Annotated in this window: 47 protein-coding genes and 4 pseudogenes (2 of these 51 cut by a window edge); 15 read left to right on the top strand and 36 right to left on the bottom strand. The window is 59.6% G+C overall.

The genetic code is table 11. The features are described 5' to 3' along the window. Both M0746_RS05490 and M0746_RS05485 read left to right on the top strand, forming a co-directional pair. Positions 1-873 carry the 3' portion of a lysylphosphatidylglycerol synthase transmembrane domain-containing protein gene (locus M0746_RS05490; protein WP_258448435.1) on the top strand. The gene continues 93 nt to the left of window position 1, outside the view, so only the last 873 of its 966 coding nucleotides appear in the window; its start codon lies off the left edge, out of view; it ends in the stop codon at positions 871-873. A 38-nt stretch (positions 874-911) separates the two neighbouring features. Beyond that, positions 912-2870 (top strand): hypothetical protein, encoded by a 1959-nt coding sequence (locus M0746_RS05485; protein WP_258448434.1) that lies wholly within the window; start codon positions 912-914, stop codon positions 2868-2870. Positions 2871-3321: 451 nt separating this feature from the next. Here the strand turns inward: M0746_RS05485 and M0746_RS05480 are convergent, their stop codons facing one another. From M0746_RS05480 to mtnA, 15 genes are all read right to left on the bottom strand, one after another. After that, positions 3322-4296, bottom strand: coding sequence for a glycosyltransferase (locus M0746_RS05480; RefSeq protein ID WP_258448433.1), 975 nt, complete (start codon positions 4294-4296; stop codon positions 3322-3324). Positions 4297-4325: 29 nt separating this feature from the next. After that, positions 4326-5216 carry a glucose-1-phosphate thymidylyltransferase RfbA gene (gene rfbA, locus M0746_RS05475; RefSeq protein WP_258448432.1) on the bottom strand — a complete coding sequence of 297 codons (891 nt, stop codon included), beginning with the start codon at positions 5214-5216 and terminating at the stop codon, positions 4326-4328. Further along, a complete protein-coding gene (gene rfbD, locus M0746_RS05470; protein ID WP_258448431.1) occupies positions 5213-6106 on the bottom strand; it encodes a dTDP-4-dehydrorhamnose reductase in 894 nt (297 codons plus the stop codon). Before rfbD ends, rfbA begins: the two co-directional genes overlap by 4 nt. Next, positions 6103-7179 carry a dTDP-glucose 4,6-dehydratase gene (rfbB, locus tag M0746_RS05465; RefSeq protein ID WP_258448430.1) on the bottom strand — a complete coding sequence of 359 codons (1077 nt, stop codon included), beginning with the start codon at positions 7177-7179 and terminating at the stop codon, positions 6103-6105. The genes rfbD and rfbB overlap by 4 nt, the downstream gene beginning before the upstream one ends. Positions 7180-7402: 223 nt before the next feature. Continuing rightward, complete coding sequence (locus tag M0746_RS05460; RefSeq protein ID WP_073472358.1) at positions 7403-7642, bottom strand: lipopolysaccharide assembly protein LapA domain-containing protein; 240 nt, start codon at positions 7640-7642, stop codon at positions 7403-7405. A 30-nt stretch (positions 7643-7672) separates the two neighbouring features. Continuing rightward, the gene (gene ihfB, locus M0746_RS05455; protein ID WP_007950920.1) at positions 7673-7969 is read right to left on the bottom strand and encodes an integration host factor subunit beta; all 297 of its coding nucleotides are present in this window, start codon (positions 7967-7969) and stop codon (positions 7673-7675) included. Positions 7970-8122: 153 nt separating this feature from the next. Beyond that, entirely contained in the window at positions 8123-8401 is a 279-nt protein-coding gene (locus tag M0746_RS05450; protein WP_258448429.1) for a hypothetical protein, read from the bottom strand. Between the two features lie 193 nt (positions 8402-8594). Next, a complete protein-coding gene (gene rpsA, locus M0746_RS05445) occupies positions 8595-10280 on the bottom strand; it encodes a 30S ribosomal protein S1 (RefSeq protein ID WP_258448428.1) in 1686 nt (561 codons plus the stop codon). A 119-nt stretch (positions 10281-10399) separates the two neighbouring features. Further along, complete coding sequence (gene cmk, locus M0746_RS05440) at positions 10400-11089, bottom strand: (d)CMP kinase (protein ID WP_203418935.1); 690 nt, start codon at positions 11087-11089, stop codon at positions 10400-10402. Then, positions 11086-13293, bottom strand: a complete 2208-nt coding sequence (locus M0746_RS05435) for a bifunctional prephenate dehydrogenase/3-phosphoshikimate 1-carboxyvinyltransferase (protein WP_258451441.1) — start codon at positions 13291-13293, stop codon at positions 11086-11088. The genes cmk and M0746_RS05435 overlap by 4 nt, the downstream gene beginning before the upstream one ends. Before the next feature lie 28 nt (positions 13294-13321). Further along, entirely contained in the window at positions 13322-14434 is a 1113-nt protein-coding gene (hisC, locus tag M0746_RS05430) for a histidinol-phosphate transaminase (protein ID WP_258448427.1), read from the bottom strand. A 12-nt stretch (positions 14435-14446) separates the two neighbouring features. Further along, positions 14447-15541 carry a prephenate dehydratase gene (pheA, locus tag M0746_RS05425; RefSeq protein ID WP_016770924.1) on the bottom strand — a complete coding sequence of 365 codons (1095 nt, stop codon included), beginning with the start codon at positions 15539-15541 and terminating at the stop codon, positions 14447-14449. Next, entirely contained in the window at positions 15541-16626 is a 1086-nt protein-coding gene (gene serC / locus M0746_RS05420) for a 3-phosphoserine/phosphohydroxythreonine transaminase (RefSeq protein WP_208940258.1), read from the bottom strand. Before serC ends, pheA begins: the two co-directional genes overlap by 1 nt. Positions 16627-16796: 170 nt before the next feature. Then, on the bottom strand, positions 16797-19571 hold the full coding sequence (gene gyrA, locus M0746_RS05415; protein ID WP_090285063.1) for a DNA gyrase subunit A: 2775 nt from the start codon (positions 19569-19571) through the stop codon (positions 16797-16799). Positions 19572-19994: 423 nt separating this feature from the next. Beyond that, positions 19995-21071, bottom strand: coding sequence for an S-methyl-5-thioribose-1-phosphate isomerase (mtnA, locus tag M0746_RS05410; RefSeq protein ID WP_258448426.1), 1077 nt, complete (start codon positions 21069-21071; stop codon positions 19995-19997). A gap of 108 nt (positions 21072-21179) precedes the next feature. Between mtnA and M0746_RS05405 the strand changes: the two genes are divergently transcribed. The 5 genes and pseudogenes from M0746_RS05405 to M0746_RS05385 all read left to right on the top strand — a co-directional run bounded on the left by M0746_RS05405 (position 21180) and on the right by M0746_RS05385 (position 26028). Then, complete coding sequence (locus M0746_RS05405) at positions 21180-22514, top strand: TRZ/ATZ family hydrolase (protein ID WP_258448425.1); 1335 nt, start codon at positions 21180-21182, stop codon at positions 22512-22514. Positions 22515-22572: 58 nt separating this feature from the next. Continuing rightward, positions 22573-23270: pseudogene (gene ubiG, locus M0746_RS05400) on the top strand (bifunctional 2-polyprenyl-6-hydroxyphenol methylase/3-demethylubiquinol 3-O-methyltransferase UbiG). 4 nt (positions 23271-23274) lie between these two features. After that, positions 23275-23946 (top strand): N-acetylmuramic acid 6-phosphate phosphatase MupP, encoded by a 672-nt coding sequence (gene mupP, locus M0746_RS05395; protein WP_208940255.1) that lies wholly within the window; start codon positions 23275-23277, stop codon positions 23944-23946. A 52-nt stretch (positions 23947-23998) separates the two neighbouring features. Continuing rightward, the gene (locus M0746_RS05390; RefSeq protein WP_208940254.1) at positions 23999-24739 is read left to right on the top strand and encodes a YciK family oxidoreductase; all 741 of its coding nucleotides are present in this window, start codon (positions 23999-24001) and stop codon (positions 24737-24739) included. A gap of 362 nt (positions 24740-25101) precedes the next feature. Further along, on the top strand, positions 25102-26028 hold the full coding sequence (locus M0746_RS05385) for a GGDEF domain-containing protein (protein WP_258448424.1): 927 nt from the start codon (positions 25102-25104) through the stop codon (positions 26026-26028). A 137-nt stretch (positions 26029-26165) separates the two neighbouring features. Here M0746_RS05385 and M0746_RS05380 read toward each other — a convergent pair whose 3' ends face one another. The 7 genes and pseudogenes from M0746_RS05380 to M0746_RS05350 all read right to left on the bottom strand — a co-directional run bounded on the left by M0746_RS05380 (position 26166) and on the right by M0746_RS05350 (position 34062). Beyond that, a complete protein-coding gene (locus tag M0746_RS05380) occupies positions 26166-26927 on the bottom strand; it encodes a TenA family transcriptional regulator (RefSeq protein ID WP_274705957.1) in 762 nt (253 codons plus the stop codon). A gap of 79 nt (positions 26928-27006) precedes the next feature. Continuing rightward, a complete protein-coding gene (locus tag M0746_RS05375) occupies positions 27007-29466 on the bottom strand; it encodes an EAL domain-containing protein (protein ID WP_258448422.1) in 2460 nt (819 codons plus the stop codon). Positions 29467-29667: 201 nt separating this feature from the next. Continuing rightward, positions 29668-31493 (bottom strand): annotated as a pseudogene (locus tag M0746_RS05370) (ABC transporter ATP-binding protein). Beyond that, positions 31486-32088, bottom strand: a complete 603-nt coding sequence (locus M0746_RS05365) for a DsbA family protein (protein WP_258451440.1) — start codon at positions 32086-32088, stop codon at positions 31486-31488. Before M0746_RS05365 ends, M0746_RS05370 begins: the two are co-directional and overlap by 8 nt. A 35-nt stretch (positions 32089-32123) precedes the next feature. Then, a complete protein-coding gene (trhO, locus tag M0746_RS05360) occupies positions 32124-33065 on the bottom strand; it encodes an oxygen-dependent tRNA uridine(34) hydroxylase TrhO (RefSeq protein WP_258448421.1) in 942 nt (313 codons plus the stop codon). Positions 33066-33234: 169 nt separating this feature from the next. After that, positions 33235-33534 (bottom strand): BolA family protein, encoded by a 300-nt coding sequence (locus M0746_RS05355; RefSeq protein WP_258448420.1) that lies wholly within the window; start codon positions 33532-33534, stop codon positions 33235-33237. Positions 33535-33546: 12 nt separating this feature from the next. Further along, positions 33547-34062: a DUF2059 domain-containing protein gene (locus M0746_RS05350; protein ID WP_090285089.1), complete on the bottom strand. Its 516-nt coding sequence runs from the start codon at positions 34060-34062 to the stop codon at positions 33547-33549. Positions 34063-34254: 192 nt separating this feature from the next. Between M0746_RS05350 and M0746_RS05345 the strand changes: the two genes are divergently transcribed. After that, positions 34255-35649, top strand: coding sequence for a class II fumarate hydratase (locus M0746_RS05345; protein ID WP_093099498.1), 1395 nt, complete (start codon positions 34255-34257; stop codon positions 35647-35649). Positions 35650-35756: 107 nt separating this feature from the next. Here M0746_RS05345 and M0746_RS05340 read toward each other — a convergent pair whose 3' ends face one another. Continuing rightward, positions 35757-36716 carry a DMT family transporter gene (locus tag M0746_RS05340; RefSeq protein ID WP_258448419.1) on the bottom strand — a complete coding sequence of 320 codons (960 nt, stop codon included), beginning with the start codon at positions 36714-36716 and terminating at the stop codon, positions 35757-35759. A 209-nt stretch (positions 36717-36925) separates the two neighbouring features. On the opposite strand from M0746_RS05340, the gene M0746_RS05335 reads away from it, so the two are divergent. Then, a complete protein-coding gene (locus tag M0746_RS05335) occupies positions 36926-37120 on the top strand; it encodes a DUF6316 family protein (protein WP_258448418.1) in 195 nt (64 codons plus the stop codon). 135 nt (positions 37121-37255) lie between these two features. Here M0746_RS05335 and M0746_RS05330 read toward each other — a convergent pair whose 3' ends face one another. Both M0746_RS05330 and pap read right to left on the bottom strand, forming a co-directional pair. Continuing rightward, positions 37256-38440 carry a thiolase family protein gene (locus M0746_RS05330; RefSeq protein ID WP_258448417.1) on the bottom strand — a complete coding sequence of 395 codons (1185 nt, stop codon included), beginning with the start codon at positions 38438-38440 and terminating at the stop codon, positions 37256-37258. Positions 38441-38543: 103 nt separating this feature from the next. Further along, positions 38544-40058, bottom strand: a complete 1515-nt coding sequence (gene pap / locus M0746_RS05325) for a polyphosphate:AMP phosphotransferase (protein WP_258448416.1) — start codon at positions 40056-40058, stop codon at positions 38544-38546. A gap of 173 nt (positions 40059-40231) precedes the next feature. On the opposite strand from pap, the pseudogene mnmC reads away from it, so the two are divergent. Beyond that, a pseudogene (gene mnmC, locus M0746_RS05320) lies at positions 40232-42210 on the top strand (bifunctional tRNA (5-methylaminomethyl-2-thiouridine)(34)-methyltransferase MnmD/FAD-dependent 5-carboxymethylaminomethyl-2-thiouridine(34) oxidoreductase MnmC). Positions 42211-42213: 3 nt separating this feature from the next. On the opposite strand, the gene M0746_RS05315 reads toward mnmC, so the two are convergent. The 5 genes from M0746_RS05315 to M0746_RS05295 all read right to left on the bottom strand — a co-directional run bounded on the left by M0746_RS05315 (position 42214) and on the right by M0746_RS05295 (position 47039). Beyond that, positions 42214-43161 carry an NEL domain-containing protein gene (locus M0746_RS05315; RefSeq protein WP_258448415.1) on the bottom strand — a complete coding sequence of 316 codons (948 nt, stop codon included), beginning with the start codon at positions 43159-43161 and terminating at the stop codon, positions 42214-42216. Next, entirely contained in the window at positions 43155-44318 is a 1164-nt protein-coding gene (locus M0746_RS05310; protein WP_258448414.1) for a leucine-rich repeat domain-containing protein, read from the bottom strand. Before M0746_RS05310 ends, M0746_RS05315 begins: the two co-directional genes overlap by 7 nt. 62 nt (positions 44319-44380) lie before the next feature. After that, entirely contained in the window at positions 44381-45250 is an 870-nt protein-coding gene (locus tag M0746_RS05305; protein WP_258448413.1) for a hypothetical protein, read from the bottom strand. Beyond that, positions 45223-46761, bottom strand: a complete 1539-nt coding sequence (locus M0746_RS05300) for a dermonecrotic toxin domain-containing protein (protein WP_258448412.1) — start codon at positions 46759-46761, stop codon at positions 45223-45225. Before M0746_RS05300 ends, M0746_RS05305 begins: the two co-directional genes overlap by 28 nt. Then, positions 46758-47039: a hypothetical protein gene (locus M0746_RS05295; RefSeq protein ID WP_258448411.1), complete on the bottom strand. Its 282-nt coding sequence runs from the start codon at positions 47037-47039 to the stop codon at positions 46758-46760. Before M0746_RS05295 ends, M0746_RS05300 begins: the two co-directional genes overlap by 4 nt. Positions 47040-47282: 243 nt before the next feature. On the opposite strand from M0746_RS05295, the gene M0746_RS05290 reads away from it, so the two are divergent. The 4 genes and pseudogenes from M0746_RS05290 to M0746_RS05275 all read left to right on the top strand — a co-directional run bounded on the left by M0746_RS05290 (position 47283) and on the right by M0746_RS05275 (position 52531). Beyond that, positions 47283-49055, top strand: coding sequence for an N-acetylglutaminylglutamine amidotransferase (locus M0746_RS05290; protein WP_258448410.1), 1773 nt, complete (start codon positions 47283-47285; stop codon positions 49053-49055). Between the two features lie 3 nt (positions 49056-49058). After that, positions 49059-50804, top strand: coding sequence for an N-acetylglutaminylglutamine synthetase (gene ngg, locus M0746_RS05285; protein ID WP_258448409.1), 1746 nt, complete (start codon positions 49059-49061; stop codon positions 50802-50804). Positions 50805-50942: 138 nt separating this feature from the next. After that, positions 50943-52132 (top strand): annotated as a pseudogene (locus M0746_RS05280) (osmoprotectant NAGGN system M42 family peptidase). 171 nt (positions 52133-52303) lie between these two features. Beyond that, complete coding sequence (locus tag M0746_RS05275) at positions 52304-52531, top strand: YheU family protein (RefSeq protein ID WP_003172962.1); 228 nt, start codon at positions 52304-52306, stop codon at positions 52529-52531. 3 nt (positions 52532-52534) lie between these two features. Here M0746_RS05275 and csrA read toward each other — a convergent pair whose 3' ends face one another. The 3 genes from csrA to M0746_RS05260 all read right to left on the bottom strand — a co-directional run bounded on the left by csrA (position 52535) and on the right by M0746_RS05260 (position 54067). Continuing rightward, complete coding sequence (csrA, locus tag M0746_RS05270; protein WP_090285114.1) at positions 52535-52720, bottom strand: carbon storage regulator CsrA; 186 nt, start codon at positions 52718-52720, stop codon at positions 52535-52537. A 135-nt stretch (positions 52721-52855) separates the two neighbouring features. Next, positions 52856-53188, bottom strand: coding sequence for a YnfA family protein (locus M0746_RS05265; RefSeq protein ID WP_180698470.1), 333 nt, complete (start codon positions 53186-53188; stop codon positions 52856-52858). Between the two features lie 63 nt (positions 53189-53251). Beyond that, the gene (locus M0746_RS05260) at positions 53252-54067 is read right to left on the bottom strand and encodes an SDR family oxidoreductase (RefSeq protein WP_258448408.1); all 816 of its coding nucleotides are present in this window, start codon (positions 54065-54067) and stop codon (positions 53252-53254) included. 299 nt (positions 54068-54366) lie between these two features. Between M0746_RS05260 and M0746_RS05255 the strand changes: the two genes are divergently transcribed. Further along, positions 54367-54525 (top strand): DUF3309 family protein, encoded by a 159-nt coding sequence (locus M0746_RS05255; RefSeq protein WP_172833327.1) that lies wholly within the window; start codon positions 54367-54369, stop codon positions 54523-54525. A 69-nt stretch (positions 54526-54594) separates the two neighbouring features. On the opposite strand, the gene M0746_RS05250 is transcribed toward M0746_RS05255, so the two are convergent. The 3 genes from M0746_RS05250 to M0746_RS05240 all read right to left on the bottom strand — a co-directional run. Continuing rightward, a complete protein-coding gene (locus tag M0746_RS05250; protein ID WP_258448407.1) occupies positions 54595-56688 on the bottom strand; it encodes an LTA synthase family protein in 2094 nt (697 codons plus the stop codon). A gap of 306 nt (positions 56689-56994) precedes the next feature. After that, positions 56995-57600, bottom strand: a complete 606-nt coding sequence (locus tag M0746_RS05245; RefSeq protein WP_258448406.1) for an START domain-containing protein — start codon at positions 57598-57600, stop codon at positions 56995-56997. A gap of 40 nt (positions 57601-57640) precedes the next feature. Then, positions 57641-57671 carry the 3' portion of a YkgJ family cysteine cluster protein gene (locus M0746_RS05240; RefSeq protein WP_258448405.1) on the bottom strand. Its footprint extends 224 nt past the window's final position, so only the last 31 of its 255 coding nucleotides appear in the window; its start codon lies off the right edge, out of view; it ends in the stop codon at positions 57641-57643.

The raw sequence follows: 57671 nt of genomic DNA, 5'->3' as shown, positions 1-57671 counted from the left end.
TGGGGCGGATGGGAGGCAGTCGTCAATGCCGTCGCCCAAGTCGGTTTAATGGGCGTCACCCTGGCGCTGTCGATGTCTTCGCTGAACTACGCCATACGGTTTCTCAGGTGGCAGATTTACCTCAAGGCGCTCGGCCATCCGGTGCCCTGGCGTCCGAGCCTGAAAATCTACCTGTCCGGCTTTGCCCTGACCACGACCCCCGGGAAAGCGGGTGAAGCCATGCGTGGCGTACTGCTTAAACCTTTGGGCGTGCCCTATGCGAAGAGCTTTGCGGCATTCTTCAGTGAACGGCTCAACGACCTGTTTGCCGTAGTGCTGCTTGCACTGTTCGGCCTGACACTTTACCCGCAAGCGCTTCCATTGATTATCGCGGGGGTCGTACTGGTCGGTGTGGTCTTTACCGGCTTGTCGCAGCGCAAGCTCATTGTGTACCTGGCACAAAAGCTCCCTCGCGAAGGCGGCAACCTTAAAGCACTTGCCCGTCATCTGCTTAATGTCCTGCTAGAGGCACAGTTGTGTCACCGACCACTGACGCTGCTGTTCGCCACTCTGCTGACCGTGATGGCCTGGGGCGCAGAAGCGTTCGCCTTCTATTGGATACTCAATGCAATGGGGGCGGAAATACCGCTGACTTTTGCCATATTCGTGTATTCGGTTTCCATGCTTGCCGGAGCCCTCAGCTTCATGCCTGGCGGTCTGGGAGGCGCTGAAGCAGTGATGGTCGCCTTGCTCGTGTGGAAGGGCATGCCCGGCTCCGATGCTGTCGCTGCAACAGTGCTCATTCGGCTAGCCACCTTGTGGTTCGCTGTGGGAGTCGGTGCATTATTCCTGACCACCAGGAATCGGACCGAACTTCCCACCCAAAAAACATAATTTATTAATTCAACGACTTCTTTCAGGAGCGATTCATCATGGGCGGTCAGGGGCAATTAGCGCGCAAAGGCCTTATTAGCGCGATCATAGTCATCGGACTATTGATCGCAATGGCGGTTGCGTACTACTTACGAAATCAGAATTACTCTGTCGATGACTCTTTCATTACCTATCGTTATGCCTTCCACCTGTCACAGGGTGACGGACTGGCTTTTAACGTTGGGGAAAAGTACTACGGCACCACGGCAGCAGGTTACGCAATCGTTCTGGCCACATTCAACAAACTTGCGTCGACCCTTCATCTTGATTTGTCGACTCAAAATATTTCGGTTGCGATCTCTACCCTGGCGTTGCTCATCACGTCACTGTTCGCTTTTTGTATCTCTGCCAGACGCAGCTCGCCTGCCACGTCTGCACTAATGACGCTGGGGTTGGCAGTCTCCCTGTTCACCGCTTATTCGTTCAATGAGGTCGCAGGCCATGAAACCTACGCGTTCCTCGCGCTTGCTTTTGTAGGCGTTGTCCTCGCCAGCTATGAAAAAATGCTTGCGGCGGGAATCATTGTAGCCATTGCGACTACCTTCAGGCCCGATGCGGTGCTTTTCGCACCGATCATTTGCTGCGCCTACATGCTGTTCAACAATCTTGGCCTACGACGCGCGCTCACCAACAAACAACTGATTCAGTTTGCGTGTGGCTTTTTCCTGATTGCAATCCCATGGTTGTTGTTCCTTTATAGTTACTACGGGCGCATATCACCGGGAACAATGGATGCAAAAAAAGCGCAAATACTTATTGGCGGTTTCCCGACCTACAACCTTAAAAGCATCCTTGGTTATGTATCCAGCAGTATCAACTGGATCGCTGGTGTAGCGATTTCAGTAGGTGTTGTTCTTTTCGGAATAAATCTGTTCAGCTCGAAAAAACCGGCCCCAACGGCATTCATCGAGAAACAACATTTCTTTATCGGGACATGCTGGCTGGTATTTCTGGTCATCAGCATCGGTTTTTACATTTCCATCAACGTAACGTTCTGGAGATGGTATGGCATCCCGGCCGTATTTTCGTTGATGATTATCGCTTTTTGCGGCTTCTGTGCACTGGCCGGCAAGAACAATGAAACCCAGACAACCAATGCCAAACCCGCCCTGTTCATTGCATTGTGCGCGGCAGTCCTGCTGGTGGCCAACATTGCGCATATCAAGTTCTGGCTAACCAGCGAAAACGTGAACCCACACACCAAAGCCTATTACGACATTGCGCAATACCTCAAAAAAGCAGAGCCCAATGGCACGGTTATCGAAATGGCCGAACCGGGCTCCTTTGGCATGCAACTGGGTCCAAAATTCACGATTGTGGATGAACTTGGGCTTATTAGTCCGGGCGTCGCTACTGCATTGCTGAAAGGCGATAAAACTTATACAAATCGAACATACAATCCGAAATACATCGTATGTAGCTGGGGCAGCTCTTACAGTGCCTGCACCATCCCTGAAATCATCATGAATTATGACTTCGTGGGCGAGTTCGATGCGGATTTCTGGACGAAACTTCTCGGCCGCGGCGCTAAACTCTATCGCAAGAACACCTCGAACCTGCTGCCTATTGGGCAGTATGTCAGTGATCCGGTGCTTGGAGACAAATACGGCATCGTCCGCCAAAACACCGAGCGCCAGACATTGTTTGTGCATCCCGGGGACACACCGACCTCCTTTAATCTGGAAGTGTCGAGCCTCATCACCAGCCCCGGCAAAACACTGCCAGTAGTGGTCGCTATCTCCAAAGGCGTTCCCGACAGCGCAGTGGCCAGTGGTGGAGCGACTGCCGGCGTAACGATCTATCTGGATGGCAAGATTTTCAAGGAAAGAAGCGTTATCAAAGTGGGGACTTCGCTGTCTGTCGACCTTCCTTACTCACAGGGCCGACCTTACAGGTTCTCCGTAGATAACAACGGAATGTCCAACAACAACTGGGTTGATCTGTCGGCAAGCTATTAAAGAGGCATCCAGAAATTCTCCGTTTTTGAAACAGGATCAATTTCGGGTGTGAGTGGAAAAACACGCCATCGAGAGGTTATCAGCTGACCTGATAACCTCCGCTGCCAAAACAAGGCTTCAAGGCACTGACAGCACGCTGCAGTGACCTCACTTCCCAAGAATCCTCGATAGGTGGAAATGCATCTATCGAGGATTTTTCATTCTGGGCTACCACAGTGTTTCGGTAGCAACCCATTCATCCTGGAAACGCATCAGATCTTTCCTCGGCCGGGCACGCAGGCGCGAGCCCATCATTGAACTGATGAGGTCGCATCCATTTTTATCGATAAATGAAGAGAGGGAGATAGCGCTTTCAGAGTATTAGGCAACTGACACATCCCAAGGCTTGATAGACGTTGCCTCGCACCTGACAGACAGGCTATCACTCATGCGAGAGACGCCTCGTTGAACCTTACTTTTTCGCAGCGGTGATAGTGCTATCAGCACACTGTATAGGCTGCCACATTGCTGCATTGATCCAGCAAACACAGAAGAATAAAAACTTGTCACGCGCCCGGCGCCGACACTTCAAGGCACTCATTGAAAGCGATAGAAGTTGCAGCCTGCCCAACACCCGCCATTGCAAAACAAAGGGGTGCACATCCAAACCAACCAGCGATGCGATGAGTTTGACTTGAGAGAACCACCATCCGTTGTTAATGCTTTTGTACCGCGAAACAAGCGACTTTATTCCGGTGTTAGCGCCGACCTGATTCCTCTCATGCTGGCGATAACGCAACGTTGAGCGAGAGTCGATAAACCATTTATATCCCCCACTGCGCGCAAAGGCATAGACATACCAATCGTGCAGCGACACAGATTGAAGCCTCTCCCAAGTCTGAAGCATTAATGCCTTCAACGGGTCGGCGACTTTGCGGCTCATCAGATACGTACAGCCGGGACCAGCGGCCTCAAATAGATAATCCCACTCCACCTGAGACTGCGCCTTGTCCAACAGAAGCGTTTTGCCACTAGGCCAAAATGCAGTGACATTACTCGAATACGCATCAACGCCATGGCTCTGCAGCATCCGGACAGAATGTTCGAGCTTGTCCGTATCCCAGATATCATCCTGATCAGAAAACGCTATGTAGTCATAGCCTACAAAATTGACGTCACGAATCAGGCGGAAAAAGTTGCGAGCAGCGCCTCCGAACACCTCGGAGACAGGCAGAAGAACTATGTCGGAGTACTTCGCAGCACTCGCGGCGCACCACTGCTCGGTACCATCAGTGGATGGATCGACACTGATGTAAATCGTCACATCCACCGCCGTCTGGCGGCGAATTGACTCAATCTGTTCTTCTAGCCAGTGCACACCGTTGTAGGCCGCCAGCAAAACAGCGATTCGAGGTTTTACCGGCGTATGGTTTTGGCGAGCACTCACGAAACATCCTTTGCATCAAATCGCCATTTTCAGCGATTAGTTGGCTCCAAGAGTTTCTGCAAGTACTGGCCATAACCAGTCTTCTTCAGCGCATCGGCTTGGGCACCGAGTTGCTCAGCAGTGATCCAGCCGTTGTGGTATGCGATCTCTTCCAGGCAAGCCACCTTGAGGCCCTGACGCTGTTCGATGGTGTGTACGAAGTGACTGGCCTCAAGCAGCGAATCGTGCGTGCCTGTATCGAGCCAGGCAAATCCACGACCGAGCATTTCAACACTCAGCGTCTTTCTTTCAAGGTACGCACGGTTGACGTCAGTAATTTCCAGCTCACCACGCTCAGATGGCTTGACGCCCTTCGCGATCTCGACGACATCGTTATCGTAGAAGTACAGCCCGGTCACGGCGTAATTGGATTTTGGCTTGAGCGGTTTTTCTTCAATACTCAGAGCACGGCCCGTTTCGTCGAATTCGACAACACCGAAACGCTCTGGATCAGACACGTGATAACCGAAGACCGTAGCGCCTGTCTGCTGAGTGCTCGCGGAACGCAAATTGTCCGAGAAGTGCTGACCGTAGAAGATATTGTCACCAAGAATCAGGCAGCAAGGATCTTTGCCAATGAACTCTTCACCGATGATGAATGCCTGGGCCAGACCGTCGGGACTAGGTTGTTCTGCATAGGTCAGCTTGATCCCGTAAACGCTGCCATCACCTAGCAATTTGCGAAAACAAGGCAAATCTTCCGGAGTGGAGATGATCAGGATTTCGCGCATCCCCGCCAGCATCAACACGGACAGCGGATAGAAGATCATCGGTTTGTCGTAGATCGGCAGCATCTGCTTGGAGACGCCAAGGGTCAGCGGGTGCAGGCGTGTACCCGAACCACCAGCGAGGATGATGCCTTTACGATTTGTCGTGGTCATTTGTTCAGAACTTCCCTAAGCATTCGGTTCACACCACTTTGCCAATCCGGCAAGTGTAGATAAAATTTGGCACGTAACTTCTGGGTATCAAGACGTGAGTTCAGGGGCCGTTGCGCAGGAGTCGGGTAAGCAGTCGTGTCGATTGGATTGACGGCCGTTACTGCAAGTTTTTCCCCATTGGCCTGAGCGAATGCAATGACATGAGCCGCATACCCATGCCAAGACACTTCGCCGCTGGCCGCCAAGTGATAAACACCTGAAAGCTCCGGCTGCTGCAACGCCTGGCGAATGGCCAAAGCGCTTACATCCGCTATCAGATCAGCCCCTGTCGGAGCTCCGATCTGGTCCGCGATAACATTCAGCGTTTCCCGGTCCTTTGCCAGCCGCAACATCGTCTTGGCGAAGTTGTTGCCGCGCGCTGCGTAGACCCAACTGGTCCGGAAGATCAGATGCTTGCAGCCCGACGCAATGATCGCCTGCTCGCCTGCCAGCTTACTCGCACCGTACTGATTCACCGGGCCGACAGCATCCGTCTCCAGCCATGGAACGGAACCAGTACCATTGAAGACATAATCGGTTGAATAGTGAATCAGCCATGCATTCAGAGCCGCCGCCTCATCAGCCAGAACCTGAATCGCTTTGGCATTCACAGCGAAGGCCAGCTCAGTTTCTGACTCCGCCCTGTCGACTGCGGTGTAGGCAGCAGCATTGACGATGACATCGGGCTTGACCCGCTGGATTGTTGATCGCACGGCAGCCAGATCAGACAGATCACCACACAGCCCATCGACTGATTGGCGATCCAGCGCAATTAGCTGACCAAGCGGCTCGAGAGAGCGCTGCAGCTCCCAACCTACCTGTCCGTTCTTACCCAGCAGAAGGATCTTCATGCTTTGTTCGAGCGATCCGCATAGTTCTGATCAATCCACTGCTGGTAGCTGCCGCTCTTCACGTGCTCAACCCACTCAGTGTTATTCAGATACCACTCAACAGTCTTGCGAATACCAGTCTCGAAAGTCTCTTGCGGAGTCCAGCCCAGTTCACGTTGAATCTTGCTCGCGTCGATCGCATAACGCACATCATGCCCGGGACGATCCTGAACATAAGTGATCAGGCTCGCATGCGGACGGTGTGCCGAATCCGGACGCAATTCATCGAGCAACGCACACAGGGTATGCACTACTTCGATGTTCTGTTTTTCGTTATGACCGCCAATGTTGTAAGTCTCGCCAATGACGCCTTCGGTGACGACTTTGTACAACGCGCGCGCGTGATCTTCGACATACAGCCAATCGCGAACCTGATTGCCCTTGCCGTACACCGGCAGCGGTTTGCCTTCCAGCGCATTGAGAATGATCAGTGGGATCAACTTCTCTGGGAAATGGCAGGGGCCGTAGTTGTTCGAGCAGTTGGTCACCAGGGTTGGCAGACCGTAAGTGCGGGCCCAGGCGCGAACCAGATGGTCGGAGCTGGCTTTGCTGGCCGAATATGGCGAGCTTGGCTGGTAAGGCGTGGTTTCGGTGAAGAGGTCTTCCGGACCTTCGAGGTCTCCGTAAACTTCGTCAGTCGAAATGTGGTGGAAGCGGAAGTTGGCTTTGCGGGTGTCGTCCAGAGCAGCCCAGTAGTGCCGCGCGGCTTCGAGCAGCGTGTAGGTGCCGATTATGTTGGTCTGGATGAACTCGGACGGGCCGGAGATCGAGCGATCGACGTGGGATTCTGCGGCCAGGTGCATGATTGCATCGGGTTGGTGTTCACGCAGGACGCGGTCGATCTGGTCACGATCGCAGATGTCGACACGCTCGAAGGCGTAACGCGAATTCTGGCTGACTTCTGCCAGGGACTCCAGATTACCGGCGTATGTCAGCTTGTCGACGTTGACCACCGCATCGGAAGTATTGGAGATGATGTGACGGATAACTGCCGAGCCAATGAAGCCGGCGCCGCCGGTAACTAGAATTTTCACGCGAAACGATACCCTTGAGCTGCGGACAGCGCTGCCAGCGAGCGCGGTCTAATCCATGAATGCAGAGGCCAATTTCAGTTGGCATCCGTCAGAGTCAGTCTGAATCGACCTGCAATACGGCACGATCGAACAAGGGACGCATTTTACAGCTTAATGATGGTTTTACTAATGGATAAAGACAGGCTGAGGCGCAAATTCGACAGATGCCGTGCGCCTGTCGTTTTCAGACCAATCGCTTGCGTGCAGCTCTGGACGAACGTCCCAGAAACCAGCCCAGTACAGGGCCGATTAGCATGCCGATCAGCAGCGCCAACACGGCCACCACCGACACCGGCAGTTGGGGGCCAGAAAAACCCAGAAACAAAAGCGAAACCGATTGCTGATTCTCCAGCACAAACGCCAGCACGATCAGAACCATCAGCAGAAGAAAAACGCCAAGCAGTATGCGTTTAAGATTACGCATTCACGCCCCCTCGAATTTGTATAGCGACGATCAAGCGCCCTCCTCCTCTTCCTCGTTCACGCGGTCACGCAATTCCTTGCCCGGCTTGAAGTGCGGAACGAATTTACCGTCCAGGCTGACCGACTGACCGGTCTTCGGATTACGGCCCACGCGAGGCGCGCGGTAGTGTAGGGAGAAGCTGCCAAATCCACGGATCTCGATACGATCACCGGTGGCGAGGCATTGGGACATTTGTTCAAGCATGGTCTTGATGGCCAGCTCCACATCCTTGGATGAGAGTAGCCCTTGATGGGTGACAATTCGTTCGATCAACTCCGACTTCGTCATATTTTTCCCTTCTTTTTCAAGCAGCTAGATCAGCGCTTGAAAGGTTTTAGCATGCCCGGAAGAATTTGAACAGCCCAGGGATTGACATATCTTTCCTAGCGTCGAAATGCCCATTTTCAGGGCATCCGATCGACCATCTGGATCGCTGCGTTATCAACGACAGATCACCAGCATGGTCCGCGTCAGATAGCCCGCCGGGTTGAAGCCAAACGGATATTCATCCTCCTCCTTGGCATCATCGGACCTTGTGACAACCTTGTAGCCGGCGCCCTTGCACTCCTTCGCCGCGCGCTTCTGGCACTTCTCCCAACCGGAACCCAAGCCGGAGCAGTCGACTTCGATACCGCTGACGCCGCGCACTGCATGAGTCTTTGCACTAGTGGTACACCCGACTAGCGTCAGCACTGCTATCAATACGATAAACTTGTTCATCCACTTCCTTATGCCAGGCCATGCCCGACGACTACACGCTTAAGGCCAAGCTTAGTCGTGAATAGGCGCTTGATCCGATTAAAGAAACAGACCCGCGGGCGACGGCGTTGGTTTCATGCACGAACGTACAAAGAGCAAATTGCAGGCACAAAAAGGGCGACCGAAGTCGCCCTTTTTCATGATCAAGCAGAACTTAGTTCTGTTTGGCCATTGCTTGACGCAGCAGTGCCGCCATAGTGGTATCGGCAGGAGCAGCAGCTTCACCTTCTTTCAGGCTCTGGATAGCTTCTTTCTCTTCAGCATCGTCTTTCGACTTGATCGAGAGCTGGATTACGCGGCTCTTGCGATCAACGCTGATGATCTTGGCTTCAACTTCCTGGCCTTCTTTCAGAACGTTGCGCGCGTCTTCAACGCGGTCACGACTGATTTCGGAGGCTTTCAGGGTAGCTTCGATGTCGTCGGCCAGAACGATGATGGCGCCTTTGGCGTCAACTTCTTTCACGGTACCGGTCACGATAGCGCCCTTGTCGTTAACCGAGACGTACTCGGAGAACGGATCGCTTTCCAGTTGCTTGATGCCCAGGGAGATGCGCTCGCGCTCCGGGTCAACCGACAGGATGACGGTGTCCAGCTCGTCGCCCTTCTTGAAACGACGTACGGCTTCTTCGCCCACTTCGTTCCAGGAGATGTCGGACAGGTGAACCAGACCGTCGATGCCGCCGTCCAGACCAATGAAGATACCGAAATCGGTGATCGACTTGATGGTGCCGGAGATCTTGTCGCCCTTGTTGAACTGGCCAGAGAAGTCTTCCCATGGGTTCGACTTGCACTGCTTGATGCCCAGGGAGATACGACGACGCTCTTCGTCGATGTCCAGAACCATGACTTCCACTTCGTCGCCGACTTGTACGACTTTCGAAGGGTGGATGTTCTTGTTGGTCCAGTCCATTTCCGAAACGTGTACCAGACCTTCAACGCCTTCTTCCAGCTCAGCGAAGCAGCCGTAGTCGGTCAGGTTGGTTACGCGAGCGGTAACGCGAGTGCCTTCTGGGTAACGGGCTTTGATAGCAACCCATGGATCTTCGCCCAGTTGCTTCAGGCCCAGGGAAACACGGTTGCGTTCGCGATCGTATTTCAGAACCTTGACGTCGATTTCGTCACCAACGTTGACGATCTCGGAAGGATGCTTGATGCGCTTCCAGGCCATGTCGGTGATGTGCAGCAGGCCGTCCACGCCACCCAGATCGACGAATGCGCCGTAATCGGTGAGGTTTTTGACGATACCTTTGACTTGCTGGCCTTCCTGCAGGGATTCCAGCAGAGCTTCACGCTCGGCGGAGTTCTCGGCTTCGAGGACGCTGCGACGGGAAACGACAACGTTGTTGCGCTTCTGGTCCAGCTTGATGACCTTGAATTCCAGCTCTTTGCCTTCCAGGTGCGTGGTGTCGCGCACTGGACGGACGTCAACCAGGGAACCTGGCAGGAACGCACGGATGCCGTTAACGTCGACAGTGAAGCCGCCTTTAACCTTACCGTTGATAACGCCCTTGACCACTTCCTCGGCTGCGAAGGCTGCTTCCAGAACGATCCAGCATTCAGCGCGCTTGGCTTTTTCACGGGACAGCTTGGTTTCGCCAAAGCCGTCTTCAACCGAATCCAGAGCAACGTGAACTTCATCACCAACGTTGATGTTCAGTTCGCCAGCATCGTTGTAGAACTGCTCAAGCGGGATGAGTGCTTCAGACTTCAGACCAGCGTGAACGGTTACCCAGCGAGCCTGGTAATCGATATCAACGATAACACCGGTGATGATGGAGCCTGCCTGAAGGTTCAGGGTTTTCAGGCTTTCTTCAAAGAGTTCCGCAAAGCTTTCGCTCATTTTAATTCCTGTAGATGAGGGCGAAGTAAACGCCCATCTCCACACCCCAGACGGTGTGGGTTAGTTTCATTTAAAAGAAGCACCGCAGGACTATGACTGGTCCCCTGCGACCCTCTTGGTCACCCGGCGATATCGCGAATGGCGATCTCGCTCATGATGCGTTCAAGCACCTGATCGATGGAAAGCTCCGTGGAGTCCAGCTGAATCGCGTCGGCCGCCGGCTTGAGCGGGGCTACTGCGCGCTGGGTGTCACGCTCATCGCGTGCACGGATCTCATCTAGCAGACTCGACAGACTAACACCCTCGACTTTACCCTTCAACTGCAAATATCGACGGCGCGCCCGCTCCTCGGCGCTGGCGGTCAGGAAAATCTTCAGCGGTGCATCGGGAAAAACCACCGTACCCATGTCGCGACCATCGGCCACCAGACCCGGCGCTTCCTGGAATGCACGCTGGCGTTGCAGCAGCGCCTCGCGCACGGCGGGCAGCGCAGCTACCTGCGAGGCGCCGGAACCGACGCTTTCGGTACGGATGACATCGCTGACTTCGTCACCTTCCAGAATGATCCGCTGCAACTGACCTTCGGTCGCCGCGATGAATTGCACATCCAGATGAGCGGCAAGTTGCTTGAGCAACTCTTCATTGGTCAGGTCAACGCCATGGTTGTGCGCAGCGAAAGCGAGCAAACGGTAAAGCGCACCGGAATCCAGCAGGTTCCAGCCCAGACGCTTGGCCAGAATCCCGGCGACCGTGCCTTTGCCGGAGCCGCTTGGCCCATCGATGGTGATGACCGGTGCAATGTTTTTCACGACTGAGCCTCTTGTGCCACACGAATACCGACTTGCCCGCACAGCGCGAGGAAGTTGGGGAACGACGTCGCAACGTTGGCGCAATCATGGATGCGGATCGGTGCAGTGGCGCGCAACGAGGCAACGCTGAAGGCCATGGCGATGCGGTGATCGCCGTGACCGTGCACTTCACCGCCGCCGATCTGGCCGCCGTCGATGATGATGCCGTCCGGAGTTGGCTGGCATTTTACGCCCAGCGCCAACAGGCCGTCAGCCATCACCTGAATGCGATCGGATTCCTTGACGCGCAGCTCTTCAGCGCCGGTCAGTACGGTGCGCCCTTCGGCACAGGCCGCCGCCACGAACAGCACCGGGAATTCGTCGATGGCCAACGGCACCAGCTCTTCCGGAATCTCGATGCCTTTGAGTTTCGCCGCGCGCACGCGCAGGTCAGCCACAGGCTCGCCGCCGACTTCACGCTGATTTTCCAGGGTGATGTCCGCGCCCATCAGACGCAGGATGTCGATGACACCCGTACGGGTCGGATTGATGCCGACATGTTCGAGCACCAATTCGGAACCCTCGGCAATCGATGCCGCCACCAGGAAGAACGCCGACGACGAGATGTCGCCCGGCACTTCGATATGGGTTGCGGTCAGCTTGCCACCGGATTCAACCGAGGCAGTAGCGCCGTCGACGTTCACCGGGTAACCGAAACCGCGCAGCATGCGCTCGGTGTGGTCACGGGTCGGCGCCGGTTCGGTGACGGTGGTTTTGCCCTCGGCATACAGACCGGCGAGCAACAGGCAGGATTTCACCTGAGCACTGGCCATCGGCATCGTGTAGGTCAGGCCTTTGAGCTTGTGGCCGCCGCGAATGGTCATCGGTGGACGACCTTCTGCTGCGGTTTCAATCACTGCGCCCATTTCCCGCAGTGGATTGGCCACGCGGTTCATCGGACGTTTGGACAGCGACGCGTCACCCGTCAGGGTGCTGTCGAAGTTCTGCGCCGCCAGCAGGCCGGACAGCAGACGCATCGAGGTGCCGGAGTTGCCCAGGTAGATCGGGCCCGGCGCGGGCTTCAAGCCGTGCAGGCCGACACCGTGGATGGTCACGCGGCCGTGGTGCGGGCCTTCGATGACCACGCCCATGTCGCGGAACGCCTGCAAGGTTGCCAGGGCGTCTTCGCCCTCGAGGAAACCTTCGACTTCGGTGACGCCTTCGGCCAGCGAGCCGAGCATGATCGAACGGTGGGAAATCGATTTGTCACCCGGTACGCGAATCCGACCGGACAGGCGGCCACCAGGTTGAGCCAGGAAGATCAGATCGTTGGAATTCATAGCGTCCACATAGGCCCTGCGGGCCAGGATTTTACTGAAATGCTCGCGGGCAACCCGGGCGCGCGTGAAAACGCCCAACAATTGGTGCCCATCCCCTGCATCGACCGCGTCGCGCAAGGCGTCGAGGTCGCTGCGAAATGTATCAAGTGTGCGCAGGACAGCCTCGCGATTGGCGAGAAAGATGTCGTGCCACATCACCGGGTCGCTTCCGGCGATTCTTGTGAAATCGCGAAAACCACCGGCAGCGTAACGGAAGATCTCCAGATTTTCATTGCGCTTGGCCAACGAATCGACCAGACCGAAGGCCAGCAGGTGCGGCAGATGACTGGTCGCCGCCAGCACTTCGTCGTGACGCTCGACCTGCATGTGCTCGACGTCGGCACCCAATTCGCGCCAAAGGCGATCAACCACCGCCAGCGCGGCAGGATCGGTCTGCTCAAGTGGCGTGAGGATCACTTTATGACGACGGAACAACTCGCCGTTGGACGCCTCCACCCCGCTCTGCTCGGATCCGGCAATCGGATGCCCCGGCACAAAGCGCCCCGGCATGCCGCCGAACGCCTCGGTTGCCGCACGCACGACATTGCCTTTGGCGCTGCCGACATCGGTCAGAATCGCCTGCCCCAGATCCATGCCCGCCAAACGCGCGAGCAGTTTTTCCATGGCCAGAATCGGCACCGCCAACTGAATCACATCGGCGCCCTGACACGCAGCGGCCAAGTCGTCTTCGCAGCGATCGACCACTCCCAACTCCACCGCCAGCTTGCGCGACTGCGGGTCGAGATCGACGCCGACCACTTCGCGGCACACACCGCTTTCACGCAAGCCTTTGGCAAACGAACCACCGATCAACCCCAGACCGACCACCACAAGGCGACCGATCATAGGTGCAGCAGGTTGCAACGCAGTGACATCAACCACGAGCCAGAACCTTGCGCAGCGCTTCGAGGAAGCGGCTGTTTTCCGCCGGCAGACCGATGGTCACCCGCAGGTGGTTCGGCATGCCGTAGTTGGCCACCGGGCGCACGATCACACCCTCGCGCAACAAGCCCTGAAACACCGGGGCCGCGACCTGAGCGAGGTCGACGCAGATGAAATTACCCTTGGACTCGATCCAGCTCAGGCCCAACTCACGGAAACCGGTTTGCAACTGCTGCATGCCCGCCTCGTTGAGCTGACGGCTTTGCGCCAGATATTCCTCGTCCTTCAACGCGGCACAGGCGGCCGCCAGGGCGAGGCTGTTGACGTTGAACGGCTGGCGCACACGGTTCAGCACGTCAGCCACCACCGGGGTGGACAGTGCGTAGCCGACGCGCAGCGCCGCCAGACCGTAGGCCTTGGAGAACGTGCGCGACACCAGCAGATTCGGATAAGCCGCGAGGAAATCGAGGCCGTCCGGCAAATCGCTGCCTTCGGCATATTCGATGTAAGCCTCGTCGAGCACCACCAGCACATGTTCCGGCACGTCCTGTAGAAACTCGTCCAGCGCCTCGGCGCCGAACCAGGTGCCGGTCGGGTTGTTCGGGTTGGCGATGAACACCACACGCGTATTCGCGTCGATGGCCGCGAGCATGGCGGGCAGGTCGTGCCCCCATTCCTTGGCCGGCACTACCTTGGCTTGTGCGCCGACCGCCTGAGTGGCGATCGGATACACCGCAAACGCGTGCTCACCGAACACGGCATTCAGGCCCGGCGCCAGATAGGCGCGCGCGACCAGCTCAAGAATGTCGTTGGAGCCGTTGCCCAAAGTGACCTGATTCAGCTCGACGCGGCATTGCTCGGCGAGCAGAGACTTCAGGGCGAAACCGTTACCGTCCGGATAGCGGGTCAGCTCGGCCAGCTCTTCGCGGATCGCCGCCAGCGCCTTGGGACTGGCACCCAGCGGGTTTTCATTGCTCGCCAGTTTGACGATGTTCGCCGGATCCAGATCCAGCTCGCGCGCCAGTTCGTCCACAGGCTTGCCCGGAACGTACGGCGAAAGTTGTTGCACGCCCGGCTGTGCCAGAGCGAGGAAGTTGCCACTCATTTGCTACCGCCCTTAGAGAACTGCTTTCGGGTAGGAACCCAGCACTTTGAGTGCTACCGCTTCCTGACTGATCTTCTCCAGCACACCCTTGATCAACGGATCGCGATGGTGGCCGACGAAGTCGATGAAGAACACATACGTCCATTTGCCGCTGCGCGACGGACGGGTTTCGATGCGGGTCAGATCGATGCCGTTGTCGTGGAACGGTACCAGCAGCTCGTGCAGCGCGCCGGGCTTGTTGCTCATCGACACGATGATCGACGTCTTGTCGTCGCCGGTCGGCGGCACTTCCTGGTTACCGATCATCAGGAAGCGCGTGGAGTTGTCCGGGCGATCCTCGATCTTCTCGGCCAGTCGCGTCAGACCATACAGGCCCGCCGCCATGTCGCCGGCAATCGCCGCCGAATTCCACTCGCCCTTGACCCGCTTGGCCGCTTCGGCGTTGCTCGACACCGCGACGCGCTCGACATTCGGGTAATGCGCGTCCAGCCACTTGCGGCACTGGGCCAGCGACTGCGCGTGGGAATAGATGCGGCTGATGCTGTCGGTCTTGGTGTTTTCGCCGACCAACAGGTGATGGTGGATGCGCAGCTCGACTTCGCCGCAGATCACCATGTCGTGTTCAAGGAAGCTGTCGAGGGTGTGGTTGACCGCGCCTTCGGTGGAGTTTTCCACCGGGACCACGCCAAAATTCACCGCACCGGCCGCCACTTCGCGGAACACTTCATCGATCGCCGCCATCGGTTTGCTGATCACCGCGTGGCCGAAATGCTTCATCGCTGCCGCCTGGGTGAAGGTGCCTTCCGGGCCGAGATATGCCACTTTCAGCGGCTGCTCCAGCGCCAGGCACGACGACATGATTTCGCGGAACAGTCGCGCCATCTCTTCGTTGCCCAGCGGGCCCTGATTGCGCTCCATCACCCGCTTGAGCACCTGAGCTTCGCGCTCGGGACGATAGAACACCGGCACTTCGCCTTCAGCCAGCGAGGCCATCTTCACGCGCGCAACTTCCTGGGCGCAACGCGCACGCTCACTGATCAGCTCCAGGACCTTGGTGTCCAGAGCGTCGATGCGTACGCGCAGTGCCTTGAGTTCTTGCTCGGACATCAGCCGTGTTCCTTCTCGAATTCCGCCATGTAGGCCACCAGCGCGTTGACCGCATTGATGTCGACGGCGTTATAGATGGAGGCGCGCATGCCACCCACCGAGCGGTGACCCTTGAGGTTGAGCAGACCGCGCTCGTCGGCGCCGGCGAGGAACGGCTTGTCCAGACGGTCATCGGCCAGACGGAACGGCACGTTCATCCACGAGCGATCCGACTTGTTGATCGGGTTGCTGTAGAGGCCGCTGGCGTCGATGAAGTCGTACAGGGTGCGCTGCTTGACGTCGTTCAGTCTGGCGATCGCTTCGACGCCGCCCTGCTCTTTCAGCCACTGGAACACCAGACCGGAGAGGTACCAGGCCAGGGTCGGCGGGGTGTTGTACATCGAGCCGTTATCGGCCGCGACCTTGTAGTTGAGCATGGTCGGGCACAGCGCGCGGGCCTTGCCGAGCAGGTCTTCGCGGATGATGTTGACGACGATGCCGCTCGGACCGATGTTCTTCTGCGCGCCGGCGTAGATCATGCCGAAACGCGAGATATCGACCGGACGCGAGAGGATGTCCGAAGACATGTCGGCCACCAGCGGCACGTCACCGGTTTGCGGAATCCACTGGAATTCCAGACCGCCGATGGTTTCGTTCGGCGCGTAGTGAACGTAAGCGGCGTCTTTCGACAGGTTCCACTCGTTCTGGCCGGGAATGGCGAAATAGTCGTAAGGCTTGGCGGTGGCAGCCACATTGACGTGACCGTAGCGCGAAGCTTCTTCGATGGCTTTCTGCGACCAGATACCGGTGTCGATGTAGTCGGCCGAGCCGCCTTCAGGCAGCAGATTCAACGGAATCTGCGCGAATTGCTGGCTGGCGCCGCCTTGCAGGAACAGCACTTTGTAGTTCGACGGGATATTCAGCAGGTCACGCAGATCCTGCTCGGCCTGGGTCGCGATGGACACGAACTCATCGCTGCGATGGCTCATTTCCATGACCGACAGACCCTTGCCATGCCAATCAAGGAGTTCACCCTGGGCGCGCTGCAGAACAGCTTCAGGCAACGCCGCAGGACCGGCGCAGAAGTTATAGGCTCGCTTGCTCACATCCAATCTCGCTCTGATCTGGTGGTCATTTAAATCTTTTGGTATGCAGGTGATCGTTCCCAGCGGCATTCCCACGCAGAGCGTGGGAACGATCATCGCAGTGTTGCAAAAATTCATACCGGACAAATAACAAGGGGGCGAATTTTCATCCGCCCCCCTCGTTTGTCCGCTTATTCTTGCGGCTCTTCGTCAGCTGCGGCGTCGAGTTGCTGGTCATCTGCGGCCTCGTCGATACCGACGGTGCCCTCGAATTCCTCGCCCTCTTCACCTTCGAGCTCTTCACCTTCGATTTCCGAAGGCTCCTGAACCCGCTCCAGACCGACCAGGGTTTCATCCTTGGCCAGCTTGATCAGCGTCACACCTTGAGTGTTACGGCCCAGGCTCGATACTTCGTCGACACGGGTACGCACCAGAGTGCCCTGATCGGAAATCAGCATGATTTCTTCACCGTCCTGCACCTGTACTGCGCCGACCAGACGGCCGTTACGCTCGTTGCTGACCATGGCGATAACGCCCTGACCGCCACGCTTGTACTCAGGGAACTCGGTGATCGCCGTGCGCTTGCCGTAGCCGCGCTCGGAAGCGGTGAGGATCTGACTGCCTTCTTCCGGGATCAGCATGGAAATCAGCTTCTGCCCTTCTGGCAGACGCATGCCGCGCACACCGCGAGCGGTACGGCCCATGGCGCGAACTTCGGATTCCTTGAAGCGCGTGACCTTGCCGCCGTCGGAGAACAGCATGATTTCCTGTTCGCCATCGGTAATGGCCGCAGAGATCAGGATGTCGCCTTCGTCCAGCTCCAGCGCGATCAAACCAACGCTGCGCTGACGGCTGAAGGCCACCAGCGGGGTCTTCTTCACGGTACCGTTGGCGGTCGACATGAAGATGAACGGCGCTTTCTTGCGATCGGCAGCCTTGATACGGGCACGACGCTCTTCGTCGGTTTCGTTGCTGTTTTCGATCTCTTCTACATCAGCCTCGACGCCTTCGGCTTCTTCTTCATCAGCCTGACGCTTCATGGCTTCGAGATCGACCGGCAGCATGGTGGTGATGTATTCGCCTTCGCTCAGCGGCAGCAGGTTGACCAGCGGACGACCACGGGCGGCGCGGGACGCTTCCGGGATCTCGTAGGTCTTGAGCCAGTACACCTTGCCCTTGCTGGAAAACAGCAGCAGCGTGGTGTGGCTGTTGGCAACCAGCAGGTGAGCGATGTAGTCCTCATCCTTGACACCGGTGGCCGACTTGCCTTTGCCGCCACGACGCTGCGCCTGATACGCCGCCAATGGCTGGGTCTTGGCATAGCCACCGTGGGAAATGGTCACCACGCGCTCTTCTTCCGGGATCATGTCGCCCAGGGTCAGGTCGAGACGCGCATCGAGGATTTCGGTGCGGCGCTGATCGCCGTATTCGGCGCGGATCACTTCCAGTTCTTCGCGGATCACTTCCATCAGGCGCACGGCGCTGTTGAGGATGCGGATCAGCTCGCCGATCTGGTTGAGGATCTCTTGATACTCGGCCAGCAGCTTCTCGTGTTCCAGACCGGTCAGACGGTGCAGGCGCAGTTCGAGAATGGCTTGCGCCTGTTCCGGCGACAGGAAGTATTTGCCTTCGCGCAGACCGTATTGCGGATCGAGGTTTTCCGGACGGCACGAATCGGCACCGGCGCGTTCAACCATCGCCACCACCGCCGAGGATTCCCACGGCGTGCTGACCAGCGCTTCCTTGGCTTCCGACGGCGTCGGCGAAGCCTTGATCAGGGCAATCACCGGGTCGATGTTCGACAGGGCTACTGCCTGGCCTTCGAGAATGTGACCACGCTCGCGGGCCTTGCGCAGCTCGAACACGGTACGGCGGGTGACGACTTCGCGACGGTGACGAACGAAGGCCTCGAGCAGATCCTTGAGGTTAAGGATGCGTGGGCGGCCGTCGATCAGCGCTACGATGTTGATGCCGAATACCGATTGCAGCTGGGTCTGGGCATAGAGGTTGTTGAGGATCACCTCAGGCACTTCGCCGCGACGCAGTTCGATCACGACGCGCATACCGTCCTTGTCGGACTCGTCGCGCAGTTCGGTGATGCCTTCGAGCTTCTTCTCTTTGACCAGCTCGGCGATCTTCTCGATCAGACGCGCCTTGTTCAGCTGGTAAGGGAGTTCGGTGATGACGATCTGCTGACGGCCACCGACCTTGTCGATGTCTTCGATGATCGAGCGGGCACGCATGTAAATGCGCCCGCGACCGGTGCGATAGGCTTCGATGATGCCGGCGCGACCGTTGATGATCGCCGCGGTCGGGAAGTCCGGACCGGGAATGTATTGCATCAGCTCGTCGACGGTCAGCTCGGGGTTGTCGATGAGCGCCAGGCAACCGTCGATGACTTCACCGAGGTTGTGCGGCGGGATGTTGGTCGCCATGCCCACGGCGATACCGCTGGAACCGTTGACCAGCAGGTTCGGTACGCGGGTCGGCATGACCGCCGGGATCAGTTCGGTGCCGTCGTAGTTCGGCACCCAGTCCACGGTTTCCTTGTGCAGGTCGGCCAGCAGCTCGTGCGCCAGCTTGGTCATGCGCACTTCGGTGTATCGCATGGCGGCGGCGTTGTCGCCGTCGACCGAACCGAAGTTGCCCTGGCCGTCGACCAGCAGGTAACGCAGGGAGAACGGCTGGGCCATACGAACAATGGTGTCGTACACGGCGGTGTCACCGTGCGGGTGATACTTACCGATCACGTCGCCGACGACACGGGCAGATTTCTTGTACGGCTTGTTGAAGTCGTTGCCCAGCTCGCTCATCGCGAACAGCACGCGACGGTGCACGGGCTTGAGGCCATCGCGCGCGTCCGGCAGTGCTCGGCCGACGATTACGCTCATTGCGTAGTCGAGGTAGGACTGTTTCAGCTCGTCTTCGATATTGACCGGGAGGATTTCTTTGGCCAGTTCGCCCATGAGAAGCCTGATTCCTTTTTCTGGTGAAACTTCGTCATATCCATGTGGGAGCAACGAAGCTCGTCGGGGCAGGCCGGGGGCCATGCGCCGACTTACGACAAATCAGCATTGGATCGCGGATTTGCGCAGTAAAGACAGCTCCGTGAAGCTGCCTCGGAAAACGCTGGATGTTATCACAACAGCCGCCACGCACCTATCCCCCAGATGCGCATGGAGCATAGTTAGTTGACCGGTGACAGGCTTGAGGGGGACGAGAGAGGCTCAGAGCTTCTTTGAATGTGAAATTCGGGGCAGATTTACAGTTGTTTATTGACATTCAGGCCCTCATCGCTGGCAAGCCAGCTTCCACAGGTTCAGTGCCAGGCACAAAACCTGTGGGAGCTGGCTTGCCAGCGATGGGCCCTGCTCAGACGCCACAGCCCTTCAATGCAGGCGCTTGCGGCACATCAACTGGGCCATTTTCGCGGTGTCCGGGCGTTCAACGATGCCCTTTTCGGTGACGATCGCATCGATCAGGTCCGCCGGCGTCACGTCAAACACCGGGTTGAACGCCTCAACGTCCGCGCCGACGCGCCTGCCGCCGACTTCGAGCAATTCGGCGCCGGCGCGCTCTTCGATCGGGATGTCATCACCGCTGGCCAGGCTCATGTCGATGGTCGAGCTCGGCGCCACGACCATGAAGCGCACGCCGTGGTGCATGGCGTTGACCGCCAGTTGATAGGTGCCGATCTTGTTCGCCACATCGCCATTGGCGGTGATGCGGTCGGCGCCGACGATGACCCAGGTCACGCCCTTGGTTTTCATGATGTGCGCGGCGGCGGAGTCAGCGTTCAGGGTTACCGGAATGCCTTCGTTGGCCAATTCCCACGCGGTCAGACGCGAGCCTTGCAGCCACGGACGGGTCTCATCGGCGTAAACGCGCTCGACCATGCCTTCTATATAAGCCGCGCGGATAACGCCCAGCGCCGTGCCGAAACCGCCGGTCGCCAGAGCGCCGGTGTTGCAGTGGGTGAGAATCGCCTGGGCATTGCCTTGATGCTTGCGGATCAGGTCGACGCCCAACTGGGCCATGGTCAGGTTGGCTTCGCGATCGCTCTCGTGAATGGCGATGGCTTCCGCCTCCAGCGCCACCAGTGGATCGGCGTTGCCTTTGAGGCGATCGAGGCGATCATGCATGCGCCCCAGCGCCCAGAACAGATTGACCGCGGTCGGACGGGAATCGGCCAGCAGCGCGAAGTCCTCCTCCAGCGCCGCGTACCAGTCGCCACCCTCGGCGATCCGCGCGCGAGCGGCGAGCACGATGCCATAGGCCGCGCTGATGCCGATGGCCGGTGCGCCACGCACGACCATCGAGCGAATCGCCTCCGCCACGCCGGCGGCGCTGGTGTAGGCGATCCAGGTTTCTTCGAACGGCAAAATACGCTGATCCAGCAGGTGCAGCGCGCCGTCTCGCCAATCGATGGCCTTCACTTTCTCCGCAGCCAACAGTCGATCGCGCATCCCACACCCCGCACTCATGAACAAAAGCCGCCGATTATAGCGATCCCCCCGCGAAGACGCTCGGGTATACTTCGCCATCCTTTACAAAAGCACTGGAACCGACTCCCGATGCCCAAACCTGCCATTGCGCTCGACCTGTTATTGCTGCCGACCTGGCTGGTCCCCGTCGAACCTGCTGGCGTCGTGCTCAAGGAGCACGGCCTGGGCATCCGCGACGGTTGCATCGTGTTTATCGGCCCGCGCGCCGAAGCGTTGAAGTGTAACGCCACTGAAATCCGCGAATTACCGGATGTGCTGCTCGCCCCCGGCCTGATCAATGCTCACGGTCACGCCGCGATGACACTGTTCCGCGGCCTGGCGGACGATCTGCCGCTGATGACCTGGCTGGAAAATCACATCTGGCCGGCCGAGGCCAAATGGGTCGATGAAGATTTCGTCCGTGACGGCACCGATCTGGCCATTGCCGAGCAGATCAAGGGCGGCATCAGCTGTTTTTCCGACATGTATTTCTACCCCAAGGTCGCCAGCGAGCGTGTGCACAACAGCGGCATTCGCGCACAGATCGCAATACCGATCCTCGACTTTCCGATTCCCGGCGCCAGCAGTGCCGATGAAGCGATCCGTCAGGGTGTCGAGCTGTTCGGCGATCTGAAGCATCACGAGCGCATCAAGATTACTTTCGGCCCTCACGCACCGTACACCGTCGGCGACGAGAACCTCGAGAAAATCCGCGTGATTGCCGAGGAGCTGGACGCCGCGATCCACATGCACGTCCACGAAACTGCCTTTGAGGTGCAGCAGGCCGTCGAGCAAACCGGCGAGCGGCCACTGGCGCGTCTGGGCCGCCTCGGCCTGCTCGGGCCGCGCTTCCAGGCCGTGCACATGACCCAGATCAGCGATGACGACCTCGCGCTGCTGGTAGAAAGCAACACCAGCGTGATCCACTGCCCGGAATCGAACCTCAAACTGGCCAGCGGTTTTTGCCCGGTCGAGCGTTTGTGGCAGGCTGGGGTTAACGTCGCGGTCGGCACCGACGGCGCCGCCAGCAACAACGATCTCGACCTGCTCGGCGAAACCCGCACCGCCGCATTGCTGGCCAAGGCCGTTGCCGGCTCGGCCACCGCGCTGGATGCCCATCGTGCGCTGCGCATGGCCACGCTCAACGGCGCGCGGGCACTGGGGATCGACGCGCAAGTCGGCTCGCTGGAAATCGGCAAAGCCGCCGACATCGTGGCTTTCGATCTGTCCGGCCTGGCGCAGCAACCGGTGTACGACCCGGTTTCGCAGCTTATTTACGCCACCGGTCGCGATTGCGTGAAACACCTGTGGGTCGCCGGCAAGCAATTGCTCGACGACCGGCGTCTGACGCGCATGGACGAACAGCAACTGGGCGCAACCGCGCGCCACTGGGGCCAGCGCATCAGCGGCCACACCGAATCGTAAACACCGTGGAGCAGACTCCGCGGCTACAGCCTTTTTCAAGTTTTTCGAGGAATTGAACATGAGTAACGTCGACCACGCCGAAATCGCTAAATTCGAGGCCCTGGCCCATCGCTGGTGGGACCGTGAAAGCGAATTCAAACCGCTGCACGACATCAACCCGCTGCGCGTCAACTGGATCGACGAACGGGTCAATCTGGCCGGCAAGAAAGTCCTCGACGTCGGTTGCGGCGGCGGCATCCTCAGTGAAGCCATGGCCCAGCGCGGCGCGACCGTGATGGGTATCGACATGGGCGAAGCGCCGCTGGCGGTCGCGCAACTGCATCAGCTGGAATCCGGGGTCAGTGTCGAATACCGACAGATCACCGCCGAAGCCCTGGCTGAAGAAATGCCCGAGCAGTTCGATGTGGTCACTTGCCTGGAAATGCTTGAGCACGTACCCGATCCATCCTCGGTGATCCGCGCCTGCTTCCGCATGGTCAAGCCTGGCGGCCAGGTGTTCTTCTCGACCATCAACCGCAACCCGAAGGCGTACCTGTTCGCCATCATCGGTGCCGAATACATCATGAAGCTGCTGCCGCGCGGCACCCATGACTTCAAAAATTCATTCGCCCCTCCGAACTCGGCGCGTGGAGCCGCATGGCCGGCCTGACCGTCAAGGACATCATTGGCCTGACGTACAACCCGCTGACCAAGCACTACAAGCTGGCCAGTGACGTCGACGTCAACTACATGATCCAGACCCTGCGCGAGGAATAAGTCGATGGCCATCAGAGCGGTTCTTTTTGACATGGACGGCACCCTGCTCGACACGGCGCCGGACTTCATCGCCATCTGCCAGGCCATGCGTGCCGATCGCGGCTTGCCACCGATCAACGACAAGCACATCCGCGACGAGATTTCCGGTGGTGCCAAAGCCATGGTTGCAGTGACCTTTTCGATGGACCCGGAATCACCGGGCTTCGAGGCGTTGCGCCAGGAGTTTCTTGAGCGTTATCTGGTCGGCTGCGCGGTACACAGCAAGCTGTTCGACGGCATGGCCGAGTTGCTGGCTGACATCGAAAAGGCCAACCTGATCTGGGGCGTGGTCACCAACAAGCCGGTGCGTTTCGCCGAGCCGATCATGCAACGCCTGGGGTTGGCCGAGCGTTCGGCGCTGCTGATCTGCCCCGATCATGTGAAGAACAGCAAGCCGGATCCGGAGCCGCTGATCCTTGCCTGCAACATGCTTGATCTGGATCCGTCGAGCGTTCTGTTTATTGGCGATGATCTGCGCGATATCGAGTCGGGACGCGACGCCGGCACCAAGACCGCTGCGGTGACCTACGGCTACATTCACCCGGACGACAACCCGCGGCATTGGGGCGCGGACGTGGTGGTGGACCATCCGCTGGAGTTGCGCAAGGTGCTTGATAGCGCGCTGTGCAGCTGCTGACCCGGCAGAAGCTGCCGAACGCTGCGATCTTTTAATGGATTGTGAGGTTTTTATGTTTGATTACACCGCTCGCCCCGAATTGCTCAAGGATCGGGTCATTCTGGTCACCGGTGCCGGTCGCGGCATCGGCGCAGCGGCGGCGAAAACCTACGCCGCCCATGGCGCCACGGTGCTGCTGCTGGGCAAGACCGAAGCCAATCTGACCGAGGTCTACGACGCGATCGAAGCGGCCGGCCATCCGCAACCTGCAGTAATCCCGTTCAACCTCGAAACCGCCCTGCCCCATCAATACGATGAGCTGGCGGCGATGATCGAAACCGAGTTCGGCCACCTTGACGGTCTGCTGCACAACGCCTCGATCATCGGCCCGCGCACGCCGATCGAACAATTGTCCGGCGACAATTTCATGCGAGTGATGCAGGTCAACGTCAACGCCATGTTTATGCTGACCAGCACCCTGCTGCCGCTGCTCAAACTGTCGCAGGACGCTTCGGTGGTGTTCACCTCCAGCAGCGTTGGCCGCAAGGGTCGCGCCTATTGGGGCGCGTACGGCGTGTCGAAGTTCGCCACCGAAGGCCTGATGCAGACACTGGCCGATGAGGTCGACGGTGTCGCGCCGGTGCGCTCCAACAGCATCAACCCGGGCGGCACCCGCACCAGCATGCGCGCGCAGGCCTATCCTGGGGAAAACCCGCTGAACAATCCAACGCCGGAAGAGATCATGCCGGTGTACCTGTACCTGATGGGCCCGGACAGTGCAGGCATCAATGGCCAGGCGTTCAACGCGCAGTAACCGCCATACGTCGCTTTTGTTGCCGCGGCAGATTGCTGTCGCGGCAGACCTTTGCCGCAGGCAACCGTCACAATTGAGCCAATTTCCCGGCAGCAACTCATTCGGCTTTTATTCAACCTGTTGATTTCAATCGGTTTAAATTAAAGCGAACCGATTGGCATGAGTTTCGCTCTAACGTTCCTCAAAGCATGCCGTGTGAAGGCAATGGGGCGACGCCGATTTCGATAGCTGACTTATCGTCATCCGGCAGACTAGACTTACGCCAGATGTCCTACGGGACTGATGGACCAGTATGACGCGCAGCCCATAGCCGCTCTCACCCAGCCTGTAAGACAGACTTACTGCTTAGGGGCTCACGCCATATGAAATCACCTTCCCAGACCAATGCGATTGATTTCGACAGTGCCAAATTGCAGCGCCTGGGCTTTGGTCAGGTGCCTCCCCTTCTGGAGCGTCCGGCCAGTCTGGCGCAACTGCGCCAGCAACTGAGCCTGCAACTGCAGACCAGCCTCGAACCGCAACGCATCCTCGGTCTGTTTTTCCGTGAAGTTCAGCGCCTCGTGCCGCTGGACGCCTTGGTTTATGCGCATCAGGGCAGCGATCTGCGCCTTGAGTTTGGCAGCCGCGGCCATCACTCGATCAGCTACAGTCTGAGCCACGAAGGCGAGCATCTGGGCGAAGTGGTGTTCCGCCGCAACCAGCGTTTCAACGAACTGGAACAAGGCCAACTGGAATCGCTGCTGTCGTCGTTGCTCTATCCGATGCGCAACGCCTTGCTCTATCGCGAGGCGACGCAGAGCGCACTGCGCGATCCGCTGACCGGTGCTGGCAATCGAATTGCCATGGAGCAGACCCTGCAGCGCGAGATCGACATGGCGCGGCGTCATCAACAACCGCTGTCGCTGCTGATGATCGACATCGACCACTTCAAGCGCGTCAATGACAGCCATGGCCACAGCGCCGGCGATAACGTGCTCAAAGCGATCGCAGCGACCCTGAAGGCGCAGTTGCGCAATGTCGACATGGTGTTTCGTTACGGCGGCGAAGAGTTTTTAATCCTGCTGTCCAACACCAGCCGCGAGGCCGCGGCGATGGTCGGCGAACGGCTGCGCTACGCAACGCAAACTGCCGAGTATTACGCCGATGGCCAGTTGATCGAACTGACCGTGAGCCTTGGTTGTTCGACATTGCTGCCGGGCGAGTCGGCCGACAGTCTGCTGCGCCGCGCCGACAGCGCGTTGTACGTGGCCAAGCGTGAAGGGCGTAACCGCCTGGCGATGGCGGGCTGAATCCTCCCAGCCACCCCAAAACAACTGTAGGAGTGAGCCTGCTCGCGATGCGGCGAGTCAGCCAACGCAATCATTGAATGACACACCGCTATCGCGAGCAGGCTCGCTCCTACATTTTTACCCGGGTTGGCGGCCGATCAGTTCTCGACTACCGCCCTGCGCTCGCGGTTGTGCACTACGCGCTCCGAGGTCTCAAGCTGCATGCACCGCTCCAGGAACAGGTACATGTAGTCATAGCTCTTGCAGATCGCCTGGCGCAGTTCGGCCTGCAAGGCCTTGCTCGGGTTCATCCCGGCCAGCGTGCAGATGATTTCCAGGGCTTCCCACGGATGCGCATCGTCGTACTGGGCATGCATCTTCAGCCACTTCATCGCGCGCTTGCGGTCCTCTTCCGGGAACGCGGCGGCGTAGACGCCGGTTGAACAGACGACCGCCGACCACTCCCCGGTCGCGCCTTCAATGGCGTAGTTGGTCGCAGCAATGGCAACAATCAGCGAATCGGCGGAACTGGTGTGCCAGCACCAATGACTCAACGCGTGCAATTCCGGCGGCACCTGCTGGGCCTGCAGATCTTCCAGGCTGACGCCATGGGCCCGACTCCAGTGCACCCAGTAATCGGCGTGATTGAGCTCGACGCGGATGTTGCGCATCAGCCAGCGCCGCGCCATGTCCTCGCCCGGATGGCGAGCAAACCTGGTCTTGGTGAGGTTTTGCGCCATGTACAACGCAAACTGCTCAACCACCGGCCAGCCCCCGATCAGGTACTGACGCATGGTTCTGGCGCTGAGCTTGTTATCACGCATGCGCAGGTAAAGTTCATGTTCGACAACCCGGCGCTTGCTCTCGCTGCAATCCTTGATCAGCTGTTGTGCCCAGCCAGGATAACTTGCAGCTTCCATGAGGGGTCCGGTTCGGTTGAATGTGTCGATCACTGTTCGGCTCCTTTTGAGTTGTGATTGTACGGATCGGCAGAAGACTTCAACGGAACGTGCCAGGCGCTTTGAATAACAGCGGCTGCGGTCTGGCGGGTCTACTTAGCAAACTGTCACAGGTAAACAATTGCGGGCGTTCAATGACATAACCCTGAGCGTAATCGACACCGATTTCAAGCAATGCCTGCTCTATCTGGGTTGTTTCGACAAACTCGGCAATCGTCTGCTTACCCATGACATGTCCGATGTGATTGATCACTTCGACCATCGCCCGGTTAATGGGGTCGTCCAGCATGTCCTTAACGAAACTTCCGTCGATCTTCAGGAAGTCTACAGGCAAATGTTTCAAATAAGCGAACGAAGACATTCCGGCACAAAAGTCATCCAGCGAGAAGTAGCAACCTAAGCCTTTGAGTTCATTAATAAATCGGATCGCACTGCCTAAATTTGCAATTGCACTGGTTTCGGTAATTTCAAAACAAATCATTTCAGGCGGTATGTTGTAGTTAACAAACTGTTCGCGCAGAAAGTGCAAAAACGCGTCATCTCCTATAGTAATGCCTGACAGATTAATCGCACACATTGCTAATGGACCTTGATGTTCCTGAGCAATACATTGGGCAATAACTTTAAATACGTTCTGAACTACCCAACGGTCTAGTTGAGTCATCAAACCATAACGCTCGGCGGCCGGAATGAAACTGTCAGGCAAGATCATTCGCCCGGACTCATCGTGCAGCCGCAACAGAATTTCAATGTGCCCGGCCTCGCCGGCAATCGGCTTGAGCGGGGCGATTTCCTGGGCATACAGACAGAAGCGGTTCTCCTCCAGTGCCATGTGCAAACGTTGCACCCAGGCCATCTCGCCGAAGCGCAGCGACAATTCGGAATCGTCGGCGTGATAGACCTGCACGCGATTACGGCCCTTTTCCTTGGCCATGTAGCAGGCCATATCCGCAGCGCGCAGCGAGGATTCGAGGGTGGTCGGAGTCTGCGCCACATGCACCAGGCCGATACTCACCGTGGTCAGAAAGGGCCGGCCCTTCCAGACGAAATGCAGGTTCTGCACGGTCTGACGCAGCGCCTCGGCGATCTTCTCTGCCGCTTCCGGCGCGCAGTTCTCCAACAGAATGCCGAACTCGTCACCGCCCAGCCGCGCCAGCGTGTCGCCCTCGCGCAGCCCTGATTGCAGCAGCGTACAAATGTGCCGCAACAGCTCATCGCCGGCGGCATGACCGCAGGTGTCGTTGACCAGTTTGAATTGATCAAGGTCGAGGAACATCAGCGCATGCCGCCCGGCCTGACGTGTGAGATTGTGCAGCGTCTGTTCGAGGCGGTATTCGAATTCACGGCGGTTGGCCAGCCCGGTCAACGCATCGTGAGTGGCCTGCCACGACAGATTGGCGATGTACTGGCGCTCCTGCGTCATGTCGTGCAGCACCAGCACCGTGCCGCTGACCTTGCCGGCATTGCGGATCGGCGCCCCGACCAGAGTCACCGACAAGGTGCTGCCGTCCAGGCGCTGGATCAGTTTAGAATGCTCGCTGCCACCACTGAGCTGGCCGCTGAGAATGTGCTCGATCAGCGTCAGACCTTCGGCCTGGGCGTTGTCATCGAGCAGGTTGAACAGCGCTGAAAGTGGCAGGCCCGCCGCCTGCTCGGCCTTCCAGTGGGTCATGGCCTCGGCCGCCGGGTTCATGTAATCGATGGCGCCGCTGACGTCGGTGGTGATGACGCCATCGCCGATCGAATGCAGGGTAACGTGCGCGCGGTCCTTCTCCAGTTGCAGCGCCTCGGCGAACGCATGGCGTTGCTTGAGCAATTTGTGCGTACGCCACAGCGCCAGCACAATCAGCCCCAGCGCGGTGGCCAGGTTGGTGAACAGCAGCAGGCGCATGATCATCCGCGAGCCTTCGCCCAAGGCATCGCTGAAGGCCCTGGCAGCCGGGGTCACGGCATCGTTGATATTGAAAATCCGCGTCTTCCACTGCTGGATGTCGGCATCGCTCGCCGAACCCTGCGAGATGCCGCGATGCATTTCCTGGGCGACGTCATCGAGTTGGTCCAGATACGCATCACCGACCGTCCAGCGATCGATGGCGGTTTCCAGATAACTGAAATGACGGAAGTTGAGATACAGCCAGATCAGGCTTGAGACATCATCGGGGTGGTTGCCACCCTTGAGAATGCCTTCGCGCGCCGCAGCCAGATCGGGCGGCTGGCGGTCCAGCGCCAGACGTAACTGATGCCCGCCCTGCGGCACGCCAATCGCCTCGCGATACTTGAGAAAGATCGCCTCGTCGCGGCTGTCGGCATACAGATTGAGGTAATAGATGGCGTCTTTCTGGCCCTTGGACCAGAGACTTTCCCCGGCGACGTAGCCGCGGACGGCCGAAAGCACATACAGGCTGACGCCACCCAACAACGCTTGAAACAACACAACGGCAATAAATGGCCAGACAATGCCCAACAACCGTGGCGTTCCGAGAGTCCGCTTTTGCTTCATGAGATCCCTTGCGCAAGCACTGCCAGATGAACACCGGAAAATCCCGCTCCTGACAGCTCAGCCTAGGCTAATTTTCGACATGTCAAAGGGGCAGCTCTGCCGTCCTCGACGTCGATCGTGCAAGTGGCCGGTCCGAAGTAGCGTCTGGAGTGGTTTTACTCGATGCAATTCAAGCACTAAGCACAGAAACCACGCTGAATTTCAAGGCCGCTGGATCTGCTGCAGATGACCGTAGAGCTTGGCGTAGAGGCCGCCATCGGCGATCAGTTGCTGATGATCACCGTCTTCAGCAATCTGACCGCCGTCGAACACCAACACGCGATCAGCTTGCTTCACCGCCGACAAGCGGTGGGCGATGATCAGCGTGGTGCGGCCATTGAGGAAGCGCGCCATGGCCTGATGCAGGCTGTATTCGGTAGCGGCATCCAGGGCTGAGGTGGCTTCGTCGAGGATCACCACTTTTGGCTCGGCGAGGATCATCCGTGCAATCGCCAGACGCTGGCGCTGACCGCCGGACAGACGCACGCCGGAGCGCCCGACGATGCTGTCGAGGCCGTTGGGCAAGGCGCGCACAGTGGCTTCAAGCTGGGCGATTTGCAGCGCCTGCCAGCAAGCTTCGTCGTTGCGGGTGCGGCCCATGGTCAGGTTGGCGCGCACCGTGTCGTTGAACAGCGCCGGGTGCTGCAACACCACAGCCACGTTTTCCCGCACGGTTTCCAGGCCGATCTCCTGCTGGGTCGAGCCGCCGAAACGGATGGTCCCGGCCAGCGGCGTGTACAGGCCAAGCAGCAGTTGCACCAAAGTACTTTTGCCGCCGCCGCTGGCACCGACAATGGCCACCTTCTCGCCCGGCGCAATCGACAGGTTCATCTGATCCAGCACCAGCTCATCGCCATAACCGAAGCTCAGGCCTTGCACCTGGATGCCGACGGTGTCGCGGCCCTTGAACGGATCGACACCGCCCGGGTATTGCGGCTCATCGGCGCGCGCCAGCAGTTCGTTGATCCGCGCCAGCGCCCCGCCCGCCGCGTAATAGGCGTATTGCAGATTGAGCAGTTGCTCGACCGGGCCGATCATGAACCACAGGTAACTGAACACCGCGAGCATCTGCCCGATCGACAGGTCGGAAAACAACACGGTGAGCATCGCCGCCGCGCGGAAAATATCGATGCCGAACTGGAACAGCAAACCACTGGCGCGGTTGGAGGCGTCGGTTTTCCATTGCGAGTTGACCGCATAGTTGCGCACTTCCTGCGCGCGCAGGCCGAGGCGCCCGAGGAAAAAGCCTTGGCGGTTGCCGGCGCGCACTTCCTGAATCGCATCGAGGGTTTCGCTCAGCGCCTGGGTGAAGCGCGCGGTGCTGTCGTTCTCGAGTTTCTTCAGGTGTTTGACGCGTTTGCCCAATTGCACCGTGGCGTAGATCACCAGCGGGTTGAACAGCAGAATCAGCAGCGCCAGCTTCCAGTGCATCCACATCAGGATGCTGGCGGTGCCGACCAGCGTGAGCATCGCCACCAGAAAGCGGCTGAGGGTTTCGCCGACGAATTTATCGAGGGTGTCCAGATCGGTGACCAGATGCGTGGTCACCGTACCGCTGCCCAGACTTTCGTATTCGCCGAGGGAGATGCGTTTCAGCCGTTCGATCAGGCGCACACGGATGCGGTAGACGATGTCCTTGGCCAAGCGCGCAAACAGCCGCGACTGCAACACGCCAAAGCACAGCGCACTGCACCGCAAGGTCAACGTCACCACCAGCATCAGGCCGATATAGCCCGCCGCTTGCTGCCACATGCCCGGCAGAAAATGGTTCATGACTTTCAGCGCCGCATCGCCATGACCGAGCAATACTTCGTCGACCAGCAACGGCAGCAACAGCGGAATCGGCACGCTGCACAGGGTCGCCAGCACGGCCACGCCGTTGGCGATCCACAGGGATTTTTGTGCGTAAGTGCCAGGCGTCGGACTTCTGCCCAGCTCAGCCGGTCGGCGCGCTTGCCGTCTGAGGTGTCATCGCCCAGGTCAGGCACAGGCGGCGCGCTCCAGCCAGCGGCCGAGCAACGGCGCCAGCTCGCTGAGCGGTTGATAGCCATTGGTCAATAACGCCAGTTGGCCGTTGCGCTCGGCGAGCAGGGTCGGGAACCCGGCAATGCCCAGATCCTGCACCCAAGTGAAATCGGCCTGAGTCGCCTTGTGCTGATCGGCATGATCGAACAACGCGGCGAACTCGATGCGCGGCACACCCGCCTGTTCGGCGAGTTCCACCAGCACGCTGGCCTGAGTGACATCGCGACCTTCAGCGTAAAACGCCTGCTGGATCAGCCCGACCAGTGTCCAGGCGCAATCCGGCGCCAGACTGCGCGCCGTGACGATGGCGCGGCAGGCCGGTTCAGTGTCGTAGACAAAACCGTCCGGCAGCGCCCCGTCGAGCTTGAACGGCTGGCCGGTGGCCTCGGTGACCGCTTGCCAATGCTCGAGGATGTAGCGCCGCGTGGTCGGTTCCAGCGCCGCGCCGCTGCCGGTGCGCAAGCCGCCGACCACCAGATGCAGCTCGACCCCGGCGGCCTGCGCCTGCTCGACCAAGGCCTTGGCCACCGAAGCAAACCCCCAGCACCACGAACACATCGGATCCATCACATAGAGCAGGCGCGCAGACATGGTTAGGCCTCGGTGGGTGCTTGCTTGTAGTTGTAGCCGATCGGGTGCGGCTGGTTACGTGCCTTGGCCAGTTCGATCTGCTTTTGCCGGTCGATGGCGCTGCGCCGGGTTTTCTCGCTGAGCTTGTCCCAGCAATGCGGGCAACTGATGCCGGGCACGTAATGCTCGGACGCACGATCTTCAACGCTGACCGGAGTGCGGCAGGCATGACATTGATCGTAGTCGCCTTCGCTGAGGTCGTGGCGCACGGTCACGCGGTTGTCGAACACGAAGCAGTCGCCCTGCCATTTGGTTTCTTCCTGCGGCACCTCTTCGAGGTACTTCAGAATGCCGCCCTTGAGGTGATAAACCTCTTCGAACCCTTCGCCGAGCATGTAGCTCGAGGCTTTTTCACAGCGGATGCCACCGGTGCAGAACATCGCGACCTTCTTGTGCACGGCCGGATCGAAGTGTTCTTTGATGTACTCGGGAATCTCGCGAAAACTGGTGGTTTTCGGATCGATGGCGCCTTCGAAAGTGCCGATCGCCACTTCGTAATCGTTGCGCGTGTCGATCAGCAGGACTTCCGGGTCGCTGATCAGCGCGTTCCAGTCCTGCGGCTCAACATAGGTGCCGACCTTCTTGTTCGGGTCGACGCCTTCGACGCCGAGGGTGACGATCTCTTTCTTCAGCTTGACCTTGGTGCGGTAGAACGGCTGCTCGTCGCAGTACGATTCCTTGTGATCGATGTCGATCATGCGTGGATCGTTCTTCAGCCAGGCGAGCAGGCCGTCGATGCCTTCGCGGGTGCCGGAAACGGTGCCGTTGATGCCTTCTTCGGCGATCAGCAGAGTGCCTTTGATGCCGTTGTCGACCATCGCTTGCAGCAGTGGCTCGCGCAGGTCAACGTAATCTTCGAGGGTGACGAACTTGTACAGTGCCGCCACGACAATCGGTTGTGTCATGGGTATTTCTCCAGGTGGCTACCCTCGCAAAGGGTGAACCGGATTCAAAAAAAACGCGCCGGCTAAGCGGCGCGTTGCGGATTCTAGCAAAAAAGCAGCGGCAAGCTCCAAGCTTCAAGCGGCAAGCCAAAACTCATCCGCCTTTAACTTGCAGCTTGCCGCTCGAAGCTTATCGCTGATCTCCGCCAGCACAGGTCGGCGACGCTGGAGCGCCATCGATCTCTGCCCATTCCTGCGGGGTGTAGGTGTGCAGCGCCAACGCATGGAACTCGCCCATCAGCTCGCCGAGCGTGCCGTAGACTTTCTGATGGCGCTTGACCCGGTTCAGGCCTTCGAACTGCGCGCTGACCACCACAGCCTTGTAGTGCGTCTGTAACCCGCGACTGTGCATGTGGCTTTCGTCCAGCACTTGCAGATGCTCAGGCTGCAGCAGGCCCAGCGTCGATTCGATGCGTTGTTGCATGGTCATCACGAACTCCGCTTACTTCTTCTTGGCCGGTGCAGCGGCCGGGGTCAGCTCTTTGGTCATGTCGTCGAGCAACTTGTTGACCACTGGCACAGCGCTTTCCAGCTTGCCCTGGGTCATCTGTGCCGATTGCTGGGTCAGCTGCGGCATTTTTTCCAGAACCTTTTTGCCCAGTGGCGACTGGTAGAACGCGACCAGGTCCTTGAGCTCGGATTCGCTGAAGTTGCTGGTGTAAAGCTTGACCATGTCGGGCTTGAGCTTGTTCCAGCCAATGGCCTGGTCCAGCGCGGCGTTGGCCTTGGCCTGGTAGGTTTCGAGGACGGCTTTCTTGGCCTCAGGGGCTTTGGTCTGCTCAAAACGCTGGGCAAACATTTGCTGCACTTGCATGTACACCGGAGTGCCCAGTTTGTCAGCGTGAGCCAGGGTCAGGAAGGCTTCGGCACTGGCGTTGTGGCTGGCGGTATCGGCAAGCACCTGGCCGCTGGCGCAAACCAGTGCAACCGCGGTACAGATGGCACGAAGACGAGTCATCGAGTTTCCTTTTAAGCAAAGCGAGGTCAAACCCCAAGGGCGACCATTCTGCGCCTAACGATTGCCGCGGCTCAACCCCCAAGCCTTGCCGCGCTTGATTGAGCGGGTCGGCCGGTCAACAATCGAGTCGATGGAACCACCACGGCCGATGCCGGCCTAAACTGCGCAAACAGACCAACAGGAGTGTGCACGATGAGCCGTATCGAAACCGACAGCCTGGGCCAGATCGAAGTCCCGGACGACGCTTACTGGGGTGCTCAGACGCAACGCTCGCTGATCAACTTCGCCATCGGTCAGGAACGCATGCCGCTACCGGTATTGCACGCCCTGGCGCTGATCAAGAAAGCCGCCGCGCGGGTCAATGACCGCAACGGCGACCTGCCTGCCGACATCGCCCGGCTGATCGAACAGGCCGCCGATGAAGTGCTCGACGGCCAGCACGACGACCAGTTCCCGCTGGTGGTCTGGCAGACCGGCAGCGGCACCCAGAGCAACATGAACGTCAACGAAGTGATCGCCGGTCGCGCCAACGAACTGGCCGGCAACCCGCGCGGCGGCAAAACGCCGGTGCACCCGAACGATCACGTCAACCGCTCGCAAAGCTCCAACGACTGCTTCCCCACCGCGATGAGCATCGCCACCGCACAAGCCGTGCAGGAGCAATTGCTGCCAGCCATCAGCGAGCTGTCCGGTGGCCTCGCCGAACTCGCGGCGCGCCATATGAAGCTGGTGAAGACCGGGCGCACGCACATGATGGACGCGACACCGATCACCTTCGGCCAGGAGTTGTCGGGTTTCATAGCGCAACTGGATTACGCCGAACGGGCCATTCGCGCCGCGTTGCCGGCGGTGTGTGAACTGGCTCAGGGCGGCACCGCAGTCGGCACCGGGCTGAACTCGCCGCATGGTTTTGGTGAGGCGATTGCAGCAGAGTTGGCGGCGCTGTCCGGCCTGCCGTTCGTGACCGCGCCAAACAAGTTCGCCGCCCTCGCCGGCCACGAACCACTGACGAGCCTTTCCGGCGCGCTGAAAACCCTCGCCGTGGCGCTGATGAAGATCGCCAATGACCTGCGCCTGCTTGGCTCTGGTCCGCGCGCAGGGTTTGCCGAAGTGAAGCTGCCGGCCAACGAACCAGGCAGCTCGATCATGCCGGGCAAGGTCAACCCGACCCAGTGCGAAGCGCTGTCGATGCTGGCCTGTCAGGTATTGGGCAACGATGTGACAATCGGCATTGCCGCCAGTCAAGGTCACTTGCAGTTGAACGTGTACAAACCGGTGATCATCCACAACCTGCTGCAATCGATCCGCCTGCTCGCCGATGGCTGCAGCAACTTCCAGCAGCATTGCATCGCCGGGCTGGAACCGGATGCCGAGGCCATGGCCCGTCATCTGGAGCGTGGGCTGATGCTGGTGACGGCGCTGAACCCGCACATCGGTTATGACAAATCGGCGGAAATCGCCAAGAAGGCCTACAGCGAAGGGCTGACCTTGCGCGAGGCGGCGTTGCAGTTGGGGTATCTGACTGATGAAGAGTTCGATGCCTGGGTGCGGCCGGAGAACATGATCGAGGCCGGGGCCAAGGGCTGAGATTTCTAGCGCTTGATCATCCGCCTTCGCGAGCAGGCTCGCTCCCACAGGAAAGTTGCATTCCAATGTGGGAGCGAGCCTGCTCGCGAATGGCGCACTGCCGCTCCTCAGCCGGGTACAACCTTCGCCCGCCGCGCCTTCAATCCGGCAATCAACGACGGCCCCAGTGCCACCAGCGCCGAGCCCAGCACCACCAGCACCGCCCCGCCATACCCCAGCGCATTGATCTGCTCGGCATGCACATATTCCGGCCAGATCCGCGCCGCCATCGCCACCGCCGCGAACGTCACCAGCGGCGTGATCGCCAGGGTCGCACTGACCCGCGACGCTTCCCAATGCGCCAGCGCTTCAGCGAATGCGCCGTAGGCGATCAAGGTGTTCAGGCAGCAGGCCAGTAAGAGCCAGCCCTGCAGCGGGCTCAGGTTCAACGCTTCAAGCGGATGCACCCACGGTGTCAGCAGTAATGCGCAGAACAGATAGATCACCATCATCACCTGCAGCGAATTCCACACCGTGAGCAATTGCTTCTGGCCCAGCGCGTAAAAGGTCCACACGGTCGAGGCCAGTAGCACCAGCAAGACTCCGGCGGTGTAGTCCGACAACGAGGTCAACAGCTCCGCCAGACGCTGATTGAAAAACAGCCCGAAGCCGATAAGCAGCACCAGCAGACCGATGCCCTGGCCAATGCTGAAGCGTTCCTTGAACACAAACAGACTGGCGATCAGCAACATGATCGGGCCCATCTGCACCACCAGTTGCGCGGTGCCGGGGCTAAGCAGATTGAGCCCCATCAAGTACAGCACGTAGTTGCCGACCAGCCCGAGCACCGCCATCAACACTAGCCAACCGCCCTTGGGCCCGAGGACTTGGCGACTGGGTAGACGTTTGACCGAGGCCAGATAAATGAACAGACAGCCGCCGGACACCAGCAGGCGAAACCAGGTCACGGTGACCGGGTCCATCACCAGCAGCACCTGTTTGAGTTTGATCGGCAGAATGCCCCAGAGCAACGCGGTCAGCAGCGCGAGGAACAATCCATAGACCCAGCGACCGGACGAAATGTGCATGCGAACCCCAAAAGCCTGCGGACAAGAATCGCCATTCTAGGCGCGCATTGCGTTGTGACACAGGGACAGTTGCGTCCAGGCCGCGAATGCAACTGTGCAGGTCGCAGCATGATGTTGACGCGCTGCCGTTGATCGACTCGCCGCGCAGGCCAAGTGCTTCAGGCATAAGCTCAAAAGACCTCCGAGCCCAATCGCCAGGGAGACCGATGATGTTAGCCATGCGCGCCGCCGACAGCGCCCCCGCCATTCGTTTTCGCAGCGACCGGGTGTGCCGGATCAATGGCCAACTGTTTTTCAGCACCCGGGAAAATACCCAGGAGGGGCCGTTTGACAGTCATGAGATCGCTGAGCAGCAAATCAAGGCCTACGTCGCGCGGATGCAGCTTCTGGATTCCAACCGCTGAGCGGTGGTGATCCCATCGCTGGCAAGCCAGCTCCCACAGGAATGGTGGCGCACACAGATTTTGCAAACGCTACGAAACCTGTGGGAGCTGGCTTGCCAGCGATAGCAATCGAACAGACAACAAAAATGCAATGGCTCAGCGCACTGCCTCAAACAACCCACTCGCCCCCATCCCGCCACCGACGCACATGGTCACGACGCCGTAACGCAGATTACGCCGCTGCAACTCGCGCACCAGATGCCCGACCTGGCGTGAGCCGGTCATGCCGAATGGGTGGCCGATGGAAATCGAGCCGCCGTTGACGTTGTATTTCTCGTTATCGATTTCCAACCGGTCGCGGCTGTACAGGCACTGCGACGCAAACGCCTCGTTCAATTCCCACAGGTCGATATCCGCCACCTGCAAGCCCTTGGCCTTGAGCAGTTTCGGTACCGAGAACACCGGGCCGATGCCCATTTCGTCCGGCTCACAGCCAGCGACAGTAAAGCCACGGAAGAACGCCTTGGGCTTGAGCCCGAGCGCAAGCGCCTTCTCCAGACTCATCACCAACGTCATCGACGCGCCGTCGGACAGTTGCGAGGAATTGCCAGCGGTCACCGAACCGTCGTCAGCGAACACCGGTTTCAGCCCGGCGAGGCTTTCATAAGTGGTGTCGGGACGGTTGCAATCGTCGTGATCGACCACGCCGTCGAGAATCTGCACCTCGCCGCTGTTTTTGTCCTCGACGCGATACTTGACCGACATCGGCACGATCTCATCATCGAACAGCCCGGCGGCCTGAGCCTGCGCGGTGCGGATCTGGCTTTGCAGTGCGTAGCGATCCTGCGCTTCACGGCTCACGCCATAACGCCGCGCCACCACCTCGGCGGTCTGGCCCATCGTGTAGTAGATGCCGGGCGTTTGCTCTTTCAGCAGCGGGTTGATCAGGTGATCGGTGTTGACGCTTTTCAGGGTCAGGCTGATCGATTCGACGCCGCCGGCAACGATGATGTCGCTGCAACCGGAAGCGATCTGGTTGGCGGCGATCGCAATCGCCTGCAATCCCGATGAGCAGAAACGGTTGAGGGTCATGCCCGCCGTGCCCGTGCCGAGGCGCGACAGCACCGCCACGTTGCGACCAATGTTATAGCCCTGCGCACCTTCGTTGGAGCCGGCGCCGACAATGCAATCCTCGACGCTGGCCGGGTCGATGTCGTTGCGCGTCAACAACGCGTTGACGCAATGCGCCGCCATGTCATCGGGGCGGGTCTGGTTGAACTTGCCGCGAAAGGATTTGGCCAGTCCGGTCCGCACGCTGTCGACGATCACCACTTCACGCATGGCATACCTCATTGTTGTTGTCGGTTGAGAGTGGACCTGAGCATAAGTCCACCTTCTTGCCGACCGCGAGGATCATTCACCCGGCGTATGCGCGGCCATCGCTTCAGTCTTTGCGTTTCTTGGCCTGCTTGTCGGATTTTTCGAACGCCTCTTCCAGAGCACGGTTGATCGTGCGCAGCACTTTGACCCGCGCCCAGCGCTTGTCATTGGCTTCGACCAGGGTCCACGGAGCGATTTCGGTGCTGGTGCGATCGACCATGTCGCCGACCGCCGAGCGATAGGCATCCCACTTGTCGCGGTTGCGCCAGTCGTCTTCGGTGATCTTGAAGCGCTTGAACGGAATTTCTTCGCGCTCCTGAAACCGCGCCATCTGCGTGTCCTTGTCGATGGTCAGCCAGAACTTGACGACGATCACCCCGGAGTCGGCCAGTTGTTCCTCGAAATCGTTGATCTCGCCGTAGGCGCGCAACCAGTCGGCCGGCTTGCAGAAGCCTTCGATGCGCTCGACCAGCACGCGGCCATACCAGGAACGGTCGAACACGGTGAATTTGCCACGCGCCGGGATGTGCCGCCAGAAGCGCCACAGGTACGGTTGTGCGCGTTCCTCTTCGGTCGGTGCGGCAATCGGCACGATGTTGTACTGGCGCGGATCAAGCGCCGCCGCGACTCGGCGGATCGCCCCGCCCTTGCCGGCGGCGTCGTTGCCTTCGAACACCGCGATCAGTGCATGGCGACGCATGCGTTTGTCGCGCATCAGCCCGGACAGGCGCGCCTGTTCGGTGATCAGTTGTTCTTCGTAGTCTTTCTTGTCCAGTCGCTGGCTGAGGTCGAGGCTGTCGAGCAGGTTCAATTGATCGACCGGGGTGCCCAACGGCGCTGCGCTGACCTCCTGAGGATTGACCTCGGCGCGTTTGAGCGCGCTCTGCAAACCTTCCAGCAGAATCTTGCCCACCGCCAGGCTGCGGTAGTTGGCATCGGCGCCTTCGATCACATGCCACGGCGCGTAATCGCGGCTGGTGCGGCGCAGCACGCGCTCACCGTATTTGACGAACTTGTCGTAGGTTTGCGATTGCTGCCAGTCGAGCGGGCTGATGCGCCAGCTGTGCAGCGGGTCGTCGGCCAGTGCCTTGAGCCGCGCCTTCATCTGTTTCTTGGACAGGTGAAACCAGAACTTGAAGATCAGCGCGCCTTCATCGCAGAGCATCTTTTCCAGACGCTCGGCGCCGGCGATCGCCTGATCCAGACGCGGGTCCTTGAACAAACCGTGCACCCGCCCCTGCAACATCTGGCTGTACCAGTTACCGAAAAAAATCCCCATGCGGCCCTTGGCCGGGAGCATCCGCCAGTAGCGCCAGGCCGGCGGCCGCGCCAGTTCTTCATCGGTCTGCTGATCGAAAGTGCGCACCTCGATCAGGCGCGGGTCCATCCACTCGTTGAGCAATTTGACCGTCTCGCCCTTGCCCGCGCCTTCGATGCCGTTGATCAAAATGATCACCGGGAAGCGCTTCTGCTGCTGCAATTCGAACTGGGCTTCAAGCAAGGCTTCGCGCAAGGCCGGGACAGCGGCATCAAAGGTGTCATCGTCGATGGCGTGACCGATTTCAGCGGATTCAAACATGGGGACGGCTCCTTCCAGGATTCAGCAAGACTAGCGGATTGGGCACAACAGCGGCGCAGAAATTCCCGCGGGTCGCGGATTGTCGGTCGGCGCCTGGCCGTGCGCCTTGCCATGGATCAAGCAGCGCCGGCGCGATCGGCTAGAATGGCGGCCTTGCCGTTGCCGAGCCTGCCATGAAACCTGTACTGCCCCACGCCCAGCTCGACTGGGATGACCACGGACGCCCGCGTTCGCGAGTGTTCGATGACGTGTATTTCTCCGACCAGTCGGGGCTCGACGAAACCCGCTACGTGTTCCTTGAGCAAAACCGTCTGGCCGAGCGTTTTGCCGCCCTGCCGGCGAACGGGCGGCTGGTGATCGGCGAAACCGGGTTCGGCACCGGGCTGAATTTTCTCTGCGCCTGGCAGCTGTTCGAGCAACACGCCGCGGCCGGCGCGCGGCTGCATTTTGTCAGCGTGGAAAAATACCCGCTGAGCCCGGCCGATCTGCAACGCGCCCTGGCGTTGTGGCCGCAACTCAAGCCGTTGGCCGATCAATTACTGCGACAGTACGTGGCGATCCACGAAGGTTTTCAGCGCATCAGCCTGGCCAACGGTCGGGTAACACTGACGTTGTTGATCGGCGATGCACTGGAGCAATTGCCACAGCTCGACGCACAGATCGACGCGTGGTTTCTCGATGGCTTCGCCCCGGCGAAAAACCCCGACATGTGGACCGCTGAACTGTTCGTCGAACTGGCCCGACTGGCGGCGCCGGGTTCGACCATCAGCACGTTTACCAGCACCGGTTGGGTGCGGCGCCTGCTCAACGCCGCCGGGTTCAAGATGAAGCGCACGCCGGGCATCGGCCACAAGTGGGAAATCCTGCGTGGCGAATTCCTCGGCTGGCCGGCGGACGTGACGCCCCCTTGCCGTACAAACCGTGGTTCGCCCGCCCTGCCCCGTTGACCGGCGAACGCCGTGCGCTGGTGATCGGCGCCGGGCTGGCCGGCTGTGCGACGGCGTCCAGCCTCGCTGCACGGGGCTGGCAGGTGAGCTTGCTCGAACGCCATGAAGCCGTCGCGCAAGAAGCCTCGGGCAACCCGCAAGGCGTGCTGTATCTGAAATTGTCCGCCCACGGCACGGCGCTGTCGCAACTGATCGTCAGCAGTTTCGGCTACACCCGCCGTCTGCTGGAAAACCTGCAACGCGGCACCGACTGGGACAATTGCGGGGTGCTGCAGCTGGCATTCAACGAAAAGGAAGCCGAGCGTCACGCGCAACTGGCCGAGGCCTTCCCGGACGATCTGTTGCAGTGGCTGGAGCAACCCGCGGCGCAGGCCCGTGCCGGGGTCGGTGTAGCCCATGGCGGCTTGTTCTACCCGGAGGGCGGCTGGGTGCACCCGCCTGCACTGTGCCAGGCGCAAGCAACGCAGCCGAACATCGAACTGCTCAGCCATCATGACGTGCTGCAACTGCGCAAGGTCGATGATCAGTGGCAAGCGTGGGACGGCGAGCGCTTGCTCGCCAGTGCTGCGGTGGTGGTGCTGGCCGGCGCCGCCGACATCAAGCGCTTTGCGCAAAGCGCCGAGTTACCGCTCAAGCGTATTCGCGGGCAGATCACGCGTCTGGCGCAAACGCCGCAAAGTGCTGCACTGGCGACCGTGGTGTGCGCCGAAGGCTACGTCGCACCGGCGCGTCTGGGCGAGCACACCCTCGGCGCCAGTTTCGACTTTCACAGCGATGACCTGACCCCGACCTCTGCCGAACATCAGGGCAATCTGGCCATGCTCGAGGAGATCTCCAGCGATCTCGTCGCCCGTTTGCACATCGACCAACAGCCAGTCGAAAGCCTTGAAGGGCGCGCCGCGTTCCGCTGCACCAGCCCCGATTACCTGCCGATTGTCGGCCCCCTCGCCGACCTGCCAGCGTTCAATCAAACCTATGCAGCGCTGAGCAAGGACGCCCGGCAAGTGCCGGACAGCGCCTGCCCGTGGCACGACGGCCTGTACGTCAACAGCGGCCACGGTTCGCGCGGGCTGATTACCGCGCCGCTGTCCGGCGAACTGCTCGCGGCGTGGCTGGACAACGAGCCGCTGCCGCTGCCACGCAGTGTCGCCGAAGCCTGTCACCCGAACCGGTTCGCCTTGCGCAAACTGATCCGCGGCAAGTGATGCTCAGCCGTCGGGCCTGGCACACAGGCCCAGGTCGTCGATGCGCAACGCCTCGTCGGTCAGGCGCGTCGACACCGCTTCCAGGGCTTGGTCCCTTTCGGCCATGATGATCTGCGCCTGACTCATGTAGTCAGCATCGGGCAGGCTGCTCGACTTTTCGTCCAGCGCAGTCAGTCGTGGTGCAAATTTATTCTCGACAGGCGCGAACTGGCGGGGAAAGGTGCGCTGCAGGTAGTCCTTCCAGAACGCCTGCTTACTCATGAACTGCAGCCATTTGGGCGAGAGCTCGGCGGTATTGACTCTGTTTTGCGCCACGTCCAGATCAGCCTGGGTGACACCGGCCAGTGAGCCGTAGCGCATGTTCCTTGGCTGACCGGGCAAATCCAGCGTTTCGGCAAGACCGGTGCGATAGGCGAGGTTGACCTCCAGCGGATCGAGCCTGGGAAATTTTGCGGCATGCTCCCGGGCTATTTCGTTCAACTGTTCGAGCCTGAACAGACCACGTCCCAGCTTGAGCAGCGGTTTGGCGCTGGTGATCTTGCCCCCGGCGACGCTGGTGATCCGCTCAATTTCCACCGCCACTTCCAGATAACTGAAATTGATGGCCGCGCTGTCTGTGCAATTGATCGGACTGGCCGCCAGATTCAGCAACTGATCACACAACTGCGCGTCGTTCTCTGCCGCTTCGAGCACGTTCCAGACGCGCAGTCGCAGGTCGTCCTTGATCTTCTCTGAATCGGCGGTGTTGCCGAGTTCTGCGAGCAGACGAAACAGTCCTTCGGCCCGTGTATCGTCTTTGAAGGCGTTCCAGATTCGCTCACGTTCGAGCCCTTGCGGTCCGACATCTTCAGGCAACCAGAGCGAGCGCGCCTGTTGTTCATCGAGCCGAGCGATATCGTCCTCCAGATAACCCATGCCAACGCCGACATTGTTGCGGTAAGTCTTCAGCAACGTTTTGCTCGGATCGTCCAGGGATTGAGGCGCAGGTTGAGCGCCCGACTGAAGCGTCTCGATGTTTTGAACAGCCACTGCGGCAGGCTCGTGATGCTGTTTTCGCTCAGGTCCGCCCACTCCAGATACGCCAGACGCGAAAGGCCTTTGGGCAGCTCGGTAATGCCGGTGTCTTGCAGCAACAGTCGACGCAGATTGAGCATCCGAGCGACATCCGGCGTCGCACCCAGCAGGTTTTTATTGAGATTCAAATGTTCCAGCCTTTCCAGACCATTGAGCTTTTTCAACGTCTGCTCGGTCAACCGGATCTTGTTGTCCGCCAGACTCAGGCGCTTCAGATCCGGCATGTGCGACAGCACTTCAGGCAGGCGCGTCATGGCATTGCCGTCGAGTTCCAGCGACTCGAGCTGCTTGAATGATTTGAGGAAATACACAACATCATCGTCCAGTGCCATGTCGCGCATGGACAGTTGCTGAATGTGGTCAAAGCTGATCCCGGGCGGCAACGTCGGCAACTTGCCGACGCGCATGCCGTCAAGGTTCAGCACGCCGACGGCTTTGCCGTTTTCGTTGTTCACCTGATGAAACCGCCGAAATCCCTTTTCGATCAGCTCGGCGAAGGTGCGGCGACTGTGACGGACGTCTGCCAGCTCCGCGCCCATGGTGCTCATCGCGTCGATGTCCTCGCTCCAGGTAAACAGCGCGTCACGCAAACTGTCGAGCTCCCCGCGCAAGGCTTTGACCCGCATCGCGCGACTCAGCGCGTCGTTGCCCAGACCATCGATGAACTCACTGGCTTGCGCCTCGGTCATGCGCGGATAGAGTTTGCGGACTTTGCGCAGCAAGGCCGACGGATGCTTGTTCACGGCGGGCTGATCGCCTTGCACGCAGACAGGCTCGGCATCGGCCGGTGCAGATTGGCCGTCGACCAGCACGCGCGCGGTGGCCTCGCGCTCGCCCAGCGCTTTTTCAAGCAACTGGCTGCGCAAGCCCGCGGCGTCGACCGGCAGTGTGTCGGCACTGCCTGCGAGGCTCTTGGGCGGCTGCGTCGGGACGGCCTTGAGGATGGCGTCAAACAACGCGTTGGGGCCGGCGGCGACTTTGCCCCGGGATTTACCGCTGCCGTCAAACGCTTCATAGCCTGTGGCGGACTTCACCAGCGAGCATTTTTTGTCGGCAGCCGCCGACGCGTCGCCGACGGCTTGCAGAAGCGCTCCGCTCAGCTTTTTTCGCGTATTTCCAGGCGTACCTGTGAGTCCCAGCCACTGAGGCGCGGCAGCAGCTGAACCGCCAGTTTGTCGGTGTCGTCGTTAGCCAGACGGGGCCAGTGAAACCCGGCGAGCGCCCGATCGAGGCGCACCTGAGCGCTGACACTCCTCACGTTTTGTCCGAGCGTCAACGCCACGCGCCCGCTCGCGCGCAGGCTCTGGCGCTGCATGCCTGGCGCCTGCTCGATGAGTTTTTTCGCGTAGCGCGCGGGGATGTCGGCAAAGACCTTGCGAAGTTTCAGCACCTCATCAGCGTCGCTCTGGTCGTAGCGGCGATACATGCGCTCGAATGCCGTGCGATGGTCGACCTTGAGCGCTGCGCCGAGTTTTTTTGCCAGTGCCGAATGCTGAAGGTTTTTTGCGACTTTGCTTCCGAGCAAGGCCTCGACCTCGCTTTGATACAGCCCCTCGACAACGGTCTGCAGTAACCGGCCTTCGGCCAACTGGTGATCATCGACCACTACGCCCAAGGATTCGTCGAGCACTTTGGTCTCCGGATAGGTTGCGCTCACATTGCCTTCGGCATCGGTCACCTCGATGTAACGGTCGGTCGGCCAGCCCTTCATTGTCGGCAAGGTATGCAACTGCTCTTCAACCGGCTGCCCGGAGTGGATCTCGCCGTCCTGTAGCTCACGCGTCAGGGTGCTTAATTGCCGAGCCAGACGCGCGCGCTCGACGCCATCACGCAAGCGCTCGGGCAGGCTCAGGTTGTCAATGAAAACCCGCTGCAAGTCCTCGGGCAGGACGTCGCTGAGGCGACGCAACATGTCCAGATCGGTATCGGCGAACTCGCTCAACTGCGGATCGATGCGTTTGAGCACGTAGGCGTTACTGCTCCATTGCTCAGGCTGTTCGGCGGGAAGGCGCCAGCCGCCTTCGATGTGTCGGGTAATTTCTGGCACGTAGGCCTGCGCACGCCGTGCATGTTGCAGGCGCCAGACCTTACTGTCGGGAGCATAGTCACCGGCGAAGATTCGATGGTCGACGCGGCCCATGGTCTTCTCGCCGATCTGATAAAAGTCTTTGGAGTCCGCAGCGATGGTGAACCCCGTCGGCAAAGCATGTTCGTAAAGCGCCAGATCAGGCTTCCACAACCGTGGCTGGCTCGCGCCGTTGGTAATGGCGGTGAATTGCGCGAAAAACTGCGGGTGCGCCTGCAGCAGTTTTTTGCCCAGTGCCCCCAGCGCTTTTTGCCCCCGGCAAAGGCCGCCATGGCAGCGATGTTTTCCACCACGCTGAGCAGATGCGACAGGGCTTGCTGATGATCGCCACGGCGCCAGTCCTCGACACCTTCAAAAACCTCGCCCAGCATCTGCCCGACCGCGACACCCATCATCAATTGCCCGAGCACCGGCAAGAACAGCCCGGCGACCGAGAGCACCGTCACGCCCAATTGAAGAAAGTCGAGCAAGCGTTTTTTCCGCAGCTCTTCATCGATATCGGCGGTCGGCACTGCCAGCTTGCGCGCGTCCAGCTGCAGCTTGCCGACATGGCTTTGCACCATGAACTCGAACAGTCCGACGCTGATCGGCCATTGCTTGACGGTCGCCAGGTCCTTGCTGTCGGTGAAGGTTTTGAAGAAGTCGGCCTTGTCGTCTTCATCAAGGCTGTTGGCGAAGTAATCCTTGTAGCTCGTCACCTGCAACTGTTGCGTCAGATATTGCTTGAAGGCCTTGAAGCTTGAATATTCGTACAGCGGCCGTTGCGGCTCGCCGGGCATATACACCACGCACCGTTCGTTCGGATACAACTCAACCGAGCGGCTGGAAAACACCACCACACCCCAGATGCAACTGTCGAGGAGCTTGACGCCTTGCATGATCATCGCCCGCTTGTTGTAAAGCAGGGTCTTGGGCGGTATGACGCCATCGTTGTCGAGCAGCTTTTGCAGGACTTGCTGCGTGGTGTCAGGGATGTGTTTTCGCAGGCCGGCCAGTTGCAGGTCCAGTTGAAACAGGCGCTTTTTCAGTGTGGCGACGTCGCGGGTCATGGTGCTGGTGGCGACGACCTTGCCATTGCTGTCGCGCAGGCCGAAAACCTTCTGAAAATGCTCCTGATAACGTTTGCCCAGGTCGAGTTCGCGGCACAGTTTGGCGAAAGCCACCGGTGTCAGTCCGCTTACGCCCTGGGCGGCACTGCTGATGCGTATGAAGCTGCCCTGCGGAAAGGTGTCTTCTGCCTCATCCTCGCTGAAGTTCTGCATCGCCGCTTGCAGCAGGGTCGGCGTGGCGTGGGGAAAGGTCTGCACGCCGTCTTCATCGGTGGAGGTTGCCGGGCAACCGCAATCGACACCAGGCAGACTCAGATAGTCTTTCTCGACATCGAACGTCACCGCAGGCCATTTATCCCCAGGGCCGTGTGCAATTCATCCACGCAGAAACCGGGCAAGGGTTTCAGCGCGAGCAAGTCCTTGTCGACCCGTACTTGCGCGGCGTGCAGGTCGCGCGCCGTCTGATCAAGGGTGGCCAAGGTGGCGGGGCTGGCTTTGAGCAGGCAGGCCGGCAAGGTTTTCTGCAATGTTTGCGCGGTGTCGAGATCGGCGGTGGCGTCGAGCAGCGTGCGCAGGATGGCGTCGTCACTCGGCGCGGTTGTGTTCACTGTGTCGGGCATCGGCAATAGTCCTTTATTGCGGGTTGGGGCCGATGAACTTATCGAATGGCGGGGATGGCCGGTGGTATCTACCTATTGCCGCTATAAACCTGCAAGTTCAACGGTCGTAATCGGACCCGAACCCCCACTTATAACTTATCGTTCTAAAACTCCACCTACCGTGGCGGGTCAGTTTCTGAGTACCCGCCCTTTTGGCGAGGTCCCGTTTGACCCCTCCCCAACGGAAAAACCGGTAAGGATTTTATGTGTGGATTAGCTGGCGAGTTACGTTTTGATCAACAACCTGCAGACCTTGCAGCCATTGAGCGCATCACCCATCACCTGGCTCCGCGTGGCCCTGACGCGTGGGGCTTCCATGCCCAAGGGCCGATTGCCCTGGGCCATCGTCGCCTGAAAATCATGGACCTGTCGGACGGCTCGGCGCAGCCGATGATCGACAGCCAACTGGGCCTGTCGCTGGCCTTCAACGGCGCCATTTATAACTTTCCGGAACTGCGCGCCGAACTCGAAGCGCTGGGTTACGCGTTCTACTCCGGCGGTGACACCGAAGTGCTGCTCAAGGGTTATCACGCTTGGGGCGAGGCGCTGCTGCCCAAGCTCAACGGCATGTTCGCCTTCGCCATCTGGGAGCGCGACACGCAGCGCCTGTTCATTGCCCGTGACCGTCTCGGCGTTAAGCCGCTGTACCTGTCGCGCACCGGTCAGCGCCTGCGTTTCGCCTCGGCCCTGCCGGCGCTGCTCAAGGGCGGCGATATCAACCCGATTCTCGATCCGGTGGCACTCAATCACTATCTGAATTTCCACGCTGTGGTGCCGGCACCGCGCACGCTGCTGGCGGGGATCGAAAAGCTGCCACCAGCGAGCTGGATGCGCATCGAAGCCGACGGCAGCACCGAGCAGAAAACCTGGTGGACCCTGCCCTACGGCCCGCACGAAGACGAGAAAAATCTCAACCTGGAAGACTGGGTCGACCGCGTCCTCGACAGCACCCGCGAAGCCGTGGCGATTCGTCAACGCGCCGCAGTCGATGTCGGTGTGTTGCTCTCCGGCGGTGTCGATTCGAGCATGCTCGTCGGCCTGTTGCGTGAAGTCGGCGTCGAGAACCTGTCGACCTTTTCCATCGGTTTTCAGGACGCTGGCGGCGAACGCGGTGACGAATTCCAGTATTCCGACCTGATCGCCAAACACTACGGCACTCAGCACCACCAACTGCGCATCGACGAGAAAGAAATCATCGAGCAACTGCCCGCCGCGTTCCGCGCGATGAGCGAGCCGATGGTCAGCCACGACTGCATCGCCTTTTACCTGCTGTCGCGGGAAGTGGCCAAGCATTGCAAAGTGGTGCAGAGCGGTCAGGGTGCCGACGAATTGTTTGCCGGTTATCACTGGTATCCGCAAGTCGATGGTGCAGCCGATCCGTACGCGGCTTATCGTGCGGCGTTTTTCGACCGCAGCTACGACGATTACGCCGCCACCGTGCAGCCGAAATGGCTCACGGCCAATGACGCCGCCGGTGACTTCGTCAAGGAACACTTCGCCCAGCCCGGCGCTGACGCGGCGGTCGACAAGGCCTTGCGCCTGGACAGCACGGTGATGCTGGTCGATGACCCGGTCAAGCGGGTCGACAACATGACCATGGCCTGGGGCCTGGAAGCGCGTACGCCGTTTCTCGACTATCGACTGGTCGAACTGTCGGCCCGTGTGCCGGGCCAGTTCAAGCTGCCGGATGGCGGCAAACAGGTACTCAAGGAAGCCGCGCGTCGGGTCATTCCAAGTGAAGTGATCGACCGCAAGAAAGGCTATTTCCCGGTGCCCGGCCTCAAACATTTGCAGGGTGACACGCTCAACTGGGTGCGCGAACTGCTGCTGGATCCGAGTCAGGATCGCGGCCTGTTCAACCCGAGCATGCTCGACAAGCTTCTGACTGACCCTCAAGGCCAGTTGACCCCGTTGCGCGGTTCGAAACTGTGGCAACTGGCGGCGCTGAACCTGTGGCTCAGTGAACAAGGAATCTGATTGATGAAACCCCATGCCACGTCCATCAACCAACGCCTGCTGCGTGGTCAGGCGCCGTCGTACGAACGTCTGCAAGCGCGTCTGGCCGAAGACGGCAGCACCCTGCCCTGCGCCCCGATTGCCGTGCATTGCGGCTGGGGCCGATTGCTGATCGGCCATACCTTCCCCGACCCGGCATCGCTGGCGCAGGAACTGCTCAACGAACAACCCGGCGAACGCGACATTGCCTTGTACGTCGCCGCGCCGCAGCAGATTCTCGGCCTCGAGCCGACGCAGCTGTTCCTCGATCCGTCCGACACGCTGCGCCTGTGGTTCAGTGATTACCGCCAATCCACGCGGGTGTTTCGCGGCTTTCGTATTCGGCGTGCGCAGAGCGAGGCGGACTGGCAAGGCATCAACCGTTTGTATCAGGCGCGCGGCATGTTGCCGATCGATCCCGAATTGCTGACCCCGCATCATCAGGGCGGCCCGGTGTACTGGCTGGCCGAGGATGAAGACAGCGGCGCGGTGATCGGCAGCGTCATGGGCCTCAATCATCAAAACGCGTTCAACGATCCGGAAAACGGCAGCAGCCTGTGGTGCCTGGCGGTGGACCCGCAGTGCTCGCGTCCGGGTGTCGGTGAAGTGCTGGTGCGGCACTTGATCGAGCATTTCATGAGTCGCGGTTTGAGCTACCTCGATCTGTCGGTGTTGCACGATAACCGTCAGGCGAAAAACCTCTACGCCAAACTCGGTTTCCGCAACCTGCCGACCTTCGCCATCAAGCGCAAGAACGGCATCAACCAGCCGCTGTTTCTCGGCCCGGGACCGGAGGCGCAATTCAACCCGTACGCGCGAATCATTGTCGAGGAAGCCCATCGACGCGGCATCGACGTGCAGGTCGATGATGCCGATGCGGGCCTGTTCACCCTCAGCCATGGCGCGCGCCGGGTGCGCTGCCGTGAATCGTTGAGCGACCTGACCAGCGCGATCAGCATGACCCTGTGCCAGGACAAAAGCCTGACCCACAAAGTGCTGAAAGCCGCCGGGCTGAATCTGCCCGCGCAGCAACTGGCGGGTAATGCCGATGACAATCTGGCCTTTCTCGACGAGCATCAGCGAGTGGTGGTCAAGCCGCTCGATGGCGAACAGGGCCAGGGCGTGGCGGTCGATCTGCAGACCATCGAAGACGTGCAGCAAGCCATCGAAGCCGCGCGCCAATTCGACAGCCGGGTGCTGCTCGAGAGCTTCCACGAAGGCCTTGATCTGCGCATCGTGGTGATCGGTTTCGAAGTGGTCGCGGCGGCCATCCGCAAGCCTGCCGAAGTGGTCGGTGACGGTCAGCATTCGATCGGTGCGCTGATCGAGGCACAGAGCCGACGTCGGCAAGCCGCCACCGGTGGCGAAAGCAAGATCCCCGTCGATCACGAAACCGAACGCACCTTGCACGCGGCCGGTTACACCTACGACAGCGTTCTGCCGGCCGGCGAACATCTGTTCGTGCGCCGCACCGCCAATCTGCACACCGGCGGCACGCTGGAAGATGTCACGGCGATTCTGCATCCAACCCTTGTCGACGCAGCTGTGCGGGCGGCGCGGGCGCTGGATATCCCGATGGTCGGCCTCGATCTGATGGTGCCGGCAGCGGATCAGCCGGAGTACGTTTTTATCGAAGCCAACGAACGCGCCGGCCTGGCCAACCACGAGCCGCAACCGACGGCGGAACGCTTTGTCGATCTGTTGTTTCCGCATAGTCAGTCGGCAGTCTGAACCCTTCCGATCGTTCCCACGCTCGGCGTGGGAATGCAGCTTGGGACGCTCTGCGTCCCTTTGGAACGCGGAGCGTCCCTTGAGGCATTCCCACGCTGAGCGTGGGAACGATCAGCGCTCAACCCATCAGGAGTTTCCATGACCCTGCAAATCCCCGAACCGGATCTGAACTACCTGCAAAAGTCCTGCTGGAAATGCTCGCCATTCCCAGCCCTACCGGTTTCACCGACACCATCGTGCGCTATGTCGCCGAGCGTCTGGAAGAACTCGGCATCCCGTTCGAAATGACCCGGCGCGGGACCATTCGTGCCACGCTCAAGGGCAAGAAGAACAGCCCCGACCGCGCGGTCTCGGCGCACCTCGACACCATTGGCGCCGCGGTCCGCGCGGTCAAGGACAACGGTCGCCTGACCCTCGCCCCGGTTGGCTGCTGGTCGAGCCGTTTTGCCGAGGGCAGCCGCGTCAGCCTGTTCACCGACAGCGGCGTGATTCGCGGCAGTGTCTTGCCGCTGATGGCGTCCGGGCATGCGTTCAATACCCAGGTCGATGAGATGCCGATCAGTTGGGACCACGTCGAACTGCGCCTCGACGCTTATTGCACGACCAAGGCCGATTGCGAATCCCTGGGCATCAGCGTCGGCGACGTGGTCGCGTTCGATCCGCTGCCGGAGTTCACCGACAGCGGCCATATCAGCGCCCGCCACCTGGATGACAAGGCCGGTGTCGCGGCGCTGCTTGCCGCACTTAAGGCCATCATCGACAGTGGCCAGGAATTGATGATCGATTGCCATCCGCTGTTCACCATCACCGAGGAAACCGGCAGTGGCGCGGCGGCGGCATTGCCGTGGGACGTCAGTGAATTCGTCGGCATCGACATCGCCCCGGTCGCACCGGGCCAGCATTCCAGTGAACATGCGGTCAGCGTGGCGATGCAGGATTCCGGCGGGCCGTATGACTATCACCTGTCGCGACACTTGTTGCGCCTGGCCGGTGAGCACGAATTGCCGGTGCGCCGCGACATGTTCCGCTACTACTTCAGCGACGCCCATTCGGCGGTGACTGCCGGGCACGACATCCGCACCGCCCTGCTTGCCTTTGGCTGCGATGCGACTCACGGTTATGAACGCACGCACATCGACAGTCTGGCGGCGTTGAGCCGGTTGCTCGGCGCCTACATTCTGAGCCCGCCGGTGTTCGCCAGCGACGCGGCCCCGGCCAATGCCTCGCTGGACCGCTTCAGTCATCAGATCGAACACGACACGCAGATGGAGAGCGAAACGCGGGTGCCGCCGGTGGACAGTCTGGTGGGGCAGCGTTCCGACAGTTAGAGCATCGTTGTCTGAGATACCGCTATCGCGAGCAGGCTCACTCCTACAATTGGAATGCGTTCCCCTGCAGGAGTGAGCCTGCTCGCGATGGCGCCGGTCGAGGCACTACAAAAACTGGCAGGCCAACACCATTCGCCGTAGCATCCCGACATTGATTTAGCCGAGGTGCCCATGCTGATTCCCCACGACGCGCTTGAAGTCGACACCCTCACCCGCCTGATCGAGGACTTCGTCACCCGCGACGGTACCGACAATGGCGATGACACGCCGCTGGAAACCCGGGTATTGCGCGTACGCCAGGCGCTGACCAAGGGCCAGGCGTTGATTGTCTTCGACCCGGAAAGCGAGCAGTGCCAGTTGATGCTCAAGCACGATGTCCCCAAGCATTTGTTCGACTGAGGCTCAGCGAACCTTTTGCACACCTTCCTTGCGCTTGATCCGGTCGTAGACTTCGGAGCGGTGCACATGCACGTTTTGCGGGGCTTCGACGCCGAAGCGCACGCTGGAGCCATTGACCGACAGAACGCGCAGGGAAATGTCGTCACCGATTGAAATCAACTCACCAACGACACGGCTGAGTACAAGCATGAGATAGGTCCTTCAAGGTTAGCGAACCCTGAAGATGCGCGGCTTGCGGCGGCGGCACAATGCGCAGCAGGCAAATCAGTTTTGCCTTACAGCCTTGCGCGCTCAGAGCCGTAAGACGTTTCCTGCAAAACACCCTCAAGCCGCCGAAAAACGCGGCCCGAACAGGATCACGCTGGCGCCGATCACGCACAACGCCACACCGACCCAGTCAGAGCCCAATGGGCGCACGCGCTCGACCACCATCAGCCAGCCAATCGAAGCGACGATGTAGATACCGCCGTAAGCGGCATACGCGCGCCCGGCGTAGTTGGCTTCGACGCGAGTCAGCAACAGCGCGAACAACGTCAGACTCAACAGCGCCGGAATCACCCACAGCGCACTTTTGCCTTGACGCAGCCACATGAAGAAGGCGAAACAACCGGCGATCTCGAACAGCGCCGCGAGGAAAAACCACAAGTAATTGAGCATCGATGTGTCTCGACAGGGTGACCGTTGCGGCCACCCTAACGACGCCGTCTGCTGCGGGCAAGTTCAGCCGTTGTTCTGTTTGGCCTTGGCGCGCATTTTTTCGGCCATGCTGGTCATTTCGTTGTAGAGCAACTGCGGGTTCTTCTGCTTGATCGCCCAGGCCATGCGCCCTTGTTCGTGGGGCAGGATCATGAATTCCCCGGCGGCCACTTGCTGGTAGATGTAGTCGGCGATATCCGCGGCACTGATGGGCGAACTTTCCAGCAACTTGCCCACCTGGGCCTTCATCGCCGGAGTCGGCCCCCGGAACGAATCGAGCAGGTTGGTCTGAAAGAACGACGGGCAAACCACGTGCACACCGACTTCCTGTTGCGCCAGTTCGATCAACAGACTTTCCGAAAGCGCCACCACACCGGCCTTGGCCACGTTGTAGTTACTCATCGCCGGCCCCTGCATCAGCGCCGCCATAGAGGCGATATTGATGATCTTGCCTTTGCTTTGCTCCAGCAGCGGCAGGAACGCCTTGCAGCCCTTGACCACACCCATGAGGTTGATCGCGATCTGCCAGTCCCAGTCTTCCAGCGACAACTCGCTGAAGAAACCGCCCGACGCCACACCGGCGTTGTTGACGATAATGTCGACGCCGCCGAGCTTCTCTTCACAGGCTTGGGCGAAGGCCGTGAGCTGGCTGTAATCGCGCACATCGCAGCGCTGGATGAAACCGTCACCGCCGGCCTCGCGGACCCGCTTCAGGGTTTCCTGCAGGCCGGGCTCACTGACATCGGACAGCGCCAGCTGCCAGCCCTCACGCGCCCAGCGCAGCGCAATTTCGCGACCCAGACCCGAGCCCGCACCAGTGATCATCATGCGATTTTGCATAGCAGACAGCCTTGTTGTTCCGGGAAAGATGCGCCGAGTGTAGCGAACGATCGGCTACCACCCACGCTCCATCAGATTGCTGAATGGTGAATGCAAACCGGGGCGCGTTGGATTCAATGGCGTCGAGTAAGTTCTGAACTAGGCGGGCGACAAAAAGAAATAACCCTGCAATCCAAATACATTAAAAAAACATTGAATTTTTTCTCATGGACGCAAGTCGGAACTTGTAAGCAGCCTGGAATTAATTAGTTTCCAGTCGCCCTTGAACATCAAGACTTCTCGACATTACCAACAAGGAAATAGACATGGGCACAATTCTTATCATCATCCTGATCCTGTTGCTGATCGGTGGTCTGCCGGTCTTCCCGCACTCCAGAAGTTGGGGTTATGGTCCGTCGGGCATCATCGGTGTCGTACTGGTCGTGCTGTTGGTGTTGTTGTTACTCGGCAAGATATGACGATTTGAAGCTGTAAAAAAAGAGGCCCTGTTCAGGGCCTCTTTTTTATTGCGCGTCTTTCAACAATGATCAGTCCGGCTTGCCGTGAATCACCCCGGCGGTGTTATCCAGCAGGCTCTTGGTCGCGGTTTGCAGGAACGCTTCCAGCTTGAGTTTCAGTTCGGCGGTACGCGGTGCATCCGGCACCACTTCGGCATGCGGATTGGCACCGAGTTGGTATTGCCAGATTTTCGGTCCCATGTCCTTGTCGCGCGGCAACACCAGAATCTGGTCGGCGGTGACGATCGCCGTGGTCTGCTCGCTGCCCGACGGCTTGATCACACCGAAACCGGTGTCGCCCTGCGGCAGATTGAGCAAGTCGCGGCCCCAGCACTGGTGACGCACCTCGCCACCGAGACGCCCCATGATGGTCGGCACGATGTCGATCTGCGTGCCGACGGTATGGTCACGGGTGCCGAACTTCTGCTGGATGCCCGGAGCGATCATCAGCATCGGCACGTTGAAGCGGCCCAGGTCCATTTCGGTGATCTGGCGCTCGTTGCCGAAGCCATGGTCGCCGACAATGACGAACAGGGTTTCGTTGAAGTACTTCTCCTTGCGCGCCTTCTCGAAGAACTGGCCCAGCGCCCAGTCGGAGTAGCGCATCGCGGTCAGGTGTTCGTTGAGGCTGCCACGGTCAGTCACGCGCTCGACCGGCAATGGCGTCGGCAAGGCGTATGGCGTGTGGTTGGACAGGGTTTGCAGCAGCGCATAGAACGGTTTGCCGTTTTCCCGCGCCTTCAGCTCCTGCAGGCCACGGTCGAACATGTCCTGGTCGGACACGCCCCACGTCGGGTCGGAGAACACCGGATTGACGAAGTCGTTGCGGCCGACGAAGTTGGTCATGCCCTGGTTGCTGAAGAAGCCCGACTGGTTGTCCCAGGCGAAATCGCCGTTGTAGACGTAGACGTCGTCGTAGTTACGCGCACTGAGCAACTGCGGCAGGCCGGACAACTTGTGGCTGCCTTCCGGGGTCTGCATCAGGTATTCGAAACCCGGCAGGTTGGGGAAGCAGGCCATGGTCGCGAACATGCCCTGGTGGGTGTGTGTGCCGTTGGAGAAGAAGCGGTCGAACAGCAGGCCTTCCTTAGACAGCTTGTCCAGGTACGGGGTGATGTTGCCCGGCGCGCCCAAAGCACCGACCGAGTGGCCGGCCATGCTTTCCATCAGGATCACCACGACGTTCTTGATCGGCAGGGTCTTGTCGGCTGGCGGCATGTAATCACGGCGCACCGCCGCGATGTCGGCGTCGACCAGTTTGTCGTCCGGCATCAGCAGCATGTCGCGCACCACTTTTTGCGCCTGTTCCTGCGGCAACGTGGCTTTCCAGATATTGTCGCGGTCCTCGCCCATGCGCGCCTTGGCGGCAGCGATCAGCGACAGCGTGCCGTTGAGGCCGAGCTGGTTGGCGAAGTTGGAATCGGTGGTGTACACGTCGCCCCAACGCATGGGCGGACCCTGACGCAAGGTGCCACGAGCAGCGACTACGCAGATCAGCAGGCAGACCACGAACACCGCCAGACGGGTGTACCACGGCGCGACCTGACGCGAGCTGACACTGCCGCCGCTGAACGGCCCGCGCGGGCGGGTGGCGCGGTCGGCGCCTTTGAACGCGAGGGTCAGAATGACCGTGCCGATGACCCACGCCAGCAGGTAGCGAACCACCGGGAAACCGTACCAGAGCATGCTCATCACGGTTTTCGGGTCTTCCTTCACGTACTGGAACACCAGACCGTTGAGGCGCTGGTGAAACTCGCGATAGAAATCCATCTCCATCAGGCCGAGGAACAGCGCAATGCTCGACGCGATGGTCAGCCACAGGCGGAAGAAACCGCGCGCGGCCATGGCGCGGGCACTGAACAGCGCCAGCACCAGCGGAATGCACAGGTAGACCACCAGGCGCAGGTCGAAGCGCAGGCCGTTGACGAACGCTTCAAGGAAGGTCGAGACCGGGGTGTCGAGGATCATCTCGCGGTTGTAGACCAGCAGCGCGAGGCGCAGCACGGAAAACATCACCATCATGACCAGCGCACAAAGCAGCGTGTAGGCCAGATGCGATTTGACGGTCGGTTGCAGCAGGCGACTGGAAGATCGCTGCTGATTCAGGGCGTCCGGGTTTGCCATGTCGTTTTAGGACCCATTGGAAGTTGAAGTTGCAAAGAATGAAGCGGCGCCATGCCCTCTATTGGTCATTCCAGACCCCGGGGCGTGCGCGGTGGGCAAATGTTGCACGATCACCCGCACCATTGCCATTGATTACTGCCGCGCCGCCAGATGCTTTCATTTAGAGCCCTGACAGCGAGGCAACAGCGCGGGCGAATTGTCGGGAACACTTTGTGAAAATTTCGTCCAACGCATATCTGGAAACACAATAAAGCCGGAAACGAAACGCCCCGAATCAATCGGGGCGTTTATTTCAAAGTGCGCGAATTATTTCTCGGCGCGTTGTTTCAAGGCTTTGAGGGTATTGAATGGGGCCTCGACCACGAACTTGTTGGCAACCATGGCCGGCACGCTGCCGCCCGGTTCGGTGTGCACTTGATAGGTCACTTCGACCTGATCGCCTTTGGGCACAAACTTCCAGAAACCCTTGACCTGCTGCACCCGCACAAACCCTTTTTCTTCCGGGAGATAAGTCGGCACGCCTTCGAGATCGCGGGTCAGGCTGCCATCGGCGCCTTCGACGGTGGTGATGCGCAACACCGAATCACGCGGAGTGACCGGCCACGGCGTGTTGAATTGGGTGTAAGTCCAGCTCTGGTCGCCTTCGTGCTTGAGCAGTTTCTGGGTCTTGCATTCGTGAATCCAGGCGCAGGCACCAGCGACGTCTTCCTGCAGCGCGCGCAATTTGGCGATGGTGGTCTTCATCAGCGCGACGCCCTGATAGGACTTGTAGTCCGAGCCGCGGATTTCGCTCAGCGAGACTTTGATGCCGTCCTCTTCCTTGACGACCTTCCAGTCTTCAGCCTGAGCAACCGAGGTGGCCAGCACAGCGGTCAAACCACACAACACAGCGATACGATGCAGCGAACCCATAGTCTTTTCCTTATTGTTGAAGTTCCGTTGCCTTGACACATCACGCCGCGGTCATGGCTTCCCACCAACCG

Origin of the sequence: Pseudomonas sp. S11P7 (assembly GCF_023195435.1) — a bacterium.
GTDB classification, from domain to species: domain Bacteria; phylum Pseudomonadota; class Gammaproteobacteria; order Pseudomonadales; family Pseudomonadaceae; genus Aquipseudomonas; species Aquipseudomonas fluorescens_G.
Note: the sequence above shows the minus strand (reverse complement) of the source record. Positions and strands in the feature narration are given on the sequence as shown.

Coding starts and splice junctions, on each gene's coding strand:
- M0746_RS05485 (WP_258448434.1), top strand. CDS start 912: ATGGGCGGTCAGGGGCAATTAGCGCGCAAAGGCCTTATTAGCGCGATC.
- rfbA (WP_258448432.1), bottom strand. CDS start 5,216: ATGACCACGACAAATCGTAAAGGCATCATCCTCGCTGGTGGTTCGGGT.
- rfbD (WP_258448431.1), bottom strand. CDS start 6,106: ATGAAGATCCTTCTGCTGGGTAAGAACGGACAGGTAGGTTGGGAGCTG.
- M0746_RS05460 (WP_073472358.1), bottom strand. CDS start 7,642: ATGCGTAATCTTAAACGCATACTGCTTGGCGTTTTTCTTCTGCTGATG.
- ihfB (WP_007950920.1), bottom strand. CDS start 7,969: ATGACGAAGTCGGAGTTGATCGAACGAATTGTCACCCATCAAGGGCTA.
- M0746_RS05450 (WP_258448429.1), bottom strand. CDS start 8,401: ATGAACAAGTTTATCGTATTGATAGCAGTGCTGACGCTAGTCGGGTGT.
- rpsA (WP_258448428.1), bottom strand. CDS start 10,280: ATGAGCGAAAGCTTTGCGGAACTCTTTGAAGAAAGCCTGAAAACCCTG.
- M0746_RS05435 (WP_258451441.1), bottom strand. CDS start 13,293: ATGATCGGTCGCCTTGTGGTGGTCGGTCTGGGGTTGATCGGTGGTTCG.
- hisC (WP_258448427.1), bottom strand. CDS start 14,434: ATGAGTGGCAACTTCCTCGCTCTGGCACAGCCGGGCGTGCAACAACTT.
- pheA (WP_016770924.1), bottom strand. CDS start 15,541: ATGTCCGAGCAAGAACTCAAGGCACTGCGCGTACGCATCGACGCTCTG.
- gyrA (WP_090285063.1), bottom strand. CDS start 19,571: ATGGGCGAACTGGCCAAAGAAATCCTCCCGGTCAATATCGAAGACGAG.
- mtnA (WP_258448426.1), bottom strand. CDS start 21,071: ATGCGCGATCGACTGTTGGCTGCGGAGAAAGTGAAGGCCATCGATTGG.
- M0746_RS05405 (WP_258448425.1), top strand. CDS start 21,180: ATGCCCAAACCTGCCATTGCGCTCGACCTGTTATTGCTGCCGACCTGG.
- mupP (WP_208940255.1), top strand. CDS start 23,275: ATGGCCATCAGAGCGGTTCTTTTTGACATGGACGGCACCCTGCTCGAC.
- M0746_RS05390 (WP_208940254.1), top strand. CDS start 23,999: ATGTTTGATTACACCGCTCGCCCCGAATTGCTCAAGGATCGGGTCATT.
- M0746_RS05385 (WP_258448424.1), top strand. CDS start 25,102: ATGAAATCACCTTCCCAGACCAATGCGATTGATTTCGACAGTGCCAAA.
- M0746_RS05380 (WP_274705957.1), bottom strand. CDS start 26,927: ATGGAAGCTGCAAGTTATCCTGGCTGGGCACAACAGCTGATCAAGGAT.
- M0746_RS05375 (WP_258448422.1), bottom strand. CDS start 29,466: ATGAAGCAAAAGCGGACTCTCGGAACGCCACGGTTGTTGGGCATTGTC.
- M0746_RS05365 (WP_258451440.1), bottom strand. CDS start 32,088: ATGTGTTCGTGGTGCTGGGGGTTTGCTTCGGTGGCCAAGGCCTTGGTC.
- trhO (WP_258448421.1), bottom strand. CDS start 33,065: ATGACACAACCGATTGTCGTGGCGGCACTGTACAAGTTCGTCACCCTC.
- M0746_RS05355 (WP_258448420.1), bottom strand. CDS start 33,534: ATGACCATGCAACAACGCATCGAATCGACGCTGGGCCTGCTGCAGCCT.
- M0746_RS05350 (WP_090285089.1), bottom strand. CDS start 34,062: ATGACTCGTCTTCGTGCCATCTGTACCGCGGTTGCACTGGTTTGCGCC.
- M0746_RS05345 (WP_093099498.1), top strand. CDS start 34,255: ATGAGCCGTATCGAAACCGACAGCCTGGGCCAGATCGAAGTCCCGGAC.
- M0746_RS05340 (WP_258448419.1), bottom strand. CDS start 36,716: ATGCACATTTCGTCCGGTCGCTGGGTCTATGGATTGTTCCTCGCGCTG.
- M0746_RS05335 (WP_258448418.1), top strand. CDS start 36,926: ATGTTAGCCATGCGCGCCGCCGACAGCGCCCCCGCCATTCGTTTTCGC.
- M0746_RS05330 (WP_258448417.1), bottom strand. CDS start 38,440: ATGCGTGAAGTGGTGATCGTCGACAGCGTGCGGACCGGACTGGCCAAA.
- pap (WP_258448416.1), bottom strand. CDS start 40,058: ATGTTTGAATCCGCTGAAATCGGTCACGCCATCGACGATGACACCTTT.
- M0746_RS05295 (WP_258448411.1), bottom strand. CDS start 47,039: ATGCCCGACACAGTGAACACAACCGCGCCGAGTGACGACGCCATCCTG.
- M0746_RS05290 (WP_258448410.1), top strand. CDS start 47,283: ATGTGTGGATTAGCTGGCGAGTTACGTTTTGATCAACAACCTGCAGAC.
- ngg (WP_258448409.1), top strand. CDS start 49,059: ATGAAACCCCATGCCACGTCCATCAACCAACGCCTGCTGCGTGGTCAG.
- M0746_RS05275 (WP_003172962.1), top strand. CDS start 52,304: ATGCTGATTCCCCACGACGCGCTTGAAGTCGACACCCTCACCCGCCTG.
- csrA (WP_090285114.1), bottom strand. CDS start 52,720: ATGCTTGTACTCAGCCGTGTCGTTGGTGAGTTGATTTCAATCGGTGAC.
- M0746_RS05265 (WP_180698470.1), bottom strand. CDS start 53,188: ATGCTCAATTACTTGTGGTTTTTCCTCGCGGCGCTGTTCGAGATCGCC.
- M0746_RS05260 (WP_258448408.1), bottom strand. CDS start 54,067: ATGCAAAATCGCATGATGATCACTGGTGCGGGCTCGGGTCTGGGTCGC.
- M0746_RS05250 (WP_258448407.1), bottom strand. CDS start 56,688: ATGGCAAACCCGGACGCCCTGAATCAGCAGCGATCTTCCAGTCGCCTG.
- M0746_RS05245 (WP_258448406.1), bottom strand. CDS start 57,600: ATGGGTTCGCTGCATCGTATCGCTGTGTTGTGTGGTTTGACCGCTGTG.